The 57,671-nt window shown below is 73.1% G+C and carries 32 protein-coding genes and 1 pseudogene (1 of these 33 cut by a window edge); 20 read left to right on the top strand and 13 right to left on the bottom strand.

The genetic code is table 11. The features are described 5' to 3' along the window. Both ACZ4TG_RS37070 and ACZ4TG_RS37065 read right to left on the bottom strand, forming a co-directional pair. Positions 1-10,572: pseudogene (locus ACZ4TG_RS37070) on the bottom strand (SDR family NAD(P)-dependent oxidoreductase) (its annotated part extends 51 nt beyond the left edge of the window); the annotation flags it as partial. Positions 10,573-10,684: 112 nt separating this feature from the next. Beyond that, positions 10,685-24,346 carry a type I polyketide synthase gene (locus ACZ4TG_RS37065; RefSeq protein WP_468172473.1) on the bottom strand — a complete coding sequence of 4,554 codons (13,662 nt, stop codon included), beginning with the start codon at positions 24,344-24,346 and terminating at the stop codon, positions 10,685-10,687. A gap of 429 nt (positions 24,347-24,775) precedes the next feature. Between ACZ4TG_RS37065 and ACZ4TG_RS37060 the strand changes: the two genes are divergently transcribed. The 6 genes from ACZ4TG_RS37060 to ACZ4TG_RS37035 all read left to right on the top strand — a co-directional run bounded on the left by ACZ4TG_RS37060 (position 24,776) and on the right by ACZ4TG_RS37035 (position 34,248). Further along, complete coding sequence (locus ACZ4TG_RS37060) at positions 24,776-26,134, top strand: FAD-dependent oxidoreductase (RefSeq protein WP_468172470.1); 1,359 nt, start codon at positions 24,776-24,778, stop codon at positions 26,132-26,134. Between the two features lie 2 nt (positions 26,135-26,136). Then, positions 26,137-26,979 (top strand): alpha/beta fold hydrolase, encoded by an 843-nt coding sequence (locus ACZ4TG_RS37055; RefSeq protein WP_468172467.1) that lies wholly within the window; start codon positions 26,137-26,139, stop codon positions 26,977-26,979. A 27-nt stretch (positions 26,980-27,006) separates the two neighbouring features. Continuing rightward, the gene (locus tag ACZ4TG_RS37050) at positions 27,007-28,632 is read left to right on the top strand and encodes an MFS transporter (protein WP_468172464.1); all 1,626 of its coding nucleotides are present in this window, start codon (positions 27,007-27,009) and stop codon (positions 28,630-28,632) included. 10 nt (positions 28,633-28,642) lie between these two features. Further along, positions 28,643-30,202 carry an aspartate aminotransferase family protein gene (locus ACZ4TG_RS37045; protein WP_468172461.1) on the top strand — a complete coding sequence of 520 codons (1,560 nt, stop codon included), beginning with the start codon at positions 28,643-28,645 and terminating at the stop codon, positions 30,200-30,202. 328 nt (positions 30,203-30,530) lie between these two features. Further along, a complete protein-coding gene (locus ACZ4TG_RS37040) occupies positions 30,531-32,393 on the top strand; it encodes an AfsR/SARP family transcriptional regulator (RefSeq protein WP_468172458.1) in 1,863 nt (620 codons plus the stop codon). A 220-nt stretch (positions 32,394-32,613) separates the two neighbouring features. Continuing rightward, entirely contained in the window at positions 32,614-34,248 is a 1,635-nt protein-coding gene (locus tag ACZ4TG_RS37035) for an FAD-binding oxidoreductase (RefSeq protein ID WP_468172455.1), read from the top strand. Positions 34,249-34,454: 206 nt separating this feature from the next. On the opposite strand, the gene ACZ4TG_RS37030 is transcribed toward ACZ4TG_RS37035, so the two are convergent. Then, complete coding sequence (locus tag ACZ4TG_RS37030) at positions 34,455-35,222, bottom strand: SDR family oxidoreductase (RefSeq protein ID WP_468172453.1); 768 nt, start codon at positions 35,220-35,222, stop codon at positions 34,455-34,457. A 143-nt stretch (positions 35,223-35,365) separates the two neighbouring features. Between ACZ4TG_RS37030 and ACZ4TG_RS37025 the strand changes: the two genes are divergently transcribed. The 3 genes from ACZ4TG_RS37025 (at position 35,366) to ACZ4TG_RS37015 (ending at position 38,196) form a co-directional block, all read left to right on the top strand. Next, entirely contained in the window at positions 35,366-36,223 is an 858-nt protein-coding gene (locus ACZ4TG_RS37025; RefSeq protein WP_468172450.1) for an NAD(P)H-binding protein, read from the top strand. Between the two features lie 92 nt (positions 36,224-36,315). Further along, the gene (locus ACZ4TG_RS37020) at positions 36,316-37,908 is read left to right on the top strand and encodes an acyl-CoA carboxylase subunit beta (protein WP_468172447.1); all 1,593 of its coding nucleotides are present in this window, start codon (positions 36,316-36,318) and stop codon (positions 37,906-37,908) included. Positions 37,909-37,920: 12 nt separating this feature from the next. Continuing rightward, positions 37,921-38,196, top strand: coding sequence for a hypothetical protein (locus tag ACZ4TG_RS37015; protein ID WP_468172444.1), 276 nt, complete (start codon positions 37,921-37,923; stop codon positions 38,194-38,196). A gap of 102 nt (positions 38,197-38,298) precedes the next feature. Here ACZ4TG_RS37015 and ACZ4TG_RS37010 read toward each other — a convergent pair whose 3' ends face one another. Beyond that, positions 38,299-39,765 carry an APC family permease gene (locus tag ACZ4TG_RS37010; RefSeq protein WP_468172441.1) on the bottom strand — a complete coding sequence of 489 codons (1,467 nt, stop codon included), beginning with the start codon at positions 39,763-39,765 and terminating at the stop codon, positions 38,299-38,301. Between the two features lie 271 nt (positions 39,766-40,036). On the opposite strand from ACZ4TG_RS37010, the gene ACZ4TG_RS37005 reads away from it, so the two are divergent. The 6 genes from ACZ4TG_RS37005 to ACZ4TG_RS36980 all read left to right on the top strand — a co-directional run bounded on the left by ACZ4TG_RS37005 (position 40,037) and on the right by ACZ4TG_RS36980 (position 46,157). Then, positions 40,037-40,828, top strand: coding sequence for a thioesterase II family protein (locus ACZ4TG_RS37005; protein WP_468172438.1), 792 nt, complete (start codon positions 40,037-40,039; stop codon positions 40,826-40,828). After that, the gene (locus ACZ4TG_RS37000) at positions 40,828-41,670 is read left to right on the top strand and encodes a metallophosphoesterase family protein (RefSeq protein ID WP_468172435.1); all 843 of its coding nucleotides are present in this window, start codon (positions 40,828-40,830) and stop codon (positions 41,668-41,670) included. The genes ACZ4TG_RS37005 and ACZ4TG_RS37000 overlap by 1 nt, the downstream gene beginning before the upstream one ends. Continuing rightward, positions 41,667-42,368: a 4'-phosphopantetheinyl transferase family protein gene (locus ACZ4TG_RS36995; RefSeq protein ID WP_468172432.1), complete on the top strand. Its 702-nt coding sequence runs from the start codon at positions 41,667-41,669 to the stop codon at positions 42,366-42,368. Before ACZ4TG_RS37000 ends, ACZ4TG_RS36995 begins: the two co-directional genes overlap by 4 nt. Before the next feature lie 102 nt (positions 42,369-42,470). Further along, positions 42,471-43,925: an NADP-dependent phosphogluconate dehydrogenase gene (gene gndA, locus ACZ4TG_RS36990; RefSeq protein ID WP_468172429.1), complete on the top strand. Its 1,455-nt coding sequence runs from the start codon at positions 42,471-42,473 to the stop codon at positions 43,923-43,925. A 162-nt stretch (positions 43,926-44,087) separates the two neighbouring features. Further along, entirely contained in the window at positions 44,088-45,458 is a 1,371-nt protein-coding gene (gene gdhA, locus ACZ4TG_RS36985) for an NADP-specific glutamate dehydrogenase (RefSeq protein WP_468172426.1), read from the top strand. A gap of 177 nt (positions 45,459-45,635) precedes the next feature. Further along, a complete protein-coding gene (locus ACZ4TG_RS36980) occupies positions 45,636-46,157 on the top strand; it encodes an anthrone oxygenase family protein (protein ID WP_468172423.1) in 522 nt (173 codons plus the stop codon). 80 nt (positions 46,158-46,237) lie between these two features. On the opposite strand, the gene ACZ4TG_RS36975 is transcribed toward ACZ4TG_RS36980, so the two are convergent. Continuing rightward, positions 46,238-46,720 carry an anthrone oxygenase family protein gene (locus ACZ4TG_RS36975; RefSeq protein WP_468172420.1) on the bottom strand — a complete coding sequence of 161 codons (483 nt, stop codon included), beginning with the start codon at positions 46,718-46,720 and terminating at the stop codon, positions 46,238-46,240. Positions 46,721-46,948: 228 nt separating this feature from the next. Here ACZ4TG_RS36975 and gdhA (ACZ4TG_RS36970) point away from each other — a divergent pair, with 228 nt between their 5' ends. The 3 genes from gdhA (ACZ4TG_RS36970) (at position 46,949) to ACZ4TG_RS36960 (ending at position 50,775) form a co-directional block, all read left to right on the top strand. Next, positions 46,949-48,304, top strand: coding sequence for an NADP-specific glutamate dehydrogenase (gene gdhA / locus ACZ4TG_RS36970; protein WP_468172417.1), 1,356 nt, complete (start codon positions 46,949-46,951; stop codon positions 48,302-48,304). Positions 48,305-48,619: 315 nt separating this feature from the next. Further along, positions 48,620-49,978 (top strand): AMP-binding protein, encoded by a 1,359-nt coding sequence (locus ACZ4TG_RS36965; RefSeq protein ID WP_468172414.1) that lies wholly within the window; start codon positions 48,620-48,622, stop codon positions 49,976-49,978. Then, complete coding sequence (locus ACZ4TG_RS36960; protein ID WP_468172411.1) at positions 49,975-50,775, top strand: thioesterase II family protein; 801 nt, start codon at positions 49,975-49,977, stop codon at positions 50,773-50,775. The genes ACZ4TG_RS36965 and ACZ4TG_RS36960 overlap by 4 nt, the downstream gene beginning before the upstream one ends. An 89-nt stretch (positions 50,776-50,864) precedes the next feature. On the opposite strand, the gene ACZ4TG_RS36955 is transcribed toward ACZ4TG_RS36960, so the two are convergent. Next, the gene (locus ACZ4TG_RS36955; RefSeq protein ID WP_468172408.1) at positions 50,865-51,311 is read right to left on the bottom strand and encodes a MarR family transcriptional regulator; all 447 of its coding nucleotides are present in this window, start codon (positions 51,309-51,311) and stop codon (positions 50,865-50,867) included. Between the two features lie 132 nt (positions 51,312-51,443). Between ACZ4TG_RS36955 and ACZ4TG_RS36950 the strand changes: the two genes are divergently transcribed. Next, entirely contained in the window at positions 51,444-52,262 is an 819-nt protein-coding gene (locus ACZ4TG_RS36950) for an alpha/beta fold hydrolase (RefSeq protein ID WP_468172405.1), read from the top strand. A 533-nt stretch (positions 52,263-52,795) separates the two neighbouring features. Here ACZ4TG_RS36950 and ACZ4TG_RS36945 read toward each other — a convergent pair. From ACZ4TG_RS36945 to ACZ4TG_RS36915, 7 genes are all read right to left on the bottom strand, one after another. Further along, positions 52,796-53,032, bottom strand: coding sequence for a Tn3 family transposase (locus ACZ4TG_RS36945; protein ID WP_468172402.1), 237 nt, complete (start codon positions 53,030-53,032; stop codon positions 52,796-52,798). Positions 53,033-53,182: 150 nt separating this feature from the next. Next, positions 53,183-54,055 carry a hypothetical protein gene (locus ACZ4TG_RS36940; RefSeq protein ID WP_468172399.1) on the bottom strand — a complete coding sequence of 291 codons (873 nt, stop codon included), beginning with the start codon at positions 54,053-54,055 and terminating at the stop codon, positions 53,183-53,185. Further along, entirely contained in the window at positions 54,052-54,984 is a 933-nt protein-coding gene (locus ACZ4TG_RS36935) for an ABC transporter ATP-binding protein (RefSeq protein WP_468172396.1), read from the bottom strand. Before ACZ4TG_RS36935 ends, ACZ4TG_RS36940 begins: the two co-directional genes overlap by 4 nt. Further along, entirely contained in the window at positions 54,977-55,240 is a 264-nt protein-coding gene (locus ACZ4TG_RS36930; protein ID WP_468172393.1) for a hypothetical protein, read from the bottom strand. Before ACZ4TG_RS36930 ends, ACZ4TG_RS36935 begins: the two co-directional genes overlap by 8 nt. A gap of 70 nt (positions 55,241-55,310) precedes the next feature. After that, positions 55,311-55,751, bottom strand: a complete 441-nt coding sequence (locus ACZ4TG_RS36925; protein WP_468172390.1) for a hypothetical protein — start codon at positions 55,749-55,751, stop codon at positions 55,311-55,313. Positions 55,752-56,354: 603 nt separating this feature from the next. Next, a complete protein-coding gene (locus ACZ4TG_RS36920; RefSeq protein ID WP_468172387.1) occupies positions 56,355-56,666 on the bottom strand; it encodes a site-specific integrase in 312 nt (103 codons plus the stop codon). Positions 56,667-56,772: 106 nt separating this feature from the next. Beyond that, on the bottom strand, positions 56,773-57,048 hold the full coding sequence (locus ACZ4TG_RS36915) for a hypothetical protein (RefSeq protein WP_468172384.1): 276 nt from the start codon (positions 57,046-57,048) through the stop codon (positions 56,773-56,775). Between the two features lie 188 nt (positions 57,049-57,236). On the opposite strand from ACZ4TG_RS36915, the gene ACZ4TG_RS36910 reads away from it, so the two are divergent. After that, on the top strand, positions 57,237-57,584 hold the full coding sequence (locus ACZ4TG_RS36910; protein ID WP_468159843.1) for a DoxX family protein: 348 nt from the start codon (positions 57,237-57,239) through the stop codon (positions 57,582-57,584). Positions 57,585-57,671 lie beyond the last annotated feature (87 nt).

The raw sequence follows: 57,671 nt of genomic DNA, 5'->3' as shown, positions 1-57,671 counted from the left end.
CGCGGAGGCGGATTCGATCGTGCTCGTCAGGTCCGGGCCTCCGGCCGGTCCCGCCGCCTCGTTCAGCCGGGCAAGGATCGTCTGCAGCCGTACGGAGACCGTGGAGCGCGCCTGGACGTCCTCCAGCAGGGCGGTCAGGCCCGCCTCCACCCGGTCCAGATCCGCCATCACGGGTGCGCCGGCGTCGCCGGCACCGTCGGGTGCCACCTCGCCCAGCACGTGGTCCGCGAGCGCGGTGGGGGTCGGGTGGTCGAAGACCACCGTGGCCGACAGCCGGACCCCCGTCGCGGCGTTGAGCCGGTTGCGCAGCTCCACCGCCGTCATCGAGTCGAAGCCCATCTCCTGGAAGGCCCGGTCGGCCTGGACCGCGTCCTGGCCCGAGTGGCCCAGCACCGTGGCCACTTCAGCGCGCACGAGGTCCAGCACCGCCTGGTGCTGCTCCAGCGGGGACAGCCCGGCCAGCCGGGTCGCGAGCAGTTCCACGGAGCCCGCCCCGGACTGGGCGGCGCGCCGGTTCGGCACCCGCACCAGGGACCGGAACACCGGCGGCACCAGGCCGTGCGCCCGCATCGCGGACAGATCGACCGGGAGCGCCACGACCGCCGAGGTGCTGGTCGCCAGCGCCGAGTCGAAGAGCGCGGTGCCCTCCTGCGGGGTGACCGGACGGAAGCCTTCGCGGCTGAACCGCTTCAGGTCGTTCTCGTCCAGACCCGCGTTGATCCCGTAGCTCAGCCCCCACAGACCCCAGGCCAGCGAGGTCGCCGCCAGCCCGAGGGCCGAGCGGTGCGCGGCCAGACCGTCCAGGAAGGCGTTGGCGGCCGCGTAGTTGGACTGGCCGGGGCCGCCGATGACACCGACGCTGGAGGAGAAGAGCACGAAGGCGGACAGGTCCAGGTCCTTCGTCAGCTCGTGCAGGTGCCAGGCCGCGTCCGCCTTCGGGCGCAGTACCGCATCGAGGCTGTCCGGGCTCAGCGCCGCGACCAGGCCGTTGTCGAGGACACCCGCGGTGTGCACCACCCCCCTCAGCGGGTGGTCCGCCGGGACCGCCGCCAGGGCCGCGGCCAGCGCCTCCCGGTCGGAGACGTCCACCGCGGACAGCGTGACCCGGGCGCCGAGCGCGGTGAGTTCGGCCTCCAGCTCCGCCGCGCCGGCCGCACGGGCGCCGCTGCGGCTGAGCAGCAGCAGGTTCCGTACGCCGTGCTCGGAAACCAGGTGCCGGGCGAACAGGCCGCCCAGCGCCCCGGTGCCACCGGTGATCAGGACGGTGCCCTCCGGTCCCCAGGGCGAGTCCGCCCCCTCGGCGCCCTCGGCGCCCTCGGCCCCGGCGGCCAGCCGGCGCAGCCTCGGCAGCAGGATCTCCCCGCCGCGCAGCGCCGCCTGCGGCTCGCCCGAGGCGACCACCGCGGACAGGGCGTCCACCGGAACCTTCCCGGCGCCGCCGTCCGCGTGGTCGAGGTCGACCAGCACGATCCGGTCCGGAGCCTCGGCCTGCGCGGAGCGCAGCAGCCCCCACACCGTGGCCGAGCCCAGCTCGGGCACCCCCTCGGAGCCGGCGTCCACCGCACCCCGGGTGAGGACCACCAGACGGGTGGCCTCCAGCCGGTCGTCGGCCAGCCAGTCCTGTACGAGGGACAGCGCCTGCCGGGCCGCCGAGTGGGCCGCGCCCACCGCGTCACCGGAGGTGTCCGGCGCCGCCCAGGCCAGTACGGCGTCCACGGCGGCCCCGGCCTCGGCGGCCTTGCCGACCGCCGCCACCTCCTCGAAGGACGGGCCGTCGAACGCGTCCCCGGCCGTACCGAGGACACCCCAGCGGAGCCGGGAGCCCGGCTCGGGCAGAGCGGTCGGCGTCCAGTCCACCTGGAACAGCGGCCGGCTGCCGTCGCTCTGCGCGGTGAACTCGCCGTCCGGCACGTCCCGGAAGACGAGCCGGTCGATCGTGGCGACGGGCTGCTCCTCCGCGTCCGAGAGCCGTACGGTCACGGCCCCCTCCGCGTCCCCGTCGAGCGGGGCGATGCGCACCCGCACGGCGGTGGCGCCGGTGGCGTGCAGCCGGACCCCCTGCCAGTGGGCCGGGATCCGCGTCGTACCGGCCGCGCCGGTGCCCGCGGCCGCGGCGACGGCCGCCTCCAGCAGCGCCGGGTGCAGCTCGTAGGCGGCCGCGTCGGGCAGCAGCTCCTCGGGCAGCCGGACCTCGGTGGCCGGGCCGCCCGGCGCGGCGGGCACGCCCTGCCCGCCGGTGGTGTCGAAGGCGCCGTGCGCGTGCTCCGTCCAGCCGGACCCGGCCTCGTCGGTGCGGGTGTGGACCGTGAAGGCGCGCCGCCCGGAGCCGTCCGCCGGGCCCACGCCCAGCTGGAGCTGGAGGGCGCCCTGCCCGGGCAGTACCACCGGGGTCCGCAGCTCCAGTTCGGCGAGCCCGGCCAGGCCCAGCTCGTCGCCCGCCCGGACCGCCAGTTCCACCAGGGCCGAACCGGGCAGCACGGCCGAGTCGAAGACGGCGTGCTCGGCCAGCCACGGGTGCGTGCGCACCGAGAGGCGGCTGGTGAAGAGGACCTGGTCGGCCCCGGCGATCGTGACGGCCGCGCCGAGCAGCGGGTGCCCGGTCGGGTTCAGGCCGTACCCGGCGTCGGCGGCCGGGCCCGAGCCCTTGAGCCAGAAGGCCTCGTGCTGGAAGGCGTACGTCGGCAGGGCCGTCGGGCGGGCGCCCGTACCGGCGAAGTAGGCCTCCCAGTCGACGCGGACGCCCCGGCTGTGCAGCCGGCCCGCCCCGGCGACGAGGGTCTCCGCCTCGGGCCGGCCCCGGCGCAGCAGCGGCACGGCCACCGCGTCGGACACGATGCCCTGGGCCAGCGCGGTCAGCACCGCGTCCGGGCCGATCTCGGCGAAGGTGGCGGCGCCCAGGGACTCCAGGGCGCTGACCGCGTCGGCGAAGCGGACGGCGCCGCGGACCTGGTCGGCCCAGTACGCCGGGGTGCGCAGGTCGTCGCCGGTGGCGAGCTCGCCCGTGAGGGTGGAGACCACCGGGATGCGCGGCTCACCGTACGAGAGGGTGGCGGCGACGGCCTTGAACTCCGCCAGCATCCCGTCCATGTGGGGGGAGTGGAAGGCGTGCGAGACGGTGAGCCGCTTGGTCTTGCGGCCCAGCGCCTCGAACCGCTCCGCCACGTGCAGCGCGGTGTCCTCGTCGCCGGAGATGACCACCGACGAGGGTCCGTTGACGGCGGCGACGGCCAGCTCGGCCTCGCGCCCGGCCAGGAGCGGCAGGACTTCGGCCTCGGTGGCCTGTACGGCGATCATGGCGCCGCCGGACGGCAGGGCCTGCATCAGCTTCGCCCGGGCCGCGACCAGCTTCGCCGCGTCCGCCAGGGAGAGCACCCCGGCGACGTGTGCGGCGGCCAGCTCGCCGATGGAGTGGCCCGCGAGGTGGTCGGGCCTGATCCCCCAGGACTCGACGAGGCGGTAGAGCGCGACCTCGACGGCGAACAGGGCCGGCTGGGTGCGGCCCGTCTCGTCCAGGCCCTCACCGGAGGCGATGACCTCACGGATCGGGCGGTCCAGGTGCTGGTCGAGCTCGGCCGCGACCGCGTCGAAGGCGGCGGCGTAGACCGGGAATCCGGCGTACAGCTCCTCGCCCATCCCGGCGCGCTGCGCGCCCTGCCCGGTGAACAGGAACGCCGTCTTCCCGCCGGTCCGTACGTCGCGCACCACCCCGGGCGCCGAGGCACCCGAAGCCAGCGCCCGCAGACCCTCCAGCAGCGCGTCCCGGTCCGCGCCGACGACCGCGGCCCGGTGCTCGAACAGCGAGCGGCCGGCGGCCAGGGAGATCCCGATGTCGGCCGGGTCGGCTTCCGCGCCCGCCGCGGAGACCAGCTCCAGCAGCCGCCGCGCCTGGTCGGGAACGGCCTGCGCCGTCTTGCCGGACAGCACCCACGGAACCACCGGCAGCGGGGCAGCGGAGCGCTCGGCGGCCGGCCGGTCCTGCCCGGCGCCGTGCTGCTCGATGATGACGTGCGCGTTGGTGCCGCTGATGCCGAAGGAGGAGACGGCCGCGCGGCGCGGCCGCTCGTACGTCTGCCAGGGCTGCGCCTCGGTGAGCAGCTCGACCGCGCCCGCCTCCCAGTCGACGTGCCCGGACGGCGCGTCCACGTGCAGGGTCTTGGGCAGCACCTCGTGCCGCATCGCCTCGATCATCTTGATGACGCTGCCGACACCGGCCGCGGCCTGGCTGTGCCCGATGTTCGACTTCAGCGAGCCCAGCCACAGCGGCCGCCCGTCGGGCCGGCCCTGGCCGTAGGTGGCCAGCAGGGCCTGCGCCTCGATGGGGTCGCCCAGGGTGGTGCCGGTGCCGTGCGCCTCGACCACGTCCACATCGGCCGTGCTCAGACCGGCGTTGGCCAGGGCCTGGCGGATGACCCGTTCCTGCGAGGGGCCGTTGGGGGCGGTCAGGCCGTTCGAGGCGCCGTCCTGGTTGATGGCCGAGCCCCGGATCACCGCGAGCACGGTGTGCCCGTTGCGCTCGGCGTCGGAGAGCCGCTCCACGAGCAGCAGGCCGACGCCCTCGCTCCAGCCGGTCCCGTCGGCGCCGGCCGCGAAGGGCTTGCAGCGGCCGTCGGGGGAGAGCCCGCGCTGGCGGGAGAACTCCACGTACGAGGTCGGGCTGGACATCACGGTGACACCGCCGGCGAGCGCGAGGTCGCACTCGCCGGAGCGCAGCGCGTTCGCGGCCATGTGCATGGCCACCAGCGAGGAGGAGCAGGCCGTGTCGACGGTGACCGCCGGGCCCTCCAGACCGAGGGTGTACGAGACCCGGCCCGAGGCCACGCTGCCCGCGTTGCCGCTGGCCAGGTAGCCCTCCAGATCCTCGGGGATCGTCGTGAGGGAGGAGCCGTAGTCGTGGTACATCACGCCGGTGAACACGCCCGTACGGCTGCCGCGCAGGGCGGCCGGGACCAGACCCGCGTTCTCCACCGTCTCCCAGGCCGTCTCCAGCAGCAGCCGCTGCTGCGGGTCGGTGGCGAGCGCCTCGCGCGGCGACATCCCGAAGAACTCCGGGTCGAACAGGTCCGCGTCGTGCAGGAAGCCGCCGCCCCGGGCGTACGTGGTGCCCGTGTGGTCGGGGTCCGGGTGGTAGAGGTTCTCCAGGTCCCAGCCGCGGTTGACCGGGAACTCGGTGATGGCGTCCGCGCCCTCCGCGACGAGGCGCCACAGGTCCGCCGGCGAGGAGACCCCGCCGGGGTAGCGGCAGGCCATGCCGACGATGGCGATCGGCTCCAGCGAGGCGGAGTCCGCAGCGACCACCACGGGCGCCGCGCTCTCCCGCGCACCGAACAGCTCCGCCGACAGGTGCGCCGCCAGGGCCGCCGGGTTCGGGTAGTCGAAGACCAGCGTGCTCGGCAGCCGCATGCCCGTCGCCGCGTTGAGCTGGTTGCGCAGCTCCACGGCGGTCAGCGAGTCGAAGCCCAGCTCCTGGAAGGCGCGTTCGGCGTCGATGCTGCTGTGGTCGGAGTGCCCCAGCACCCCCGCCACCTGCGCCCGGACCAGGTCGGTCAGGGCCTGGTCCCGCTCGGCCGGGGAGAGCCCGCCCAGCCGGTCGGCCAGCGAGGAGCCGCCGCCCGCCTGCGCGGCCGCCGTCCGGCGAGGGGCGGCCGTGACCAGACCCCGGAAGAGCAGGTGCGGGCCGTCGGCCTGCTTGCGCAGCGCGGCGGTGTTCAGCCGGGTCACGGCGAGGATCGCCTCGCCGGTGCCCGGCGCCGCGTCGAAGAGGTCCATCGCGTCGGCGGAGGACAGCGGCAGCAGACCGGTGCGCTCGATGCGCTTGAGGTCGGCCTCCTCCAGCTGGCCGCTGATGGTGGATGCCTGCGCCCACAGGCCCCAGGCGAGCGAGGTGGCCGGGAGGCCGTTCGCCTGCCGGTACTGGGCGAGGGCGTCGAGGAAGGTGTTGCCCGCCGCGTAGTTGGCCTGGCCGGCGTTGCCGATCAGACCCGCGATGGAGGAGTACAGGACGAAGGCCGTCAGGTCCAGGTCCTTGGTGAGCTCGTGCAGGTTCCAGGCCGCGTCGACCTTCGGCTGGAGGACCTTCTCCAAACGCTCGGGGGTGAGCGAGGAGAGCAGGCCGTCGTCCAGCACACCGGCCGTGTGGATGACCGCGCCCAGCGGGCGGTCGGCGGGGATGGCCGCCAGCACGCCGGCCAGGGCATCCCGGTCCGCCACGTCACAGGCGGCGACGGTGACCTGGGCGCCGAGCCCGGTGAGCTCCGCCTCCAGCTCGGCCGCGCCCGCCGCCCCGCTGCCGCGGCGGCTGAGGAGCAGCAGGTGCTTGGCGCCGTGTTCGGTGACCAGGTGCCGGGCGAGTACGCCGCCCAGCGCTCCGGTCGCGCCGGTGATCAGGGTGGTGCCCTCGTCCCAGCGCGGTGTGCGCGCTTCGGGGTCCTGCTGGGTGCGCGCCAGGCGCGGCACCAGCAGCTGGTCCCCGCGCACCGCGATCTGCGGCTCGCCCGAGGCCACCGCCGAGACGGGGAGGACGTCGCCGTCCAGGTCGGCCAGCACGATCCGGCCCGGGTTCTCGCTCTGCGCCACGCGCAGCAGGCCCCACACGGCGGCCTGGGCGAGGTCGGTGACCGGCTCGCCACCGGTGGCGACGGCGCCCCGGGTGGCCACGACGAGCGTGGAGTCCGCGAAGCGCTCGTCGGCCAGCCAGGACTGGGCCGTCGCCAGCATCTCCCGGACCGCGCGGTGCGTGGTGGCCGGTACGTCGGCGCCCGCGCCGGTGGCCGGCAGGGCGAGCACGACCGTACCGGGCACGAAGTCGCCCGCGGTGACGGCGTCCAGGCCGGCGTAGGGGCGGGCGCCCTCGACGCCGAGGTCGCCGATGACGGCCCAGTCCGCGGTGTCCACGGCCGCAGCCGCGCCGGGCAGGGCGTTCCATGCGACCTTGAACAGCCCGTCGCGCGCCGAGGAGTTGGCCTCGCGCAGCGCCTCCTTCGACAGCGGGCGCAGCAGCAGCGACTCCACGGTCGCCACCGGGGCGCCCGTCCCGTCGGCCACCGTCAGCGAGGCCACCTCGGGCCCGGTGAGCGTCAGCCGGACCCGGAGCGTGGTGGCGCCGGTGGCGTGCACGCTGACCCCGGACCAGGAGAACGGCAGCAGGGCCACCCGCTCGTCGTCCACCACTCCGGGCAGCAGCGGGTGCAGCGCGGAGTCCAGCAGGGCCGGGTGCAGCAGGAAGCGCCCGGCGTCGGCGCGCTGCGCGTCCGGCAGCGTGAGCTCGGCGAAGATCTCGCCGTCGCCCTTCCAGGCGCGGCGCAGGCCCTGGAAGGCCGGGCCGTACGCGTAGTCCTGGGCGGCGAGCCGCTCGTAGACCCCGTCGAGGGAGACCTCGGCGGCCCCGGCCGGGGGCCAGACCATCAGCGCCGCACCGGCCGTGCCCGCGTCGGGAGCCAGCAGGCCCTTGGCGTTGAGCGTCCACGGGCGGGCCTCGGCGGGCTCCTCGCCGTCGGGGCGCGAGTACACGTCGACGCTGCGCCGGCCCGAGCCGTCGGCGTCCCCGACGACCAGCTGGACCTGCACGCCGCCGCGCTCGGGCAGCACCAGCGGGGCCGACAGGGTCAGCTCCTCCACCTGCGGGGTGCCGAGGCGCCCGCCGGCCAGGACGGCGAGTTCCACGAAGGCGGTGCCGGGCAGCAGGACGGTGCCGAGGACGGCGTGGTCACCCAGCCAGGGGTGCGACTGGAGGGACAGCCGGCTCGTGAAGAGGGTCTGCTCCCCGTCGGCCAGGTCCAGGGTGGCGCCGAGGATCGGGTGGTCCGTCGGGCTGAGGCCGAGCCCCGACGCGTCGGCGGCGGCCTCGGCGGCGTCGAGCCAGTAGCGCTCGCGCTGGAAGGCGTACGTCGGCAGGTCGAGGGCGGCGTCGAGCCGGCCGCCGAAGTAGGCGGACCAGTCGGTGCGGCGGCCGCGGGCGTACAGCTGCCCGGCGGCCAGCACCAGCTGGCGGGCCTCGGGCCGGCCGGCCCGCAGGGTGGCGACGGCCACAGCCGTGTCGGAGTCCTCGACGGCGCCGGCCGCGAGGGCGGTGAGCACCGCGTCGGGGCCGATCTCGGTGAAGGTGGTGGCGCCCAGGGACTCCAGGGTGCGCACGGCGTCGGTGAAGCGGACGGCGCCGCGGACCTGGTCGGCCCAGTACGCCGGGGTGCGCAGGTCGTCGCCGGTGGCGAGCTCGCCCGTGAGGGTGGAGACGACGGGGATGCGCGGCTCGTTGTAGGTGAGCGAGGCCGCGACGGCCTTGAACTCCCCCAGCATCGCGTCCATGTGGGGGGAGTGGAAGGCGTGCGAGACCGTCAGGCGCTTGGTCTTGCGGCCCAGCTCGGAGATCTTCGCGGCGACTTCGAGAGCCGCTTCCTCGTCGCCGGAGACGACGACGGAGGTGGGGCCGTTGATCGCGGCGATGGAGAGCCGGTCCTCCAGGCCTTCGAGGAGCGGCAGGACTTCGGCCTCGGTGGCCTGTACGGCGATCATGGCGCCGCCGGCCGGCAGGGCCTGCATCAGCTTCGCCCGGGCGGCGACCAGCTTCGCCGCGTCGGCCAGGGAGAGCACCCCGGCGACGTGCGCGGCGGCCAGCTCACCGATCGAGTGCCCGGCCAGCTGATCGGCCTTGACGCCCCAGGACTCCACGAGCCGGTACAGGGCCACCTCGACGGCGAACAGGGCCGGCTGGGTGTGGCCCGTCTCGTCCAGGCCCTCGCCCGAGGCGATGACCTCGCGGATCGGGCGGTCCAGGTGCTGGTCGAGCTCGGCCGCGACCGCGTCGAAGGCGGCCGCGTACACGGGGAAGGATGCGTACAGCTCCTCGCCCATCCCGGCGCGCTGCGCACCCTGGCCGGTGAACAGGAACGCCGTCTTCCCGGCGGTCTTCACTCCCTGCACCAGGCCCGGGGCGGACCCGCCCCCGGCCAGCGCCCGCAGCCCCTCCAGCAGCGCGTCCCGGTCGGCGCCCGCCACCACCGCACGGTGGTCGAACGCCGCCCGGGCGCCGACCAGCGCCCGGCCCACCTCGGCCGGGTCGAGGCCGTCGCGCGTCTCCACGTACGCCAGCAGCCGCCGCGCCTGGCCCGCCAGGGCCTGCGGGGTCTTGCCGGACAGCGCCCACGGCACCACCGGGACCGCGGCCGGAGCCGGCAGCGGCTCGGCGCCCTCGGGCTCCTCGACGGCCGGAGCCTGCTCGATCACCACGTGCGCGTTGGTCCCGCCGAACCCGAACGAGGACACGCCCGCACGGCGCGGCGCCCCGGTCCGCGGCCACTCCCGGGCCTCGTGGAGCAGCGAGACCGCGCCCGCCTCCCAGTCGACCCGGGTCGAGGGCTCCTCGGCGTGCAGGGTCTTGGGCAGCACCCCGTGCCGGATCGCCTGGACCATCTTGATGATCCCGCCGACACCGGCGGCGGCCTGGCTGTGCCCGATGTTCGACTTGAGGGAGCCGAGGTACAACGGACGCTCCGCCGGGCGGTCCTGGCCGTAGGTGGCCAGCAGGGCCTGCGCCTCGATGGGGTCGCCGAGCGAGGTGCCGGTGCCGTGCGCCTCGACGGCGTCCACATCGGCGGTGCTCAGACCGGCGTTGGCGAGCGCCTGCAGGATCACGCGCTCCTGCGAGGGGCCGTTGGGGGCGGTCAGGCCGTTGGACGCGCCGTCCTGGTTGACGGCCGTACCGCGGATCACGGCGAGTACCTGGTGCCCGTTGCGCCGGGCGTCGGAGAGCCGCTCCACCAGGAGCAGACCGACGCCCTCGGCCCAGCCGGTGCCGTCGGCGTGCTCGGAGAAGGACTTGCAGCGGCCGTCGGCGGACAGGCCGCGCAGCCGGGAGAACTCGATGAAGGCCGTCGGCGTCGACATCACGGCCGCGCCGCCGGCGAGCGCGAGGTCGCACTCGCCGGAGCGCAGCGCGTTCGCGGCCATGTGCATGGCCACCAGCGAGGAGGAGCAGGCGGTGTCGACGGTGACCGTCGGGCCCTCCAGGCCGAAGGTGTACGCCAGCCGGCCCGAGGCGATGCTGCCCGCGCTGCCGCTGAACAGGTAGCCCTCGTTGCCGTCGGCCGGCAGGCCCGACCGGGAGCCGTAGTCGTTGTACATCAGGCCGGTGAAGACGCCCGTACGGCTGCCGCGCAGCGAGACCGGGTCGATCCCGGCCCGCTCGAACGCCTCCCACGTGGTCTCCAGCAGCAGCCGCTGCTGGGGGTCCACGGCGAGCGCCTCGCGCGGGGACATCCCGAAGAACTCCGGGTCGAACCGGTCGGCCTCGTGCAGGAATCCGCCCTCGGCGGTGTACGAGGTGCCCGCCGCGTCGGGGTCGGTGTCGTACAGCCGCTCCAGGTCCCAGCCGCGGTTGACCGGGAAGCCGCTGACGGCGTCGACCCCGTCGGTGACCAGCTTCCAGAGGTCCTCGGGGGTGGCGACCCCGCCGGGGTACCGGCACGCCATCCCGACGATCGCGATGGGCTCCTGTGCCTTGTCCTCCACCTCGCGCAGACGCTTCTTCGCGTCCCGGGCATCAGCGATGGCCCGCTTGAGGTAATCCCGGAGTTCTTGCTCGTTCGCCACGTGATCTCAGCTCCCCGACGTGATGTGGCTGGGTGATGAATTGCAGGGCCCGCATGACGCTCAGTCGCATGCCGCCCGGTCGCGTACCGCTCTGTCCTGCTCAGTCCATGTCGTCGAGCAGCGCGAACAGCTCCTCGTCGCTCGCCTCTTCGAGGTCCTGGTGACCGGCCTCGTCCGGCTTGCCGCCGCCCGCCGAGTCGGCGATGTCCAGCAGCTCGCGCAGCCGGCCGGTGATCCGGTCGAAGGCCTCCCGGTCCGAAGACGCCGCCTGGATGGCGGACTTCAGCTTGTCGAGGTCCGACAGCACCGGAGTCGCCGCCGACACCTCCTCCACCGTGATCTGCTTGCGCAGGTACGCGGCGAGGGCGGCCGGGTTCGGGTAGTCGAAGACGAGGGTGCTGGGCAGCCGCAGTCCGGTCGCCGCGTTGAGCTGGTTGCGCAGCTCCACGGCGGTCAGCGAGTCGAAGCCCAGCTCCTGGAACGCACGGTCGGCGTCGATGCCGCTGTGGTCGGCGTGGCCGAGCACCCCCGCCACCTGGGTCCGTACGAGATCCGTCAGCGTCGCGATGCGCTCCTCCTCCGGCAGCGCGCCGAGGCGCTCCGCCAGCGAGGGACCGTCCGCGCCCGCCCCGGCGCCGCTGCCCGCGAGGGTGCGGCGCGGACCGGCCGGAGCGAGGTCCCGCAGCAGCGGCAGCAGCCGGTCGCCCTGCTTGCGCAGGGCCTCCAGAGCGAGCCGGGTGACCGCCAGGACCGGTTCCCCCGTGCCGGGGGCCGCGTCGAAGAGGTCCATCGCGTCCGCCGAGGACAGCGGCAGCAGACCGAGCCGGGCCAGGCGGCGCAGGTCGGCCTCCTCCAGCGAGCCGCTGATGGTGGATGCCTGCGCCCACAGGCCCCAGGCGAGCGAGGTGGCCGGGAGGCCGTTCGACTGCCGGTACTGGGCGAGGGCGTCGAGGAAGGTGTTGCCCGCCGCGTAGTTGGCCTGGCCGGCGTTGCCGATCAGACCCGCGATGGAGGAGTAGAGGACGAACGCGGACAGGTCCAGCTCCTTGGTGAGCTCGTGCAGGTTCCAGGCCGCGTCGACCTTCGGCAGCAGGACCTTCTCCAGCCGCTCCGGGGTCAGGTCCGACAGGACGGTGTCGTCCAGCACACCGGCCGTGTGGATCACCCCGGTCAGCGGCCGCTCCGCCGGGACCGCCGCCAGCACGGCGGCCAGCGACTCCCGGTCGGTGACGTCGCAGGCGGCGACGGTGACCTGGGCGCCGAGCCCGGTGAGCTCCGCTTCCAGTTCGGCCGCGCCCGGGGCGTCGATGCCGCGGCGGCTGAGGAGCAGCAGGTGCCTGGCGCCGTGTTCGGTGACCAGGTGCCGGGCGAGTACGCCGCCCAGCGCTCCGGTCGCGCCGGTGATCAGGGTGGTGCCCTCGTCCCAGCGCGGTGTGCGCGCCTCGGGGTCCTGCTGGGTGCGCGCCAGACGCGGCACCAGCAGCTGGTCCCCGCGCACCGCGATCTGCGGCTCGCCCGAGGCCATTACGGCACCCGGCAGGGAGTCCCCGTCCAGGTCGACCAGGACGATCCGGCCCGGGTTCTCCGTCTGCGCCACGCGCAGCAGACCCCAGACACCGGCGTGCGCCAGGTCGGTCACCGGCTCGCCGCCCGTGGCGACGGCGCCCCGGGTGACCACGACGAGCGTGGAGCTCTCGCACCGCTCGTCGCCCAGCCAGAACTGAGCCGCGTCCAGGGCCTCGCGCAGGGCGGCCCGCGCCGCCCCGGCCGGCTCGCCCTCGGGGGCGCTCGGGGCGAGGACCACGGTGGCGGGCACGGCCCCGGCCGCGGCCACCGCCTCCAGGTCGGCGTACGGGCGGGCGCCGGCGACGGTCAGGTCGCCGACCACGGCCCAGCCCGAGGTGTCCACCGCGGAGCCCGCCGCGGGCAGGGCGTTCCACGCGACCCGGAACAGCCCGTCCCGGGCCGTCGAAGCGGCCTCGCGCAGCGCCTCCTTCGACACCGGGCGCAGCAGCAGCGACTCCACGGTCGCCACCGGGGCGCCCGCCCCGTCCGCCACCGTCAGCGAGGCGGCGAGGGTGTCGGTGTCCTGCCCGGACAGCGCCAGCCGCACCCGCAGCACCGAGGCGCCCACCGCGTGCAGGCTCACCCCGGCCCAGGAGAACGGCAGCCGCGCCTGGCCCGACTCGAAGGCGACACCCGGCAGCAGCGGGTGCAGCGCCGCGTCCAGCAGCGCGGGGTGCAGCAGGAACCGGCCGGCGTCCGAACGCTGCGCGTCCGGCAGCCGGACCTCGGCGTAGATCTCGTCCTCGCCGGTCCACAGCCGCGTCAGGCCCTGGAAGGCGGGGCCGTACGCGTAACCGAGCGCGTCGAGCCGCTCGTACGCCCCGTCAAGCGAGACCTCGGCGGCCCCGGCCGGCGGCCAGGACGTCAGTGGCTCACCGGCGCCGGCGCCGGCCGAAGAGGCCAGCACACCGTTGGCGTTGAGCGTCCACGGCCGGTCGGTGGCCACATCGCCGTCGTCGGGCCGGGAGAAGACCTCCACGGTGCGCCGGCCCGTGCCGTCGGCCTCGCCGACCACCACCTGGACCTGCGTACCGCCCTGCTCGGGCAGCACCAGCGGAGCCGACAGCATCAGCTCCTCGACCCGCTCGACACCCAGCTGCTCGCCCGCCCGGACCGCCAGCTCCACCAGACCGGTGCCGGGAACCAGCACCGTCCCGTGCACCGCGTGCTCGGTCAGCCAGGCGTGGGTGCGCCGCGAGAGCCGCCCGGTGAACAGGAACTCGTCCCGGTGGGCCGAGCCCACGGCCGCGCCCAGCAGCGGGTGGCCGGTCGCCGCCAGCCCCAGCCCGGCCGCGTCGGCCGCGGTCTCGGGGGCGTCCAGCCAGTAGCGCTCGTGCTGGAACGCGTACGTCGGCAGGGTGACCGTACGGGCACCGGGGAACAGCTTCGACCAGTCGGGCCTCGCCCCCCGCATCCGCAGCAGGGCCATCGCCCCGGCGACGGTCTCCGCCTCGGGACGGTCCCGGCGCAGCGCCGGGGCGAGCGCCCCGGCCTCCTGCTCCAGGGAGCCCTGGGCGAGGGCGGTGAGCACCCCGTCGGGGCCCAGCTCCAGGTAGTCGGTGACGCCCTGGGCCTCCAGGTAGCGGATGCCGTCGGCGAACCGCACGGCCTCGCGGATGTGGGTGGCCCAGTAGTCCGGTGAGGTCAGCTGCTCGTCGGTGGCGAGGGTGCCGGTGACGTTGGAGACGACCGGGATGCGCGGCGCCCGGAAGTCCAGCCCGGAGGCGACCTCCCGGAACTCCTCCAGCACCTCGTCCATGTGCGGCGAGTGGAAGGCGTGCGAGACCGGCAGCCGCTTGGTGCGGGCGCCCTTCGCCCGCCAGGCGTCGCAGATCTCGTCCACGACGGCCGAGTCGCCCGAGATCACCATGGAGTTGGGGCCGTTGACCCCCGCGATGGCGACCGCGTTGCCGTACGGGGCGATCGAGGCGCGCACCTCCTCCTCGGTGGCCTGGACCGCGGCCATCGCACCGCCCTCGCGGGCGGCCTGCATCAGCCGGCCGCGCTCGGCGACCAGGCAGCAGGCGTCGCCCAGTTCGAGGACCCCGGCCAGGTGGGCGGCGGTGACCTCGCCGATCGAGTGGCCCAGCAGGTAGTCCGGAGTGAACCCGTGGTGCTCGAACAGCCGGTACAGGGCCACCTCGATGGCGAACAGCGCGGCCTGGGTGAAGGAGGTCTGGTCGATCAGGGCCGAGTCCGCCGAGTGCTCCGGAGCGAACAGCACGTCCTTGATCGGCCGGGCCAGCTCCGCGTCGAAGCGGGCGCACACCTCGTCCAGCGCCTTCGCGAAGACCGGGTTCGCGGCGTACAGCTCGCGGCCCATGCCGAGCCGCTGGCTGCCCTGGCCGGTGAAGAGGAACGCCGTCTTGCCGGGCCGGGCCGAGCGGCCCCGTACGACGTTCGACGCGGACTCGCCGTGCGCCAGCGAGGACAGCCCCCGGATCAGGGACTCCCGGTCGGCGCCGACGACGGCCGCGCTGTGCTCCAGTACGGCGCGCCCGGTGGCCAGCGAGTACCCGATGTCGGCCGGCGACAGCTCAGGGCTGTCCAGGACGAACCGGTGCAGGCGGGCCGCCTGGGCGGCGACGGCCTTCTCGTCCTTGCCGGACACCAGCCACGGCAGCACGCCGGCCGCCTCCGGCTCCGGGGCGGACTTCCGCGCGGCGGGCGCGGCCGGGGCCTGCTCGATGATGACGTGCGCGTTGGTGCCGCTGATGCCGAAGGAGGACACGCCCGCGCGGCGCGGGCGGCCCGCCTCGGGCCAGGCCGTCTCCTCGGTCAGCAGCGCCAGCGAGCCCGCCTCCCAGTCCACGTGCGGCGAGGGCTCGTCCACGTGCAGGGTCCGCGGCAGGGTGCCGTGCCGCATCGCCTCGATCATCTTGATGACACCGCCGACACCGGCCGCGGCCTGGCTGTGGCCGATGTTCGACTTGAGGGAGCCGAGGTAGAGCGGCTGCCCCTCGGGACGGTCCTGGCCGTAGGTGGCCAGCAGCGCCTGCGCCTCGATGGGGTCGCCCAGGGTGGTGCCGGTGCCGTGCGCCTCGACCGCGTCCACATCGGCCGGGGCCAGCCCGGCGTTGGCCAGCGCCTGGCGGATGACCCGCTCCTGCGCCGGACCGTTGGGGGCGGTCAGGCCGTTGGAGGCGCCGTCCTGGTTGATGGCGGTACCGCGGATCACGGCCAGCACCCGGTGCCCGTTGCGCTTGGCGTCGGAGAGCCGCTCCACGAGCAGCAGGCCGACGCCCTCGCTCCAGCCCGTGCCGTCGGCGCTCGCCGCGAAGGACTTGCAGCGGCCGTCGGGCGACAGCCCGCGCTGGCGGGAGAACTCCACGAAGGTGTTGGGGCCGTTCATCACGGTCACACCGCCCGCCAGCGCCAGGTCGCACTCGCCGGAACGCAGGGCGTTCGCCGCGAGGTGCATGGCCACCAGCGAGGAGGAGCAGGCCGTGTCGACGGTGACCGCCGGGCCCTCCAGACCGTACGTGTAGGACAGCCGGCCGGAGATGACGCTGGAGAGGTTGCCCGCGAGCAGGAAGCCCTCGAACTCCTCCGGTACGGACGGCAGCCGCGAGGCGTAGTCGTCGTACATGGCGCCGGTGAACACCCCGGTGTTGGAACCGCGCACCAGCGCCGGGTCGATGCCCGCGCTCTCGAAGGTCTCCCACGCCGTCTCCAGCAGCAGCCGCTGCTGCGGGTCGGTGGCCGTCGCCTCGCGCGGGGAGATCCCGAAGAACTCCCGGTCGAAGAGGTCCGCCTCGTGCAGGAACCCGCCCTCGCGGACGTACGAGGTACCCGTGCGCTCGGGGTCCGGGGCGTACAGGCCCTCCAGGTCCCAGCCGCGGTTCACGGGGAAGGGGCTGACCGCGTCCACCCCGTCCGCGACGAGCCGCCACAGGTCCTGCGGGGACCGCACCCCGCCCGGGAACCGGCAGGCCATGCCGACGATGGCGATCGGCTCGTCCGAGGCGCCCTTGGCGCGGGACGTGACGGCCTTGGCCGGAGCCTCGTCCGCCGAGATCTTCGACAGCACGTACGCGGCCAGCGCGCCCGGCGTCGGGTGGTCGAACACCGCCGTCGCCGGGAGGCGCAGGCCGGTGGCCGACCCGAGCCGGTTGCGCAGGTCCACGCCGGCCATCGAGTCGAAGCCGATGTCGCTGAAGGCGCGGGCCGGGTCGATGGAGGTGGCGCCCGCGTGGCCCAGCACCGAGGCGACCGTGCCCCGTACGAGGTCCAGTACGGCCTCCCCCCGCTTGTCCTCGGGGAGGGCGGCGATCTGCCGCGCCCAGCCCGAGTCGGCGCCCGCGCCCGCCCCGGCCTGGGCCGCGCGGCGGGTCCGGGTGCGCACCAGGCCCCGGTACAGGGCCGGCGGCAGCTCGGAGCCGGTGCGGAAGCGGGCCAGGTTCAGCGCCACCGGCACCAGCAGCGGCTCCGCGCCGAGCAGCGCCGCGTCGAAGAGGGCCAGGCCCTGCTCCGGGGTGAGCGGGGTCATGCCCGCCCGGTCCCAGCGGGCCAGATCGGCCTCGGTGAGCCCGGCGCCCATGCCGTGGCTGCTGTCCCACAGGCCCCAGGCCAGCGAGGTCGCGGCCAGACCGGTGGCGCGTCGGTGCGCGGCGAGGGCGTCCAGGTAGGTGTTGGCGGCCGCGTAGTTGGACTGGCCGGCGGTACCGGTGACACCCGACACCGAGGAGAAGAGGACGAAGGCCGCCAGGCCCAGGTCCTTGGTGAGCTCGTGCAGGTTCCAGGCGGCGTCCACCTTGGGGCGCAGCACCGCGGACAGCTGCTCCGCCGTCAGGGACTCGATCGTGGCGTCGTCGAGCACACCGGCCGTGTGCACCACGGCCGACAGCGGGTGCTCCGCGTCCACCGCGGCGAGCAGCGCCGCCACCGAGGAGCGGTCGGCGGCGTCCGCCGCGACGACCTGGACCTCCGCGCCCAGCGCCGCCAGTTCGGCGGCCAGCTCGTCGGCGCCCGGGGTGGCCGGGCCGCGGCGGCTGCTGAGCAGCAGGTGCCGCACGCCGTGCTCGGTGACCAGGTGGCGGGCGAAGAGGGCGCCCAGGCCGCCGGTGCCGCCGGTGACCAGAACCGTTCCGTCGGCGCCCAGGACGGGCACCTCGGGGGCGGGGGCCGCGGCCGCGCGGGCCAGCCGGGGGGCGAGCAGTCCGCCCGCGCGGACCGCGAGCTGGGGTTCACCGGTGGCGAGGGCGGCGGCCAGCGCCGCGTCGTCGCCCTCGTCGTCGGTGTCGACGAGCACCAGCCGGTCGGGGTGCTCGGACTGCACCGAGCGGATCAGGCCCCACAGCGGGGCCGCGTCCAGGTCGGTGACGTCCTCGCCGGGCACGGCGGCGACCGCGCCGCTGGTGACGAACACCAGCCGGGACTCGGCGAACCGCTCGTCGGCCAGCCACTCCTTGACCAGCGCCAGCGCCCGCAGCGTGGCCAGGTGCGCGCCCTCGGCCGTACCGGGGGCGGAACCCCCGTGACGGACCAGGACCGTCGCCGCGCCCGCCGCGGCCGAGAGGTCCTCGCCCGCCTCGCCCGCCTCGGTCCAGTCGGACCCGGAGGACGCGGCGGACTCGGGCGCGGCCACGGCCGACCACTCCACCGCGTACAGCGAGTCGTTCGCACCGCCGGCGGCCGTGGTCAGCGCCTCCTTGGCGACCGGGCGCAGCGTCAGCGAGTCCACGTCCGCGACGGGCGTGCCCGCCCCGTCCGCCAGGGCCAGGCTGTACGTGTCCGTCCCGGCGGGGGAGATGCGCACCCGCAGCCCGTCGGCGCCCGCCGCGTGCAGCGAGATCCCCGACCAGGCGAACGGCAGCCGGATCCGGTCGCTCTCGCCCTCCACGGCCGCGTCCAGCACCAGCGGGTGCAGCACCGCGTCGAACAGCGCCGGGTGCACCCCGAAGCGGCCGGCGCCCTCCCGGTGCTCCTCGGGCAGCCGCACCTCGGCGTACACGTCCTCACCCGCGCGCCAGACGGCCTTCAGGCCCTGGAAGGCGGGGCCGTACGCGTAACCGAGCGCGGCGAGCCGCTCGTACACACCGTCCAGCGGCTCGGGCTGCGCACCCGCCGGCGGCCACACGGACAGGTCCGCGTCACCGGCCGGGGCGGTGGCCTCCGCGAGCGCGCCCGTCGCGTGCCGGGTCCACGGCTGCGCCTGGTCCTCGCCCGCGTCGGGGCGGGCGTGGATGGAGAACGGCCGGACCCCGGACGGGTCCGGGGCGCCCACCGCGACCTGGAGCCGGACGGCTTCCCGCCCGGTGAGCGGCAGCGGGGCCTCCAGGGTCAGCTCCTCGACCCGGGTGACGCCCAGGTGGTCACCGGCGGCGACGGCCAGCTCCAGGAAGGCCGTCGCGGGCACCAGCACGGTCGTGCCGATGGCGTGGTCCGCGAGCCAGGGGTGGCCGCCGACCGAGATGCGGCTGGTGAACAGGGTGTCCTTGCGGTCCGCGAACTCCACGGTGGTGGACAGCAGCGGGTGGTCCGAGGCGTCCAGGCCCAGGCTGCGCGCGTCGGTCGGGGCGCTGGGCGCGAGCCAGTACAGCTCGCGCTGGAATGCGTACGTGGGCAGCTGCACCGGGGTCGCGCCGGGGAAGAACGTACCGGCGTCGAAGGAGGCGCCGGCCGTGTGCGCGCGGGCCAGAGCGGTGGTGAGGGTGTCGGCCTCCGGGCGGCCCGCGCGCAGCAGCGGCACGGCCACGGCCCCGGAGTCCTCCAGGGCGCCCTGGGCGAGTGCGGTGAGCACCGCGTCCGGGCCGACCTCGACGAACACGGTCGCGCCCTGCGCGGCCAGCTCTCGGACGGCGTCCAGGAAGCGGACGGCGGCGCGGATCTGGCCCGTCCAGTAGTCGGGGGAGGCCAGTTCGGCGTCGGTGGCGATCTTGCCGGTGACGGTGGAGACGACCGGGATCGAAGGCGCCGAGAAGGTGACGCCGGCCGCGACCGCGCGGAACTCGTCGAGGATCTCCGCCATGTGCGGGGAGTGGAAGGCGTGCGAGACGGTCAGCCGCTTCGTCTTGCGGCCCCGCTCCCGCCAGTCGGCGGCGATCGCCTCGGCGACGTCCTCGTCACCGGAGATCACCACGGAGGCCGGCCCGTTGACGGCCGCGATGGACACCGCGTCCTCGTGGCCCGCCAGGGAGGCGGCGATCTCCGCCTCCTCGCCCTGGACGGCGATCATCGCCCCGCCCGCACGGGCCGACTGCATCAGCCGGCCACGGGCGGCGACCAGCTGCGCGGCGTCCTCCAGGCCCAGCACCCCGGCCGCGTGCGCGGCGGACAGCTCGCCGATCGAGTGCCCGGCCAGCAGCGAGGGCACCACCCCGTGGTGCTCCAGCAGCCGGAACAGCGCCGTCTCCACGGCGAACAGCGCGGGCTGGGTGTACGTGGTCTCGTCGAGCAGCGCGGCCTCGGGGCTCCCCTCGGCGGCGAAGAGCACCTCGCGCAGCGGCCGCTCGAGCCGTCCCTCGAAGGCCGCGAACACCGCGTCGAGGGCCCGGGCGAAGACCGGGTGGCGCTCGTACAGCTCACGGCCCATGCCGAGCCGCTGCGCGCCCTGGCCGGTGAACAGGAACGCGGTGCGCCCGGCGTTCGCGGCGCTGCCGGTGACCACGGCGGGGGAACCGGAGCCCTCGATCAGCGCGTCGAGCCCGGCCAGCAGCGCGTCACGGTCCTCGGCGAGGACGACCGCCCGGTGCTCGAAGGCGGTACGGGTGGCCGCGAGCGCCAGCCCGATGTCCGCGGGCTCCGCACCGGACCGGCCGGCGTACGCGCGCAGCCGCTCGGCCTGGGCGCGCAGCGCCTGCGGGTCACGGGCCGACAGCAGCCAGGGCGCGGGCAGTTCCGGCGCGGCCGGGACCTCGGCGGGGGCCGCCGGGGCGGTCTCGGGGGCCTGCTCGATGACCACGTGGGCGTTGGTGCCGCTGATGCCGAAGGAGGAGACGGCGGCGCGGCGCGGCCGGCCGGTCTCGGGCCAGGCCCGGTCCTCGGTGAGCAGCTCCACGGCGCCCGCCGACCAGTCCACGTGCGGGGACGGCTCGTCCACGTGCAGGGTCCGGGGCAGTACTCCGTGCCGGATCGCCTCGACCATCTTGATGACACCGCCGACACCGGCCGCCGCCTGCGCGTGGCCGATGTTCGACTTGAGGGAGCCCAGGAACACCGGGGCCAGGCCCTCGCGGTCGCTGCCGTAGGTGGCCATGACGGCCTCGGCCTCGATCGGGTCGCCGAGCTTGGTGCCGGTGCCGTGCGCCTCGACGGCGTCGACGTCCGAGCCGCGCAGGCCCGAGTCGGCCAGCGCCTGGCGGATGACCCGCTGCTGGGCGAGGCCGCTGGGGGCGGTCAGGCCGTTGGAGGCGCCGTCCTGGTTGATGGCGGAGCCGCGCAGCACCGCGAGCACCTGGTGCCCGTTGCGCCGGGCGTCGGAGAGCCGCTCGACCAGGAGCAGGCCGACGCCCTCGGCCCAGCCGGTGCCGTCGGCGCCCGCCGCGAAGGACTTGCAGCGGCCGTCGGGGGCGAGCCCGCGCTGGCGGGAGAACTCGACGAACATGCCGGGGGAGGACATGACCGTCGCGCCGCCCGCCAGCGCGAGGTTGGTCTCGCCCGACCGCAGCGAACGGATCGCCAGGTGCAGGGCGACGAGCGAGGAGGAGCAGGCGGTGTCGGTGGTCACCGCCGGGCCGAGCAGGCCGAGCTGGTACGCGATCCGGCCCGACATCACGCTGGTGGTGCTGCCGGTCAGCACCGAGCCCTGCACGCTCTCGGGGGCCTCGTACATCCGGGGCCCGTACTCCAGTGCCGTCGCGCCGACGAACACACCGGTACGGGAGCCGTGCAGGGACTCCGGGCGGATGCCGGAGCGCTCGACGGCCTCCCAGGCGGTCTCCAGCAGCAGCCGCTGCTGCGGGTCCATGGCGAGGGCCTCGCGCGGCGAGATGCCGAAGAAGGCCGCGTCGAACTCGCCGGCGTCGTGCAGGAAGCCGCCGCGGCGCACCGCGCTCTTGCCGGGGCGGTCCGGGTCGGCGTCGTACAGGTCCTCGTCCCAGCCGCGGTTGACCGGGAACCCGGAGACGGCGTCGCCGCCCTCCGCGACCAGCTTCCACAGCTCGTCGGGGGAGGAGATCCCGCCCGGGAAGCGGCAGGCCATGCCGACGATCGCGATGGGCTCGTCCGCGTCGGCGGGCCGGGCGAACTCCTCCGCCGAGGCGGCCGCGCCCACCAGTTCGGCCTCGATGAACGCGGTCAGCGCCTGCGGGGTCGGGTGGTCGAACAGCAGCCCGCCCGGCAGCCGCAGGCCGGTGGCCTCGGCCAGGGCCTTGCGCAGCTCGGTGGTCATCATCGAGCTGAAGCCCAGCTTCTGGAACGGGGTGCGCTGCTCCAGCACCTCGCCCGGGCCGTACTCCAGGATCGCGGTGACGTGCGAGGTCACCAGCTCGGAGACGGCGCGGGTGCGCTCCGCCTGCGGCAGCAGCGCGAGCCGCTCGCCGAGCTCCCCGCGCGGGGCGACGGCCTCGTCCGCGGGGGCCGCGGCGGTGCCGAGGGAGGGGGTCTCCTTGCGGGCGGCGGCGTCGAACCAGTGCCGGCGGCGCTGGAACGCGTACGTGGGCAGGGTGACCCGGCGCGCGCCGGTCCCCTCGTACAGCGCGCTCCAGTCGACCTCCGCGCCGCGGGTGAAGACGGTGGCGACGGCGGTGAGCAGCGTCTGGACCTCGGGGCGGCCCGCGCGCAGGGCGGGGGTGCCCTCGGCGAGGGCGCTGAGGACGGCGTCGGGGCCGATCTCCAGGAAGGTGGTGGCGCCGAGCTCGGCGAGGGCCCGGGTGGCGTCCGCGAAACGGACGGCGCCGCGGACCTGGTCGGTCCAGTAGCACGGCGTGCGCAGGTCGTCGCCGGTGGCGAGCTTGCCGGTGAGGGTGGAGACGACGGGGATGCGCGGCTCGTTGTAGGTGAGTCCCTTGGCCACCTTGTGGAAGGGCTTGAGCATCGCGTCCATGTGGGGGGAGTGGAAGGCGTGCGAGACCGTCAGGCGCTTGGTCTTGCGGCCCAGCTCGGAGATCTTCGCGGCGACTTCGACGGCGGCTTCCTCGTCGCCGGAGACGACGACGGAGGTGGGGCCGTTGATCGCGGCGATGGAGAGCCGGTCCTCCAGGCCTTCGAGGAGCGGCAGGACTTCGGCTTCGGTGGCCTGTACGGCGATCATGGCGCCGCCGGCCGGCAGGGCCTGCATCAGCTTCGCCCGGGCGGCGACCAGCTTCGCCGCGTCGGCCAGGGAGAGCACCCCGGCGACGTGCGCGGCGGCCAGCTCACCGATCGAGTGGCCCGCGAGGTGGGACGGGGTGATGCCCCAGGACTCCACGAGGCGGTAGAGCGCGACCTCGACGGCGAACAGCGCGGGCTGGGTACGGCCCGTCTCGTCCAGGCCCTCACCGGAGGCGATGACCTCGCGGATCGGGCGGTCCAGGCGCTTGTCGAGCTCCGCCGCGACCGCGTCGAAGGCCTCCGCGAACACCGGGAAGGCCGCGTACAGTTCCCCGCCCATGCCCGGGCGCTGGGCGCCCTGGCCGGTGAAGAGGAACGCGGTGGTGCCCTCGGCGGGACCGCCGCGCACCACCCCGGAGCCGGGCCGTCCCCCGGCCAGCGCCCGCAGGCCCTCCACCAGCGCCGCGCGGTCCGTGCCGACCACGACCGCGCGCTCGTCGAAGACCGTACGGGTGGTCGCCAGCGAGAACGCCGTGTCCACGAGGTCCGGAGCGCCGTCGGCGGCGGCGAACTCGGCCAGCCGGCCGGCCTGCGCGCGCAGCGCCTCCTCGGAGCGCGCCGACACCACCCAGGGCAGCGCCTCGGTGGCCGCCTCGGTGGCGTCCTCGGCGGGGGCCGCGGCGGGGCCCTCGGTGACCACGACGTGGGCGTTGGTGCCGCCCATGCCGAAGGAGCTGACACCCGCCGCCAGCGGGCGCTCCGGGTGCGGCCACGCGGAGTGCTCGCGCTGCACGGCCAGACCGAGCTCCGCGAGCGGGATGGCCGGGTTCGGGGTCTCGAAGTTGAGGCTGGCGGGCAGTTCGCGGTGGGCGATGCTCAGCAGGGTCTTGATCAGGCCCGCGATACCCGCGGCGCCCTCCAGGTGCCCGATGTTGGTCTTGGCCGAGCCGACGCGCAGCGCGTCGCCGGCCGCCCGGCCGCTACCCAGCGCGGCGCCGAGGGCGGCGGCCTCGATCGGGTCCCCGACGGGGGTGCCGGTGCCGTGCAGTTCGACGTACTGGACCTGCTCGCCGGGGCCGAGCGCGGCCCGCTCGTGGGCGAGGCGCAGCACCTGTTCCTGGGCGGCGGCGCTGGGGACGGTCAGGCCGCCCGGGGTGGAGCCGTCGTTGTTGACGGCGCTGCCGCGGATGACCCCGTAGACGCGGTCCCCGTCCGCGAGGGCGAGGGAGAGCGGCTTGAGGACCAGGACCCCGCCGCCCTCGCCGGGCACGAAGCCGTTGGCGCGGGCGTCGAAGGTGTACGTGACCCCGTCGGGGGAGAGCGCGCCGAAACGTTCCTCCGTGGTGGCGTTCTCCGTCAGCAGGTTCAGGTTCACACCCGCCGCGAGCGCGGTGGTCGACTCCCCGGCCCGCAGGCTCTCGCACGCCAGGTGCACCGCGACGAGCGAGGAGGACTGGGCGGAGTCCACCGTGAGGCTCGGGCCGTTGAGACCCAGGTAGTACGAGACGCGGTTCGCGATGACACCGCGGTTCACCCCGGTCATCGTGTGCGGGGTGATGGCCTCGGTGCCGTACTGGTAGAGCAGGTTCGTGTAGTCGTCGCGCAGCGTGCCGACGAACACCGAGGTCCGGCTGCCGCGCAGCGCCTCGGGCACGATCCCGGCGTCCTCCAGCGCCTCCCACGCCAGCTCCAGCACCAGCCGCTGCTGCGGGTCCATCGCCGCGGCCTCGCGCGGAGAGATGCCGAAGAAGCGGGCGTCGAACCGGTCCACGCCGTCCAGGAAGGCGCCGCGCGGGCGCCCGTCACCGGGAGCGGCGTCCTCCGGCACACCCCAGCGACCGGGCGGCACCTCGTCGACGGCGCCGCTCCCGCTCCGCAGGAGCTCCCAGAACGCGGCCGGGCTCCCGGCTCCCGGGAGCCGGCAGGACAGCCCCACGACAGCGATCTGCTCCACCTTCTCGGTGTGCGCCCCGGCTGCTACAGGATTCTGCTCACTGGTCACCACGCTCGGCTGCCCCTTCTTGGATTCAACGCGCCCGGATTCAATCCGCCCGGATACATGCGCCTGGGTTCACTCGTCTGGGTTCAATGCATCTGGGTTCAATGCGTCGGGTTCAATGCGTCTGGCATTTATCGCGCCCGGATGTGATGCGCAACGGACTGTTCGCGAAGTACCGGCTTCGGTCTCCCGAAATCCAGTACGCGTAAAGCCTGGTCCTGACAGGCTAGTGAAAATGGGTTCGCGCACAGTCATGGCCTGGTAACTAGGGCCGCTGGAATGCTTGATGACCAGGCCATTGCCGCACAGTGAGCGGCCGGTGGAACGCCTGTGGATACCGTGAATGCGGGCTCACGCGATTCATCGGACCGTATTCGTTGCGGTGAGCTCGAGTTGCGCTGTAGTGACGTGCGAATTCAAGGAGAGCTGATCGCTGTGAGTGCTGCATCTTCCCAAGGGGTCAACCCCGGATCCGCCGGAAACGCACGCGGAGGTCGCGCGGTCGTCCTCGGCGGGAGCATGGCGGGACTCTTCTCCGCCCGCGCCCTCTCCGAGAACTTCGCGGAGGTCATCGTCGTCGACCGAGACGAGCTGACGGGCCCGGCCGACCTGCGCCGCGGACTGCCGCAGGGCCACCACCTGCACGGCCTGCTCGCCCGCGGCCAGCAGATCGTCGAGGAGTACTTCCCCGGCATCACCGAAGACATGAAGGCCGCCGGCGCCCAGCTCGGCGACGTCGCCGACGACGTCCGCTGGATCATCAACGGCAAGCGCCTCCAGCAGGTCCACTCCGGGCTGTTCGCCCTCACCTCCAGCCGCCCCTTCCTGGAGCGCCACATACGCAACCGCGTGCTGGCGCTCCCCGAGGTGACGTTCCTGGAGCAGGCCGACATCCTGCGCCTGGTCACCAGCGAGGACCGCCGCGAGGTCACCGGCGTCGTCGTCCGCCGGGACGGCGTCGAGGAGACCGTCGAGGCCGACCTGGTCGTCGACGCCACCGGCCGCGGCTCGCGCACCTCCGTCTGGCTCCAGGAGTTCGGCTTCGACGCCGTCGAGGAGGAGAAGCACAAGATCGGCCTCGGCTACACCACCCGCTACTACCGGGTCCCGGACGAGGCGTTCGAGGGCAACATCTCCATCAACACCGTCGCCTCCGCGGGCGTCCCGCGCGGCGCGATCTGCCAGAAGATCGACGGCGGCCGCGCCATCGTCACCGCCTACGGCATCCTCGGCGACCACCCGGCCACCACCCCCGAGGGCTTCCTCGGCTTCATCGAGTCGCTGGCCGCCCCCGACATCCACGAGGTGCTCAAGGTCTCGGAGCCGCTGGACGAGCCGGTCGCCTACAAGTTCCCGACCAACCTGCGCCGCCACTACCAGCGCCTGACCGACTTCCCCGCCGGCCTGCTGGTCATCGGCGACGCCGTCTGCAGCTTCAACCCCAGCTACGCGCAGGGCATGACCGTCTCCGCGCTCGGCTCGCTCGTCCTGCGCCGGCACACCGCCGAAGCGCAGCGCCCCGACCCGATCGCCTACTTCAAGGACCTCGCCGCCGACGCCGTCGACGGCTGCTGGGAGATGGCGGTCGGCGCCGACCTCAGCTTCCCCGAGGTCGAGGGCGAGCGCACCGAGGAAGTCCAGCAGGCGCACGCCTTCATCGCGCAGGTGCAGGAGGCCGCTTCCCGCGACACCGCCGTCGCCCGCGCCTACTCCCGGGTCATCGGCCTCGTCGACTCCCCGGCCGTCCTGCACGACCCGGAGATCGAAGCCGCCATCGCCGCGGCCCAGGAGTAGCCATGCAGATCACCCTCGACGACCTGGTCTTCGACGTCGACGTCAGCGGTCCGGCGGACGGCGAGCCGGTCCTGCTGCTCCACGGATTCCCCCACAACAAGGAGTCCTGGACCGAGACCGCACCCCTGCTGCACGCGGCGGGACTGCGGACGATCGCCCCCGACCAGCGGGGCTACTCCGACGGCGCGCGACCGGCCGAGGTCCAGGCGTACCGGCTGGAACACCTCGCCGCCGACGCGCTCGGCATCCTCGACGCCCTGGGCATCACCACCGCCCACGTCGTGGGCCACGACTGGGGCGCCGCGGTGGCCTGGTACCTGGCGGCACGCCACCCCGAGCGGGTGCGCACGCTGACCGCACTGGCCATCCCGCACCTCGACGCGTACCAGTACGCGTACAAGGTGGACGAGGAGCAGCAGCACAGCTCCCAGTACGTGGAGTTCCTCGTCTCCGCCGGCGCCGCCGACCACTTCCTGGCGAACGGCGCCGCCGAACTCCACGCCTGGTTCACCCAGGCCGGCGAAGGCGTCCTGACCGACGGCCAGATCGCCCGGTACGTCACCACCCACACCGGGCCCGGCGTCCTCGACGCCGCCCTGAACTGGTACCGCGCCAACAACCTGCTGGGCGACGACCTCGCCTTCGGCCCGGTCACCGTCCCGACGACCTTCGTCTACAGCCGCACCGACACGGCCGTCAGCGAACTGTCCGTCGAGAAGACCGCGGAACACGTCACCGGCCCCTACCGCCTGGTGACGCTGGAGAAGACCTCGCACTGGCAGCCGCAGCAGGACCCCGACACGGTCGCGGAGGAGATCGTCCGGCGGGTTCGCACGGCCCCCTAGCAACAGAACATCGATGAAGGGATAACCATGTCTTCGAACACCGCCGCGCCCGCGGTGGAGTTGCGGGCCGGCCCGCGGGAGTGGTTCGGACTGCTCGTCCTGCTGCTGCCGGTGACACTGATGACCGCCGACCTCGGCGTGCTGTGGCTGGCCACCCCGTACGTGACGGCCGATCTGCGCCCCAGCAGCTCGCAGCTGCTGTGGACCACGGACATCTACGGGTTCCTCACCTGCGGATTCCTGGTCGTCATGGGAACCCTCGGTGACCGGATCGGCCGCCGCAAGCTCCTGGTCCTGGGCTCGATCGGCGTCATCGCCGCCTCGCTGCTCGCCGCGTACGCCACCAGCCCGGAGATGCTGATCGTGGCGCGTGCGCTGCTCGGCGTGGCCGGCGCGGCGGTGCTCCCGTCGACGCTCTCGCTGATCATCCACATGTTCAAGGACGCCCGGCAGCGGGCGACCGCCATCGCCACCTGGGTCACCGCCCTCTCCGTCGGCATCGCGGTGGGCCCCGTCATCGGCGGTGTGCTGCTCGACTCCTGGTGGTGGGGTTCCGTCTTCCTCATGGGCGTCCCCGTCATGCTCGTGCCGCTGGTGCTCGCGCCGGCGCTGCTGCCCGAGTACAAGGACCCCAACGCCGGCCGGATCGACCTCGCCAGCGTGGTGCTCTTCCTGGCCGCGATCCTGCCGATCGTCTACGCCGTCAAGAAGTTCGCCGAGATCGGCTGGAGCCTGGGCAACCTGGCCGCCCTGCTGATCGGCGCCGCCTTCACCGTGGTCTTCGTCCGCCGGCAGAACGGCCTGGAGACCCCGCTGCTCGACATGCGGCTCTTCAAGACCCGTGCCTTCACCGGTGCGCTGCTCACCCTGCTCTTCGGCATGATGGCGCTCAACGGCGTCGAGTACCTGGTCCCGCAGTACCTGCTGGTCGCCGGTGAGCTCAGCCCGCTGGCCGCCGGTGTCTGGCTGCTCCCCGGAGCCGTCGGCCTGATCCTCGGCTCGCAGCTCACCCCGGTGTTCGCCAAGCGCATCCGGCCCGCCTTCGTCATCACCGCGGGCCTGGTCGTCACCCTGATCGGCTTCTGGCTCACCGGGATCGCCGGCCCCGACAAGGACGGCATCGTGCCCGCCGCCCTCGGCCTCGCCGTGATCATGTTCGGTGTCGCCCCGATCAGCGTCCTCGGCACCTCCCTCGCCGCCGGCGCCGCGCCGCCGGAGAAGGCCGGTTCCGCCGCCGCCACCGGGCAGACCGCCTACGACCTCGGGCTCGCCCTGGGCATCGCCGTCACCGGCTCCATCGCGGTCGCCGTCTACCGCGGCCAAGTCGACGACAACACCCCGGCCGGGATCCCCGCCGAGGCCGCGGAGGCCGCCCGGGACACCGTCGGCGGAGCCACCGACGCCGCCGCCTCCCTCCCGGCCGATCTCGGCACCCAGCTGGTGAGCGCCGCACGCGACGCGTTCACCTCCGGGTTCCAGGCCACCGCCTGGGTCAGCGCCGGCTTCGCCGTCCTGACCGCCGTCATCGTCCTCGGCCTGCTGCGCCACATCCCCGCCATCGGCGCCGCGGCCGAGGCCCCGGCGGAGGCGGAGCAGGAGTCCGCTCCGGCGCCGGCCGCCGAGGCCCGCGAAGAGTCCACCACCAGCGCCTGAAGGGGCTGACATGACTGCCGAACCCACCACGGCCCCGACCGAGTACGCGGAGCCCTTCCTGCTGGGGGTCCTCGCCTCCGGCGGCCTGGACGCCGAGTACGTGCGCGCCGAGGGCAACACCCTCTACCGGCGCGGCGAGGACGGCGGGGAGATCCCCGTGCTCGACTACGTCGGCGGCTACGGATCGCTGATGCTCGGGCACAACAACCCCGAGATCAACGCCTACGCCAAGTCCCTGCTGGACGGCCAGACCCCCGTCCACGCGCAGTTCTCGCGGCACCCGTACGCCAACGACGTCGCGGAGGTCCTCAACCGGATCGTCCAGCGCGAGCGCGGCGACGACGAGTCGTACTACGCCATCTTCGCCAACAGCGGGGCGGAGGCCGTCGAGGCCGCCATCAAGCACGCCGAACTCGACCGGGGCCTGCGCCTGACGGCGCTCTCCGAGGAGATCGCCGAGCACGTGGCCGCCGTACGCCGGCAGGTCGAGGCCGGCACCGCGGCCGTCCCGGCCGCCGTCGCGGAGTCCTTCGACGGCCTGGTCGCCGAGGTGCTCGCCCGCAACGAGGCGCAGCGCGAGCGCAGCCCGCTCTTCCTCGTCCCCGAGGGCGGCTTCCACGGCAAGCTCGCCGGCAGTGTGCAGCTGACGCACAACGAGGGCTACCGGCTCCCGTTCAAGGCGCTGGCCGCGCAGTCCCGGTTCGTGCCGCGCGACCAGCCCGGCGCGATCCGGAAGATCATCGACGAGGAGCGGGCCCAGCTGCTCGACCTCGTCGTCGAGGGCGGCCAGGTCCAGGTCGTCGAGCGGGACTTCCCGCTCTTCGTGGCCTTCGTCCTGGAGCCCGTCCTGGGCGAGGGCGGCATCCACGAGCTCACCCGGGAGTTCGCCGACGAGATCCAGGAGGTCTGCGCGGAGACCGGCATCCCGCTGGTCATCGACGAGGTGCAGACCGGCATGGGCCGCACCGGCAGCTTCCTCGCGGCCACCCACCTGGGGCTGCGCGGCGACTACTACACCCTGGCCAAGAGCCTGGGCGGCGGTATCGCCAAGGCCGCGGTGATGCTCGTGCGCAAGCCCCTCTACCGGGGGCAGTTCGAGCTGGCGCACAGCTCCACCTTCGCCAAGGACAGCTTCTCCTGCCTCATCGCCCTCAAGGTGCTGGAGCTCATGGAGGCCGGCGACGGCGAGGTCTACCGGCGCGCGGCCGAACGCGGCGAGCGGCTGCTCGACATGCTCCGCTCGGTCCGGGACGACTTCCCCGAGACGGTCAAGGAGGTGCGCGGACGCGGCCTGATGCTGGGTCTGGAGTTCCACGACCAGTCGGGCTCGGAGTCCGAGCCGCTCAAGGCGGTCGCCCAGAGCGGGTTCTTCGGGTACTTCGTCTCCGGGCACATCCTGCGCGCGCACCGGATCCGGACCTTCCCCACCTCCAGCGCCGTGAACACGCTGCGCTTCGAGCCGTCGGTGTACCTGACCGACGAGGAGATCGGCCGGCTGGAGACGGCGCTGCGCGACGTCTGCACGATCATCCGCGACACGGACGGCGCGAGCCTGGCTCCGATCGCCTAAACCAAACCGTTCGCGCTGTTTAAGGGTCGATTTTCGGTCTCGAATCCCTTGAGTGGCCAGCGAGCGGCAGCACCGTGCGGCGACCTCCCCCCGTGGTCGCGGCGCCGCCAGAGGGCCCGGGAATCCCCCTCCCGGGCCCTCTGGCCTTTGTGTTTAAGGAAAATGTCGGCTATCTGGCGCGGGGTGTCGACATTCCGACGGGCGGTCATATGACCTTTTGACAAACCGGCGTGTTGGTTTGTAATCTTCGAGCCAGAGTGAGCATGACCTATCAGCCGCAGGACCGGGGGAAGTTATGCGCTTTCGGATGTTGGGTCCGCTGGAAGTGATGTCCGCTGACCAGCCGGTACCGCTCGGCGGCACGAAGCCGCGCGCCACGCTGGGATATCTGCTGTTGCAAGCCAACCAGGTGGTTCCCACCAGCCAGTTGCTCTCCGCGCTCTGGAGCTCCGACAACGCTCCGGTGACGGCGCGGAAGATCCTCCAGAACGCCGTGTGGGGGCTGCGCGGCATGTTGAACCAGTGCGACCCCGGCTTCGACGGGGCTCCGGCCGAACTCGTCACCCGGGCGCCCGGATACATGATCCGCGTCGATCCCGACCACGTCGACCTGCACCTGTTCCGCCAGCGCGTGCGCCAGGGCCGGGCACAGCTGGCCGCCGGAGCACCGCACGAGGCCGCGACCCGCTTCTGCGAGGCGCTGGAGCTGTGGCGCGGGCCGGTCCTGTCGGACCTGGTCGAGACCGGCACCATGTGGCCTGAACTCACCGCCGTGCAGAACACCCGGCTCGACGTCCTCGAGGACTACTTCGAGGCGAAGCTGCGCTGCGGCCAGCACTACGCGGTCCTCGGCGAGCTGGAGACCACCGTCGAGGCGGAGCCGCTGCGCGAGCGCTCCTCCGGCCAGCTGATGCTCGCGCTCTACCGGTGCGGACGGCAGGCCGACGCGCTGGGCGTCTACAACCGGATCCGGGCCACGCTGGTGGAGGACCTGGGCCTGGAACCGGGCCACGAACTGCGCCGGCTCCAGCAGGCGATCCTGGCCCACGACCCCGAGCTGAACCTCGCCCCCGCCGCGGTGATCCTCGGCGGGCCGGCGCCCGTCGGCGTACCCGGCGGGCAGGTGCGCCGCCGGGAGGAGGTCCGGGGCGAACTCCGGGGCGCCCGCCAGGAGGGGCTTCGCGAGGGCCTGCGAGAGGAGGTCCGCCAGGACATCGGCGGGGAGGTGCGCGAGGGCATTCGCGGGGAGGTGCGCGAGAGTATCCGCGGGGAGGTGCGCGAGGGCATTCGCGGGGGCGTCGGCGGGGAGGTTCGCGGGGACATCCGCCAGGACCGCCGTGACGCCCGCCGTGACGCCCGGCGCGACGCCCGACGCGACGACCGCCGTGACGAGGGGCGCGAGGACCTCCGTGAGGATCCCCGCGGCGAGTTCCGCGAGGACCTCCGCGACGACTTCCGCGAGGACCTCCGCGAGGACCTCCGCGAGGAGCGGTACGAGGACCGGTACGCCGATCCGCGCGAGGAGCGGCGCCGCCTGCTGGCCGCCGTACCCACTCGCCCCCGGAGCCTCCTGCTGGCCGAGCGGCCGTCCCAGCCGCGGGGCGGCCCGGCCCGGCGGCCGCAGCCCGCAGCCCGGGCCGTGGTGACCGAGCGCCAGCGCATCAGCGTGCTCCTCGTGCAGACCCGGATCACCCCGGAACAGCCCGGTGGCGCCCCCGATTTCATGGACGAGATGTTCGAGAGCGTCAACGCCGTCGCCCGCCGGCGCATCGAGCGCTTCGGAGGCGACGCCGTCACCTCGATCGGCGCCGTCTCCCTCGGACTGTTCCGCGCGGGCGGCGACGAGGACAGCGCCGTACGGGCGGTCCGCGCGGCGGCGGCGATCCGCGACCGGCTCACCGACCCGGTCGGCGACGCGGGGCTGAATCCGTCCCCCTGGCACGGGCTGACCCTGCACGCCGCCGTTGCCACCGGGAACGCCCTGGTCCGGTTCCGCCCCGACGACCCCTCCGCCGCGCCCTCCGTCAACGGCGCGCTGCTGGACACCTGCCAGTGCCTGCTGGAGCTCTCGCCCGCCGGTGAGATCCAGCTCTGCGAGGCCACGCGGGAGGCCCTGCAGGCCCCGCTGGGCGGGCCCCTCGGAATCCTGCGCGAGCGCGGACCGGCCGCCACCGGGGTCTGGGCGGTCTGAGCCTCGAACCGGCGCCCGCCGGATACCCGAGGCCTTTACCAGCGCGTTTTCACCTTCACAAACGGAATTGGTGACGGATTACTTCATGGTGGAATCTGGCCGATAATCTGCGGTTTCACAGGGACTGACGGCCATTCATTCCACCCCGCCTCCACCAGGTGTGCGGCGTGATGTCGAGTTCCGTAACTCGAGAACCATTTCCTCGTGGAGGTACACGCTAATGACCGGAGTTTCCCGCCGGGTGTTCATGAGACACAGTGCGGCCGCCGGCGGCGCAGCCCTTGCGCTGCCCGCGCTGGGCGGCTGGGCGGGTGAGGCGTTCGCCGCCGAGCCGACGGCCGCCGCGGGCATCGCCGCGGCCGAACTGGTCACGGTACTGCCGTCCGACCCGCGCTACGCGAGCCTGGTGGCGGGTGCCAACGGCCGCTGGACCGGGACGCCCAACTACGTGCTGGTCGCCAGCACCGCCGACCAGGTGGTGCAGGCGGTGCAGGAGACCCTGAACAAGGGGCTCCGGTTCGCCGTCCGCAGCGGTGGCCACTGCTACGAGGACTTCACGAGCAACGCCAACATCCGTGTCCTCATCGACATCTCGGCCATGACCGGTATCGCGTACGACCCGAACCGCCGCGCCATCGCGATCGACGCGGGCGCCCAGCTCGGCAGCGTGTACGAGACCCTGTACAACAACTGGGGCGTCACCATCCCCGGCGGCACCTGCCCGACGGTGTCCGTCGGCGGCCACATACCGGGCGGCGGGTACGGTCCGCTGGCCCGTTCGCACGGTGTCACCATCGACCACCTGTACGCCATCGAGATCGTCCACGTGGACGCCGCCGGCGTGGCCCACAAGATCGTCGCCTCCCGCGAGGCCAACGACCCGAACCGCGAGCTGTGGTGGGCCCACACCGGTGCGGGCGGCGGCAACTACGGCATCGTCACCCGCTACTGGTTCCGCAGCAACAACGCGACCGGCACCGACCCGGCCGCGCTGCTGCCGAAGGCGCCGCGCGAGCTCATCGTCTCCGAGGTCGCCTTCTCGTGGACCGGCATGACCGAGGCCGCCTTCTCGCGGCTGCTGCACAACTTCTCGAAGTGGCACGAGGACAACGTCTCCGCGACCTCCCCGTACGCCAAGCTGTTCAGCGCCATCAAGCCGCGGCACAAGCTGGCCGGCGAGTTCCTGATGAGCTCGCAGATCGACTCGGCCCTGCCCAACGCCGACCAGCTCCTGGACGACTACCTGGCCGCCATCGTCGCCGGCACGGGTCTGACGTACCGGGTCGACACCCGCAAGCGCGTCGACTGGCTGTACAACGTCCTGCACTGGCCGGGCCTCGGCGGCTCCGGCTTCGAGGGCAAGGGCCGCTTCAAGGCCAAGTCCTCCTACCTGCGCAAGACCATGCCGCCCTCGATGATCAAGGCGTTCTACAAGCACCTCACACGGACCGACTACGACAACTCGGCGGCCCTCGTCGAGATCGCCGGCTACGGCGCGACGGCAAACCTGCCGGCGTCTTCGGCCACCGCCACCGCGCAGCGCGACTCGATCATCAAGATGCTGTTCGTCAACCTCTGGGCCACCCCGGCCGAGGACGCGGCGAACCTCGCGTGGATCCGCGAGTTCTACCGGGACGCCCACTCCGCCACCGGCGGGGTGCCGCGCCCGGGCATGATCAACGACGGGGCGTTCATCAACTACGCCGACGCCGACCTCGCCGACCCGGCGCTGAACGCCTCGGGCATCGCCTGGCACTCGCTGTACTTCAAGGACGGCTACCGCCGCCTCCAGCTCGCGAAGAACAAGTGGGACCCGAAGAACCTCTTCAAGCACACCCTGTCGATCAGGCCCTGACCACAGGAAGCGAAGTCCCCGGCCCGGGTGAACGACCCAGGGCCGGGGGCCTTCCCGTGTCCGGACCACCGGCGGCCCGGCGGTCCGGACCGGTGGCCGGTACCGGCGGACGACGGATGCCGCCGCCCCCCTGTGCGGTGGAGGCGGCGGCATCCGGGTTCCGTGTGCGGACGGAAGACCTCCGGCGCGGGGCCGGAGGAGCGATGTCAGATGCCGAGGCCGGAGCCGCCGCTGACGTCGATGTTCTGGCCGGTCACCCAGCGGGCGTCGTCCGAGGCGAGGAAGGAGACCACGTCGGCGACGTCGGCGGGCTGGCCGACGCGGTTGAAGACCGAGAAGCCGGCGGCGTGCGCCTTGGCGGCCGGGTCGGCCATCCACGGGTGGATGTCGGTCTCGATCGTGCCGGGGGACACCGCGTTGACGGTGATCTGGCGCGAGCCGAGCGTCTGGGCGAGGGTCAGGGTGAGCACCTCGACGGCGCCCTTGCTCGCCGCGTACGAGGTCATGCCGGGGAAGGCGACCTTGGTGACGCCGGAGGAGATGTTGATGATGCGGCCGCCGTCGCGCAGGCGGTCCAGGCCCTTCTGGATGATGAAGAAGGGAGCCTTGGCGTTGATCGCGAAGACCTTGTCGTAGTCGGCCTCGGAGACCTCGTGGATCAGGCCCGGACCGGCGATGCCGGCGTTGTTGACGAGGATGTCCAGGCCCGCGGTGTCGGAGTGCTGGCCGATCTGCGCGTCGAAGGCCTGCCACAGGGCGTCGGCGTCACCGGCGACACCGAGGGCGGAGCGGAAGGCGAAGGCGCGGCCGCCCGCGGCCTCGATCGAGTTCACCGTCTCCTTGGCGGCCGCCTCGTCGCTGGAGTAGGTGAGCGCGACGAGCGCGCCCTCCTTGCCCAGCCGCTGGGCGATGGCGCGGCCGATGCCCCGGCTGCCACCGGTGACCAGAGCAGTCTTGTTCGTGAGGGCAGTCATTCGGATACTCCCAATTCTTTTGTCCAGGCGCGGCCGCTGCAGATGGGGTCGCAAGTGTGATGCTGCCCGCCCGCACTCACCGGGCGTCCACTGGCGGGTCATCGCCCGGTATGGGCCGTGAATTCACGAATTACCATCGCCGCATGACACAGAATCCGGTTCAGAATTCAGTACTCGTCATCGGCGGCACCGGGAAGACCGGCCGCAGGGTGGTACGCCAGCTCACGGAGCGTGGAATTCCGGTCAGGTCGGCGTCCCGCTCGGGTGAGACCCGCTTCGACTGGCTGGACGAGACGACCTGGGGCCCGGCCCTCGACGGGGTGTCCGGCGTGTACATCGTCCAGAACGACAGCGAACCGCGGACGCGCGAACTGGCGCAGCGGGCGGCCGCCGCCGGTGTCCGGCGCCTGGTGCTGCTCTCCGCGCGCGGCGTCGACACCCCCGGCTACTACGGAGAGGACCCCACGACCAGCGACGCCTTCCTCGCCGGTGAGGCCGCCGTCCGCGAATCCGGCCTCGCCTGGACGGTGCTGCGCCCGGGCTGGTTCGCGCAGAACTTCGACGAGGGCTTCTTCAACGAGGGCATCCTGTCGGGCGAGCTGCGACTGCCCGCCGGTGACGGCGCGGCGACCTGGATCGACGTGGAGGACATCGCCGCGGTGGCGGTCGCCGCGCTGACCGAGGACGGCCACGACGGGCAGACGTACGAGCTCTCCGGTCCCCGGCCGGTGTCCCTGGCCGAGGTGCTCGAACTGATCGAGGCGGCGACCGGACGCAAGTCCGCCTACACCGCGCTCTCCACCCCCGACTTCATCGCGGAGCTCGGCGCCCAGGGCGTCCCGGCCGCGGACGCCGCGCTCTGGGCCGCGGCGCTGTACCCGGTCCAGCAGGGCTTCGAGGCCAAGGTCTCCGACGGGGTGCAGCGTGCCCTGGGCCGGGCGCCGCGCGAGTTCTCCGACTTCGTCAAGTCGGCTGCCGAGTCAGGCGCTTGGCGCGCTTGAGTGGTTATGTAGCTGTATTGGCCAGTCTGTAGGGGTCTGCCGCGGGTTGTTCGCGACGACGAGAAGTTCTCCAGGTCTGGAAGGGATCAAGCATGAGCATCGTCGAGGAAGCGCCGACCGGCCCTCCGGCGCCCGCGACCATGGGGTCGAGGGTGGCGGAGCTCGCCGAACTGCGCGAGTCGGTCGTCGCCGGCCCCAGCGAGAAGGCGACACAGGCGCAGAAGAAGAAGGGCAAGCTGACTGTCCGCGAGCGCCTGGAACTCCTCTTCGACAAGGGCACGTTCACCGAGGTGGAGGCCTTCCGCCGACACCGCGCGACCGGCTTCGGCCTCGAGGACAAGAAGCCGCACAGCGACGGCGTGGTCACGGGCTACGGGCAGGTCGACGGCCGGCCCGTGTTCGCCTACGCCCACGACTTCCGCATCTTCGGCGGCGCCCTCGGCGAGGCGCACGCCCAGAAGATCCACAAGCTGATGGACCTCGCCGAGAAGGCCGGCGCGCCCATCATCGGCCTCTGCGACGGCGCGGGCGCCCGTATCCAGGAGGGCGTCACCGCCCTCGCCGGCTACGGCGGCATCTTCCAGCGCAACGTCCGCAACTCCGGTGTCATCCCGCAGATCAGCGTCATCATGGGCCCGTGCGCGGGCGGCGCGGCCTACTCGCCCGCCCTCACCGACTTCGTGTTCATGGTCCGCGGCACCTCGCAGATGTTCATCACCGGCCCCGACGTGGTCGCCGCGGTCACCGGCGAGCAGATCACCCAGGACGGACTGGGCGGCGCCGACGTGCACTCCTCCGTCTCCGGCGTGGCGCACTTCGCCTACGACGACGAGGAGCACTGCCTGGAGGACGTCCGGCACCTGCTTTCCTACCTGCCCTCCAACAACCGGGAGCTGCCCCCGTCGGAGGTCGCCGACGACCCGGCCGACCGCCGTACGGAGTCGCTGCTGGAGCTGGTGCCGGCCGACCCCAACCGGGCGTACGACATGCACAAGGTCATCGAGGAGATCGCCGACCACGGCGAGTTCTTCGAGGTCCACGAGCGCTGGGCGCCGAACATCATCTGCGCCCTGACCCGTCTCGGCGGGCAGGTCGTCGGCATCGTCGCCAACCAGCCGCAGAACATGGCCGGAGTCCTCGACATCCAGTCCTCGGAGAAGGCCGCGCGCTTCGTCCAGATGTGCGACGCCTTCAACATCCCGCTCGTGAGCCTGGTCGACGTGCCCGGCTTCCTGCCGGGCGTGGACCAGGAGCACAACGGCGTCATCCGGCACGGCGCGAAGCTGCTGTACGCCTACTGCAACGCCACCGTCCCGCGGATCTCACTGGTCCTGCGCAAGGCCTACGGCGGTGCGTACATCGTGATGGACTCCCGCTCCATCGGGACCGACATCGCGCTCGCCTGGCCCATCAACGAGATCGCCGTGATGGGCGCGGAAGGCGCGGCCAACGTGGTCTTCCGCCGCGAGATCGCCGCCTCCGACGACCCCGAGGCGACCCGCGCGGCGCGCATCGACGAGTACCGCGAAGAACTGATGCACCCGTACTACGCCGCGGAGCGCGGCCTGGTCGACGACGTCATCGACCCGGCGGACACCCGCTCGGCGCTGATCGGCGCCCTCGCGGTGCTGCGCGGCAAGCACGCCCCCCTGCCCAGCCGCAAGCACGGCAACCAGCCCCAGTAGAGGGAGAACCCGATGGCGGTACGAGCGGTCCCCACCGAACCGGACACGTCGGAGATCCTTTCCGCCCAGTCCTGGCGCATCACGAGCGGCTCGCCGGCCGCGGAGGAGGTCGCCGCGCTCGCGGTGGTCCTGTCGGCGGTCATGCGGGCCCGGGCGGACGAGGCGGTCCGGCAGGCCGAGGAGGAGCAGGCCCAGGCCGCGGCCCGCTGGACGCCCTCCGCGGCCCGTCGCCGCGCGGCCACCTCCTGGGCCGCGGGCGCGCAGCCGACCTGGGCCAACACGGCCTGAGCCGGCCCGGTCACCAGGGCCGAGGCCCCGTCCCCGCCGCACGGCGGGGACGGGGCCTCGGCCCTTTGGTTCGCGTGCCGTGGCCTTCCGGCCGGTACGGGCTCAGACGCGCGCCGCGTCCGGCAGCCGGCCGGCCTCCGCGCCGTCCTGCCCGTCCTGGCCGTCCTGCCCGTCCCGGCCTTCCCGCGCCAACCGCTCCGGCCGCGCGGCGGCCGTGCCCCGCCGGGCCAGTACCAGGGCCAGCAGGGTCACGCCGATCAGCACGAGCGCCACGTACGACATCGCGTCCACCGGCGAAGCGGGCGGGTTGACCCACCCGTTGAGGTAGACCCAGGCCATCGCCGCCGCCCCGAGCAGCGCCGTCGCGTACGACAGCGGCTTGACCGCGCGCTCCCGTACCAGCAGCACCACGTGGGCCGCGCAGATCAGCACGTACGGGAACACCCACAGGTAGACGATCAGGGTGGCGAGCGCCGAGTACACCGACAGCAGCGAATCCGGGTAGGCGACCACCGCGACCGCCAGCACCACGAACCCGATGACCGACAGCACGGCCACCGCCGTCGCCGGCGAACCGTGCCTCGGGTGCGCACGCCCCACCCGGCGCGGCAGCAGCCCGTCGTCGGAGAGCGTCGCGACGAACCGCGACCCGAAGTTCACGAAGCCGATGAGCCCCGCGAAGGTGGCCACCGCGAGCACGAGGTCCGTGGCGCTCGCGAAGGTCTCGCCCAGCCCGGCGTTCAGCGCCAGCGCCGCCGCCGGCGACATCCCCGCCGCCAGGTTGTCCGCCGACGCGAACAGCCCCGGCACCTGGAGCACGGTCGCCACCAGGTACACCACCCCGAGCAGCACCGGAATGCCCAGCACCGCGAACGGCACGTCCCGCTTGGGGTCCTTGGTCTCCTGAGCGAGCGCGGCGCAGCTCTCGAAGCCCATCAGGAAGGTGGCCCCGGCCGCCATGCCCTGGAAGACACCGCTGAACGAGAAACCGCCCTCGAAGGACAGTTGCTCCGCGAGGTGCAGCCCGGTCGTGCCCGCGCTGGCCACCACGACCACGCCGACCACCGGGATCGCCACGGCCATCAGCACCACGGCCGCCTTCACCGACACGTCGACACCCCGCCGCGCGAACAGCACCGCGATCAGCAGCGCCACCGCGTACACCGCGAGCTGCACCGGCACCTCCAGGCCGCCCGAGTACCCCCGGGACAGCAGGAAGCTGCCGACGTAGACCCCGATGACCATCGTGATGCCGGCGATCATCGCCGCGTAGCCGAGCAGCAGCGCCGCGGCCGCCACCAGCCGGGCCCACGGGCCGAAGACCAGCGAGAGGTACGAGTAGAGCGAGCCGTTGGCGACGTGACGCCGCGCGAAGGTGATGACCGACAGGCCGACGAAGGTGGTCACGGCCGCCGACAGCAGGGCGGAGAGCCAGCTGCCGTTCCCGGCGGACACGAACATCAGGGCGGGGACCGCGGCGAGACCGACCGCGGGGATCATGCTGGCGACGGCCAGACCGACGATCTGACCTCTGGTCAGCTGCCGGGCTTCCGTTTCTGGACTGGACATGGATCACGCCTCCAAGGGCGGGAGCGGGGGAGAGGAGAGGGGAAAAAGGGGAGCGCTCAAGGGCGCGGTGGGGAGTGGCGAGAAACGGATCGAAGTCTCGCCACGCCGTCTCACGGCGCGGTAACCCGGCGCCCACCGCCCGCTCCGGCGCACCGCCCGGACCGGCTGTGGACGTGCCTGGACCGCACGTCCTGCGGGTGTCCACCGGCGGTCCAGCGGCTCAACGGACTCTGGAAACCCAGTCGACAGGACGCTGAAGGAGAGAAGACACATGGCCAGTGACTGGTTCCGGAGGTTCGGCCCGGCATCCGACAGCGACACCCGCCTGCTCTGCTTCCCGCACGCGGGCGGCGCGGCGAGCGCCTTCCTCGCGCTGTCCCAGGAGCTGACCCCGGAGTTCGACGTCATGTCCGTGCAGTACCCCGGCCGTCAGGACCGCCGGCTGGAACCCGCCGTGGACGACATAGGCCGGCTCGTCACCGCGCTGGCCGACGAACTGGCCGCGACCCTGGTCCCCGGACCCGGCGGCCGCGGCGGAGACGGGCGCCCGTACGCTTTCTTCGGGCACAGCATGGGCGCGGTGATTGCGTACGAGCTGGCCCGTGAGCTCGACCGGCGCGCCCTGCCCGGCCCGCAGCGGCTGTTCCTGTCGGGCCGCTTCGCCCCGACCCCGCTCGGCAGCGCCAGCGACAGGCTGGACACCGACGAGAAAGTGATCGCGATGATCCGTACGCTGGGCGGGACCGTCGGCAAGGTCTTCGACGACCCCGATCTGCTGGAGATGGTGATGCCGCCACTGCGCGCCGACTACAAGGCGATCGGCTCCTACGCCTGGCAGCCCGGCCGCCCCCTGGACGTGCCCTTCACCGTGCTCGTCGGCGACCGGGACCCCGTCGTCCCCGTCGAGGACGCGGCCGCCTGGCGGGTGCACACCACCGCGCAGAGCGACGTACGGGTCCTGCCGGGCGGGCACTTCTACCTCGACCACAGCGTTCCCCAGGTGGCGGGCATCATCCGGGGCGCGCTCCGCCGCTCCGGCGCGGGCGCACTGGGGGCGGCCTGATGCCGACCGGCCCGGGCAGGCTGCTGGCCATCAGCGACCTGCATGTCCGACACGACGAGAACAAGAAGATCGTCGACGGCCTGCGGCCGGAGACGGAACACGACTGGCTGCTGCTCGCCGGGGACGTCAGCGAGTCCACCGTCGACTTCGAAGAGACCCTCCGCCTGCTGAGCGACCGTTTCGCCAAGGTGGTCTGGGCGCCCGGCAACCACGAGCTGTGGACCACCCCCGACGACCCGGTCCAGCTGCGCGGCCAGGCCCGCTACGACCATCTCGTCGAACTCTGCCGGCAGCTGGGCGTCACCACCCCCGAGGACCCCTACCCGCTCTGGCAGGGAGCGGGCGGGCCGGTCGTGATCGCCCCCCTCTTCCTGCTGTACGACTACACCTTCCGGCCCGCCGGCGCGCGGACCCGGCAGGAGGCCATGGAGATCGCCGAACGGGCCGGGGTCGTGTGCACCGACGAGTTCTACCTGCACCCCGATCCCTACCCGAGCCGCGAGGCCTGGTCCCGGGCACGCGTCGCGCACACGGCCGCCCGGCTCGCGGAGATCCCCGCCGACCTGCCGACCGTGCTGGTCAACCACTTCCCGCTGGTCCGCGAACCCACCCGGATCCTGCGGTTCCCGGAGTTCGCCCTCTGGTGCGGGACCGAGGCCACCGAGGACTGGCCCGTCCGCTTCCGGGCGGCGGCCGTGGTCTACGGGCACCTGCACATCCCGCGCCTGATCCGGCAGGACGGGATCCCGCACCACGAGGTCTCCCTCGGCTACCCGAGGGAGTGGAAGCAGCGCGCCACCGCTCCGGCGGGCGCGGTACGGATCCTCGCGGAGCGCTCATGATCGAGGAACTGCTGGCTCCCGGGACGGTCGCCGTGGAGTCCTTCGGGGACGACCCCGGGGCCCTGGCCGAACTCCACCCGGAGGAGGAACTCCTGGTCGCGGGCGCCGAGGAAAAACGCCGCGGGGAGTTCGCCACCGTACGCCGCTGCGCGCGCGAGGCCCTCGGCAAGCTCGGCGCCGCCCCCGGGCCGATCCTGCGCGACCCCAAGGGGGCCCCGCGCTGGCCCGCCGGGTTCGTCGGCGCCATGACCCACTGCGCGGGCTACCGGGCGGCCGTGGTCGCGCCCGCGGCCCGGCTCGCCGCCCTCGGCATCGACGCCGAGCCGAACCTGCCGCTGCGCAGCCCGGGGGTGGCGGACCTGGTGACCGTCGAAGGGGAGCGCGCCTGGCTGCCCGAACTCGCCGCCCGCCGCCCCGAGGTGGAGTGGGAGCGGCTGGTGTTCAGCGCGAAGGAGAGCGTGTACAAGGTCTGGTACCCGCTGACCGGGCGCTGGCTGGACTTCGCGGACGCCGAGATCACCGTCGATGCGGCCTGGTCCACCTTCCACGCCAGGCTGCTGGTACCCGGCCCGGAGGTCGGCGGGGTCCGGCTGGACTCCTTCAACGGCAGCTGGCTGGTGCAGGGCGGGCTCATCCTCACCGCGATCTCGGTGCCGGCGCCGCGGGCAGCGGCCGCGGGCCCGGCCGTTGCCCCCTGATGACCAGGCGGTGGGCGGCGGCGGGCACCCTCTGAACGGATCGCGTCGCCGCCCCACGGAGCGCGTCGCAGCCCTCCCCCGAGCTCAGGAGTTGACCGAGCCATGCCCGCAGCCGCCCCCGCTTCCGCGCACATCGGCGTCACCGGACTGGCGGTGATGGGCCGCAACCTCGCCCGGAACCTCGCCCGCAACGGGTTCACCGTCGCCGTGCACAACCGCTCGGCCGCCAAAACGGACGCCCTGGTCGCCGAGTTCGCCGCCGAGGGCGCCTTCGTCCCGGCGCACAGTGCCCGCGAACTCGTCGCCGCCCTCGCCCGGCCCCGCAAGCTCGTCGTCATGGTCAAGGCCGGCGCCCCCACCGACGCGGTCATCGACGAACTCGCCCCGCTGCTGGAGCCCGGCGACGTCCTCGTCGACGGCGGCAACGCCCACTTCGCGGACACCCGCCGCCGCGAGGCCGCACTGCGCGAGCGCGGCATCCACTTCGTCGGCGCCGGGGTCTCCGGCGGCGAGGAGGGCGCCCTGCACGGACCGAGCCTGATGCCCGGCGGCTCGAAGGAGGCCTACCGGGAACTCGCACCCGTGCTGGAGGCGATCGCCGCCAAGGCCCCCGACGGCACGCCCACCGTCGCCCACATCGGCCCCGACGGCGCCGGACACTTCGTCAAGATGGTGCACAACGGCATCGAGTACGCCGACATGCAGCTCATCGCGGAGGCCTACGACCTGCTGCGCAACCACGCCGGCTTCGCACCCGCCGAGATCGCCGAGACCTTCCGCACCTGGAACAAGGGCCGCCTCGACTCCTACCTCATGGAGATCACCGCCGAGGTCCTCGCGCACGCCGACGCCGCCACCGGCCGCCCCTTCGTCGACGTGGTGGAGGACGCCGCCGGCCAGAAGGGCACCGGCCGCTGGACCGTGCAGATCGCGCTCGACCTCGCAGTCTCCGCCTCCGGCATCGCCGAGGCCGTCTTCGCCCGCACCGTCTCCGGGCACACCGCGCTGCGCACCGCCGCGCGCGCCCTGCCGGGCCCGGCGCGCACCGAGCTGCACCCCGAGGACGCCGCGCGGTTCGCCGTACAGGTCGAGCAGGCGCTGTACGCCTCCAAGGTGGCCGCGTACGCCCAGGGCTGGGACATGATGCGCGCCGCGAGCCAGGAGTACGGCTGGGGCATCGACCTCGGCGCCGTCGCCTCGATCTGGCGCGCCGGGTCCATCGTCCGGGCCGCCTTCCTGGACCGGATCACCGAGGCCTACCGCAAGGACCCGGAGCTGCCCGGCCTGCCGGCGGACGAGCGGTTCGCGCGGGAACTGGGCGAGGCCCAGTCCGCCTGGCGCACCGTGGTCGCGGCCGCCGCCCGCGGCGGTGTCCCCGCCCCCGGCTTCGGCGCGGCCCTCGCGTACTACGACTCGCTGCGGGCCGAACGGCTGCCCGCCGCCCTCATCCAGGGCCAGCGCGACTACTTCGGCGCGCACACCTACCGGCGCACCGACCGCGAGGGATCCTTCCACACGCTCTGGGCGGGCGACCGCAGCGAACAGCCCGGCGCGTAGGGCCGCAGCGCCGGTAGTGCCCGTAGCGCCCTCAGTGCCCTTAGCGATCAACGTGGCGGAGCGCCACACCGACCGGCCACACCGACCGGCCACACCGACCGGCCACACCGACCGGCCACACCGACCGGCCACACCGACAGAAGAGGAAGAGGAAGCCGACCGATGCCGTCGACACCCCGCACCGACCCCACCACGGCCAGCTGGCTCGGGACCCTGGAGGAAGCGATCCAGCGCCGCAACCCCGGCGAGCCCGAATTCCACCAGGCCGTACGGGAGGTGCTGGAAACCCTCGCACCCGTCTTCGCGGAGCGCCCGGAACTGCGCGAGGCCAAGGTCGTCGAGCGGCTCGCGGAGCCGGAGCGGCAGATCATCTTCCGGGTGCCGTGGCAGGACGACCAGGGCGTCGTCCAGGTCAACCGCGGCTTCCGCGTGGAGTTCAACAGCGCCCTGGGCCCGTACAAGGGCGGCCTGCGCTTCCACCCCTCGGTGAACCTCGGGATCGTGAAGTTCCTCGGCTTCGAGCAGATCTTCAAGAACGCCCTGACCGGCCTCGGCATCGGCGGCGGCAAGGGCGGCAGCGACTTCGACCCCCGCGGGCGCTCCGACGCCGAGGTCATGCGCTTCTGCCAGTCCTTCATGACGGAACTGCACCGCCACCTCGGCGAGCACACCGACGTCCCGGCCGGTGACATCGGCGTGGGCGGCCGGGAGATCGGCTTCCTGTTCGGCCAGTACCGCCGGATCACCAACCGCTGGGAAGCCGGCGTGCTCACCGGCAAGGGCACCGGCTGGGGCGGCTCGCAGGCCCGTACCGAGGCCACCGGCTACGGCAACGTCCTCTTCACCTCCGAGATGCTGAACAAGCGCGGCGAGGACCTGGCCGGCCAGACCGTCACCGTCTCCGGCTCGGGCAACGTCGCCCTGTACACGGTCGAGAAGGCACAGGCGCTCGGCGCGCACGTGCTGACCGTCTCCGACTCCGGCGGCTACGTCGTCGACGAGAAGGGCCTGGACCTCGGGCTGCTGAAGCAGATCAAGGAGGTGGAGCGGGGCCGGGTGAGCGAGTACGCCGAGCGCCGCGGCGGCTCCGCCCGCTACGTCACCGGCGGCAGCGTGTGGGACGTGCCCACCGACGTGGCCCTGCCGAGCGCCACCCAGAACGAGCTGACCGAGGCCGACGCGCTCGCCCTCGTGCGCGGCGGCGTCAAGGCCGTCTCCGAGGGCGCCAACATGCCCACCACCCCGGAGGCGGTGCGCGTGCTGCGCGAGGCCGGGATCGCCTTCGGGCCCGCGAAGGCCGCGAACGCGGGCGGGGTGGCCACCAGCGCGCTGGAGATGAGCCAGAACGCCGGCCGCGACTCCTGGCCGTTCACCCGGGTCGAGGAGGAGCTCGGCCGGGTCATGCGGCGCATCCACGACACGGCGTACGAGACGGCCGAGCGGTACGGGGCTCCCGGCGACTACGTCACCGGGGCGAACATCGCGGGCTTCGAGCGGGTGGCCGACGCGATGCTGGCCCAGGGCCTGATCTGACCCCGGTTCCGCACGGTCCGGGTCGCGGATCCGGGCCGTGCGGGAGGGGGTGTCGGGTCCGGCCGGGACCGCGCGGGCGACGGAGTCCGCCCTTCCGGCGAATTCGGCCGGACACATTGGTTTCGGCCAGTCAAAAACCAGTGCGTCAAGGGGAGTTGGATGCCAAGATCTGCTCCCATGAATCCAGATCCGGCCACCGGGACCCGTGTGTCCACGGCGCTCCTCCTCGTCTCCACCGTGCTCGTGGGCCTGATGGCGGGCCTGTTCTTCGCCTTCGACGTCTCCGTGATGCCCGGACTCGCGGCCGGGGACGACCGTACGTACGTCACCGCGATGCGCGGCTTCAACGCGGCCATCGACGGCAACGGCCTCTTCGGCACGGCCTTCGTGCTCGCCCTGATCACCGCGATCGCCTCCGCGGTCCTCGAAGCCCGCAAGGGCCGGCGCGCGACGGCGGTGTGGGTCGCGGCGGCCGCCGCCGCCTACCTGGTGGTCCTCGTCATCACCTTCACCGTGAACATCCCGCTGAACAACGAGCTCGCGGACGGCGGGGACGTGGCGAAGCTGACCGACTTCTCGGTCGTGGACAAGTTCAAGGGGACCTGGGTCACCACGAACATCATCCGCACCCTGCTCTGCACGGCCGCCCTCGCCGCCCTGTCCCGCGCGCTGATCCTCTACGGGCGCGCCACGCGCTGATCCTCTGCCCGGCGCGGCGCGCTGATCCCCCAGGGGCTCGGCGCGACGCGCTGACGGCCGCGCCGGGCCCCCGGCGCGGATCAGCCGAGCAGGGCCCAGGCCAGGAACCCGGTCGCCGCCGTGCACAGCAGGGTGCGCCACACGTTGGCCCGTACCCATGGCCCCTCGAAGGCGCGGCGGACGGCTGCCGGGTCGGAGATCCGGTCGACCGGACCGGCCTTCTCCAGGGCGTTGTTCAGCGGGATGTTCACCACACCCGTGACGACCATCGCGAGGACGTAGCAGACGAGCGCCGCGATCAGTGGCGCCAGCGCGTCGTACCGGCCGTCCACCACGTGCAGGACCAGCGCGAGCCCGGTGAAGAGCAGGGCGCCGAGGTAACCGAGCATGAACCAGCCGTTGAGGATGGCCACGTTGATCCGCTGCATCACCTCGATGACGGTCCGGTCACCGGCGCCCTTCAACGCGGGCATCACGGATACGGAGAACCCGTAGAAAAGGCCGCTGACCAGCCCCGTAGTGATCACCGCAGCGATCAGTGACGCGTACCGTGCCGCTTCCACGCGAGGTCTCCCCAGGTCGTATGGCCCGCCGGACGTGCGGCCGATCATACGGCGCGGCATCGGTTTCCGGCCGGTGAATTACGATCGCCGGTCAGGTGGGTCACGCCCCCGCTGACACCGGGTCCGGGCGCGCCGTCCGAAGGCCGGAAGGCACCTCGGCCCCCGCCGGGACGCGGGGTACGCTCCGGGCGGGCCCGCACGCCCGCCTGCGACCGAGGAGGAACACACGTGAAGGACCCGAAGGACAGGCTGGACGCGCTGAGGGCGGACATCGAGCGCCGCAACCCCGCCCAGCCCGAGTTCCACCAGGCGGTGCGCGAGGTCCTGGACACCCTCGCGCCGGTGTTCGCGGCACGGCCCGAGTACGCCGACCCGGCCGTGGCCCTGGTCGAGCGGCTCACGGAGCCTGAGCGGCAGATCCTGTTCCGGGTGCCGTGGCAGGACGATCGCGGTCGCGTACACGTCAACCGCGGCTACCGGGTGGAGTTCAACAGCGCCCTGGGCCCGTACAAGGGCGGCCTGCGCTTCCACCCCTCGGTGGACATCGGCGTGGTGAAGTTCCTCGGCTTCGAGCAGATCTTCAAGAACGCCCTGACCGGCCTCGGCATCGGCGGCGGCAAGGGCGGCAGCGACTTCGACCCGCACGGCAAGTCCGACGCCGAGGTCATGCGCTTCTGCCAGTCCTTCATGACCGAGCTGCACCGGCACATCGGCGAGCACACCGACGTTCCGGCCGGTGACATCGGCGTGGGCGGCCGGGAGATCGGCTTCCTGTTCGGCCAGTACCGCCGGATCACCAACCGCTGGGAAGCCGGCGTGCTCACCGGCAAGGGCCAGGGCTGGGGCGGCTCCCTGATCCGCCCCCAGGCCACCGGCTACGGCAGCGTGCTGTTCGCCGCCGAGATGCTGGCGGTGCGGGGCGCGTCCCTCGACGGTCTGACCGCCGTGGTCTCCGGCTCCGGCAACGTCGCCCTGTACACGATCGAGAAGCTCCAGCAGCTCGGCGCCAACCCGGTCACGGCCTCCGACTCGCAGGGCTACGTCGTCGACGAGAAGGGCATCGACCTGGCGCTGCTGCGCCAGATCAAGGAGGTCGAGCGGGGCCGGGTGAGCGAGTACGCGCTGCGCCGCGGCCCCTCGGCCCGTTTCGTACCGGGCGGGCGCGTCTGGGACGTGCCGGCGGACGTGGCCTTCCCGTCGGCGACGCAGAACGAGCTGACGGAGGCGGACGCGCTGACCCTGGTCCGGGGCGGCGTCCAGGCGGTCTCCGAGGGCGCCAACATGCCCACCACCCCCGAGGGCGTCCGCGTCCTCCAGGAGGCGGGCGTCGCCTTCGGCCCCGGCAAGGCCGCGAACGCGGGCGGGGTCGCGGTCAGCGCCCTGGAGATGGCGCAGAACGCGGGCCGGGTGGCCTGGACCGCGGAGCGCGTCGAGGACGAACTGGCGTCGATCATGCGCTCCATCCACGCGGTCGCCCACGAGACGGCCGCCCGCTACGACGCCCCGGGCGACTACGTGACGGGCGCCAACATCGCGGGCTTCGAGCGCGTCGCGGACGCGATGCTGGCCCAGGGCGTGATCTGACGCAGCCCTGATCCCGGCCGCCGTGGTTCGAGGCACGGCGACCGGGTGGGCCGGCCCCGCCCCGCCCGGTCCGCCTCGCCCGGTCTGCCCGGTCCGCCTCGGCCCGCCCGGTCCGCCCGGTCCGGCCCGCCCGGTGTTCCGACGCGCGGGGTGCGGGGCGCGAACCCCGGGAAGTCCGGCGCCGCCGGGGCCCTTCGCGGGGCGGCGCGGCAGGTCCGGTGCGGCCCGGCGGAGCGCCCGGGCACGGAACCCGCCGCCCCCGAACGGCAGTCGGGCCCGTAATCTGGCCTCCCACGACTACCAGGGAGCTGCCGCGTGCTCACCGCACTGGACGGCCTGTACGGAGACCGCCCCGACGCCCTCACCGTCGACGGGCGGGCCACCTCCTACGAGGAACTGCTGGGCGCGGCCGGAGCGGTGGCCGCCGACGTCACCGCCACCGGCGCCCCCGCCGTCGCCGTGACCGCCACCGCCTCCCTGGAGACCGTCGCCGCCACCGTCGGCGCGCTCCTGGCCGGGGTGCCCCTCGTACCGCTGCCCCCGGACGCCGGCCCCGCCGAGCGCGAACACATCCTCCGGGACTCCGGCGCCGCCCTCCTCGACGTGGACTACGCCCGCCGCGCCGCCGCCCCGTCCCGCCCCGCGCCGGGACCCGGGGATCCCGCCCTGATCCTCTACACCTCCGGCACCACCGGCCCGCCCAAGGGCGTCGTCCTCACCGCCGCCGCCATCGCCGCCGACCTCGACGCCCTCGCCGAAGCCTGGCAGTGGACCGCCGAGGACACCCTCGTGCACGGCCTGCCCCTCTTCCACGTACACGGCCTCGTCCTCGGCGTCCTCGGCGCCCTGCGCACCGGCAGCCGCCTCGTGCACACCGGACGCCCCACCCCCGAGGCCTACGCCCGGGCCGCCGGCAGCCTGTACTTCGGCGTCCCCACCGTCTGGTCCCGCATCGCCCAGGCCCCGGCCGAGGCCGCCGCGCTCTCCCGCGCCCGCCTCCTCGTCTCCGGCAGCGCCGCCCTGCCCGCGCCCGTGTTCCGGGACCTGGAGGCCCTCACCGGCCACCGTCCCGTGGAGCGCTACGGGATGACCGAGACCCTGATCACCGTCAGCGGCCGGGCCGGCGGCGAGGTCCGCCCGGGTACGGTCGGCACCCCGCTGCGCGGCATCCGTACCCGTATCGCCGCCGAACCCGGCGCCGAGATCGGGGAACTCCAGCTCACCGGGCCGACGTTGTTCTCCGGCTACCTGGGCCGCCCCGAGGCCACGGCGGCCGCGTACACCGAGGACGGGTGGTTCCGTACCGGCGACATCGCGGCCGTGGACGAAGCCGACGGCGTCCACCGCATCGTGGGCCGGGCCTCCATCGACCTCATCAAGTCCGGCGGCTACCGCATCGGCGCGGGCGAGATCGAGAACGCCCTCCTGGACCACCCCAAGGTGAGCGAGGCGGCCGTGGTCGGCGTACCGGACGCGGACCTCGGGCAGCGGATCGTGGCCTTCGTCGTCGCCCAGGGCGTCACCGGAACGGAGCTCACCGACTTCGTCGCCGCGCACCTGTCGGTGCACAAACGCCCCCGCGAGGTCCGCTTCGTGGCCGCCATCCCGCGCAACGCCATGGGCAAGCCCCAGAAGAAGCTGCTGCTGACGGACGATTCGGAGAGCCGGCGATGACCACCCCGAGCCCCGCCCCCACCCGCGTGACCGGCACCCCCTGGCTGCGCCGCTTCCACCCCGGACTGCACCCGGAGGGCGCGCCCACCCTCGTGTTCCTCCCGCACGCGGGCGGCAACGCCGCCTACTACCACGCGTTCTCCAAGGCGCTCTCCGCGCACGCCGAGGTGCTCATCGCCCAGTACCCCGGGCGTCAGGAGCGCATCGGCGAGCCGGTCCCGGACAGCACCGAGGCCCTGGTCGACGGGGTGGGGCAGGCGCTGCGGCCCTGGGCGGACCGGCCGTTGGTCCTCTTCGGGCACAGCCTGGGCGCGCTGGTCGCGTACGAGCTGACGCGCCGCCTGGAGCGCACGGGCGCGGGCCCGCGCGGCCTGATCCTGTCCGGGCGCCGCTCGGCCCTGACCGACCGGGACGAGTCCGCCGTCCACCTGCGGAGCGACGACGCCCTGATCGCGGCGGTGAGCGAGCTCGCCGGGACCGACCCGCGGCTGCTGGCCGATCCGGACTTCCGCGCGCTGATCCTCCCGGCGCTGCGCGGCGACTACAAGGCCGCCGAGACCTACCGGCACGCGGCCGGGCCGCTCCTGCGCACCCCGGTGAGCGTGCTGACGGGGGAGAGCGACCCGAGGGTGAGCGTGCCCGAGGCGATGGCGTGGCGGGAGGTGACCGAGGGAGCCTTCACCTTCCGGAGCTTCCCCGGCGGGCACTTCTACCTGGCCGAGGAGCGGGACGCGGTGATCCGGGCCGTCACCGAGGACCTGGCGTCGTTCACGGTGACACGGGGCCGCCGGGCCTGACGGGCCGCGGGCCCGGGAGCGTACGCGGGGGCACCACTCGGGCGGGCCACTCGGGCGGGCGACTCGGGCGGGCCACTCGGGCGGGCCACTCAGGGGCGCACCAGGTGGCGGGCCAGCACCTCCAGCGCCTCCGTGACCTCGGGCAGCCGACCGGCCTCGGCCTCGCCCAGGACCCGCGCCAGGGCCTCCTCGACCTTGGAGGCTCCGGCGGCCCGTACGGCGGCCACGCGCGCGGAGACCACCGGTGACTGCCGTACGAGGGTCCGCCGGCGGTCGGCGGGGTCAGGCGCGGTCTCCACGGACCCGGCCTCGCGCAACCGGGCCACGGCGCCCGACACCTGACTCTGCGGCAGGCCCGTGCGCTGGGCGACCTCGCCGACGGTGGTGTCGGGGTGCACGGCGATGTCCCCGGCCACGATCACCACCGAGCGGGTGCCGCCGGCGTACTGGCCGGAGCCGCCCGGGGGTTCGGGCAGCGCTTCCTCGCCGAGCTTCATCAGGGCCCTGCCCAGCAGGAACAGTTCGATTCCATCCACCGCCTCAAGGTACATCAGGGCAGATGCATCTCTCCCAATGCATCGCTATTGATGTATCCATCTCGATGGATTAGGCTGATCGCAGAGCAGCGGACGAAGGGTCCGCGTCGATCGATGCGAAGGAGTTCCGCCATGTCTGCCCTGTCCACCCCGTCCGCCACGCTGCACTACCAACTCCAGGGCGCTGGACCGCTGTTGCTCATCGCCCAGAGCGGTGAAGGAGACGCGGACCGCACCGTGGACCTGGTCCCGCACCTCACCGACACGTTCACCGTCCTGACCTACGACCGCCGCGGCCTCTCGCGCAGCCGGCTCGAAGAGCCGGGCCGGACCACGAGCCTGGCCGAGCACGCCGAGGACGTACACCGGCTGCTGGCCCACGTCACCGATGAGCCCGCCCTGATGCAGGGCTGCAGCCTCGGCGCGGCCATCGGGCTGCATCTGGCCGCCCGGTACCCGGGGCAGGTCAGCACCCTCGTCGCCCACGAGCCGGTCACCCCGAGGCTGCTGCCCGCCGCCGACCGGGCCCACCACGAGGCGGAGCTGGCCGGGCTCCAGGAGATCTACCGCGAGGCCGGACTCGCCGCCCTACTCCCGGAGATGGCCCGGGTCCTCGGCATAGACCCGGCCCGCCGGGATGCCGAACCAGACCTCACCCCCCAGCCGATCGACGACCGGCGCCACACCAACTTCGGCTACTTCGTCGAGCACGACCTGTCGGCGATCATCCAGGACACCCTGGACATCGCCGCGCTCGCCCGCACCACGACCCGGATCATCCCGGCCGTCGGCTCGGCCACCCCTGCCACGGTCTTCGACCACCGGTGCGCCACCGAACTGGCGGACCTCCTGGACACCGCGATATGCACCTTCCCGGGCGGCCACAACGGCAACACCACCCACCCCCGCGCCTACGCGGCCCGCCTCCGAACCCTGCTCACGCCCCCGTGACCTCCCCGACCCGAGGCCGGCGGCCCCGGGGCCGGGGTGCGCGAGGACGCCCGCGGCTCCCGCCAGAGGTGCGCGGCCCGGGCCGGGCTCCCAGGTGACGCCCGTGGCCTACCGCCTGTTCGGCCCGGGGCCCGCGTTGGGCGAGTCCAAGGGGGCCACGCGTTCAAATTCCCTGCGTAACGACCGCTGAAGCGCGGTAGTTGACCTGATTCCAGTTGACGGACGGATCGTGTCGGCGTGCCTCGTCCTGCTACGGTCATCCGTTCGCCGAGGAGATCGTGATGACTGGATCCCTGCCCGTTGCCGCACAGGTGGATATACGCCGTCGGCCGGCGGAAGACGTGCTGGATCGGATTCGGTGATGTGGCGCGCGGATGAGCTGGAGCTGATTGCGTCACCGTCTGTCGGCAAGGGTGCCCTGGCGCGCGAGGACCCGGGCCTGCCGGATGCGCGGTGGGAGGCGCTGAATGCTTCGCTGGACGCGCTTGCCGCACAGCAGACGCCGCGGATCGCGACGCCGGACATCGTGACGATCACGCAGGAGCCGTTTCCTGGCGGGCGGCGAAGGTGGCGTTGGCGATCTCCACTCCGGCGGCCTTGAGGCCGACGGCGGTCAGGTAACGGCGGGCGGTGTAGCGCAGGTCCTCTTCGCTGTGCCCGTGGGCACCGGCGGCGACCGAGCTGATCCCGGAGTTCGTACCGTACGCGTACGCGATCAACGACCGGGTGAAGTGGTCCACCACCCCGTCCAGACCCAGATCCCGCCCCACTGCACAGCCCCTTCCGCCCGCCCCGTGATCAGCATTCGGGCTGGACGGCAGAGGCGCAGCTGTCCAGCGGGCACGGATATCCGCGAAGCAGCCCGGTTTTGACAGGTCATGCCTGCACGCGTAGTGATCACGACGGGCTGTGGGGTCGTTCTAGCGTGCGTCCTTCTTGATGTACGACCATGCGCCGAGAGCAGCCATGAGGGTGGTGAAGCCGATGAATACCGCGGCTCCCATGCCGGTTGAAAGATCACTCCCGACGAAAGCCTCCACCAGGGCGCGGTCTGTCTCGGGCAGCGCATTGGTGCTCGCTGCCATCGCTGCGCGGCCGGCGCCGAACGGAAGCCAGCCCGCGAGGGCTTCCAAACCCGGTACGAGGCGTAGCAGGATGCCTGCGATGCGTTCGCCGAGCAGCGGCCACAGGATCAGCAGCAGTGCGGCCGCGACACGGTTGCGGACCAGGGCGACGGCTGAGGCCGCGATGACCGGCCAGCAGGCCATGAAGATCGTGTATCCGAGCAGCCCGGGAAGGGTCTGGGCCCATTCGGGCTGCGTTTTGCCGCTCAATGCCAGGACAACCGTTGCGGACAGGGCGACCAGTACCGCTCCGCCCAGTGCGCTCAGGGCTCCGATCCCCCCGCCGACCATGAGTTTGGCTGCGAACGCGATACGGCGGCTGGCCAGGGTGAGCCATGTCGTGCGGGCCGTTCCGCGCGAGAGCTCCGTGGCGACCGGACCGGTCGCCAGAGGCAGGAGGAGGAGGGCACTGAGGGGTAGCTGCATTGAGATGGCGTCCATCTGGAACGCGGTCACCATCGACCAGGAGGACGGAGCTGTGCCGGGGGCCAGGCCGATGGGCGCGCTCAGGCCGGCGATGAGGCTCAGTGCCGCGATGGCTCCCAGAAGAATCCAGGTGGAGCGCAGAGCAGAGAGATGGCGCCACTCGTAGCCCACAGCGCGCCGTAGTGCGATGGCCCGCGTGACCGGGATCAGGCTGGTATCCAGGGCGGGCGTTGGCCAGCTCATGAAATCCGGTACTCCTCTTCGGCCACCGACAGGTAGTAGTCCTCCAGGGAGGGTGCCTGTTCGTCGAGCCAGTGGACGGGGATGCCTCGTGCGGCGGCGAGGTCACCGACCTGGAACCGGGTGACCCCCCGGATTGCGGCCCTGCCGTCGTCCAGGAGCTGGAAGGTGCCGTCCAGCTGCTTTACGGGCTCCGCAAGTTCGCCAACGCGGGGACTCTGGACGGTCACCTGGGCTCCGCGGCGGGCCAGGTCCTCAATCGAAGTCTCTGCCACGACGCGTCCTCGAGCGAGGACGACGACACGGTCGGCGAGCTGCTGCATCTCGGCGAGCAGGTGACTGGAGACGAGTACCGCCTTGCCCTCGCCCGCGAGCTGTCGGAGGGTGTCGCGCAGCCAGCGGATCGAGTGGGGGTCGAGCCCGTTGGCCGGTTCGTCAAGAAAGAACACGGCCGGATCGCCCAGCAGTGCCTGGGCGATCCCAGCTCGCTGCGCCATGCCCAGGGACAACGCTTCGAGACGCTTGTCCGCTGTGGCGGTGAGGCCCACCCGCTCGATGACTTCGGGCACCTTGCTGTCGGGCACACCGGCGCCGGCCGCGACCATGCGCAGATGTGCGGTGAGCGTGTGCCGGGGGTGCCCCGCGACACCGCCCATCACCACGCCGACGACCTTGGCCGGGTCTCGCCACTCCGTCAGGGGGCGCCCGAAGTACGTCGTGGTTCCCTTGCCCGCTGTCAGCCCGAGCATCAGGCGCAGGGTGGTCGTCTTCCCCGCGCCGTTCGCCCCGAGGAAGCCGGTCACCACCCCTGCCGGAACGTTCAGGTGGACGTCGTCGACGATCCGCTTGCCTCTGTGCTGCCACGTCAGGCCCTCGGCACGCACAGCGTCCGGCCCGCCGGTGTCTGCTGCGGTGGGGGGCCGGTCAGGCATGGTTGAGCCAGAACAGGAGACCGAAGGCGACGAGTACGGCCAGTGCGAAGGCGCCCCCGGCGCCCGGGCGGTCCCTGCGGGCCACGCATATGGCCAGCGCCGCGAGCGGTGGCAGCCAGCCTGCGAAGTAGAGCATCCAGCCGACACGGACCGCCGTGTCCGAACGCACCACGACGAAGGCGATGAAGGCGGTGGTGACGAACAGCGCCGACGACGCCCACAGATTGCGTACGACTGTCTCGCGGGTCAGAGCCACGCATTCACCTTTCAGATGGGGACGGACCCCGCCCGCCGGGAGGGTTTTCCCCCGGCGGGCAGGGGGTGGATCAGCCGGTGAAGTTGCTCAGGATGTAGTCGATGAGCTCCTGCATGGCGTAGCCCGGCAGGGCCTTGATGGCCCACTTCGCCGGGTTGAAGTTCGACAGGCTGTTGACCCAGTCGACGAAGGCGCCCTGGCCCTTCTTCGCAGCTTCCCAGGCCTTCTTCGCCAGACCGGACTTCTTGATGGCCTCCCATGCGGCCTTGACCAGCTTGCCGGCGCCAGCCTCCGATGCCTCACCGTTCGAGGGGCCACCGACGGCCGGCGCTTCGGTGCTGCCGGCCGTGGACAGCGACAACGAGCCCGTCGGCTGGACATCGGCCGTCTGAACCGTCGCGACGGTCCGGACCGGTGCCTCAGTGGCAGCGCTGGCCGCGGGCACGGCGATTCCGAAAGCAACAGCAGCGAGCGCCGAGACACCGGCAGCGCGCAGAGTAGTGCGCTTCACGTACACTCCTAGGTGCGTAGCCGGGGAAGAAGGCATGCAGGAGCACAGGCGATGGTTCCAAGCAAAACCGGTGCCCCCGCGGTCTTCTTCCCCGTTGATTCTCCCCGTATACCGACCCGGTTGGTCTGGCCGGGGCGTGCTCAAGGAACGTATCCCGCAGCTCTGCGTCTGATCAATTGGCGAGCACGGTGAACAAAGTCATGGGCGACACGCCATGGAATCCCTTTGTTTCAAGGGTGCTGACACTCACTCAAAACAGAACCTGTCGAGCCTGGTTAGCTCCAGACGGCCGTGCACGGCCGATACTATCGGCCAGCGCGTCGCAAAACAATCTGCATGGAACCGAAACTCTTCGGGTTCCTACGTGTGGCGCTCTGACCAGGGGCAATGCTCTCGTTTTGGATCGACAGACCAGCAGTTTCGGACCGATAATTCCTGCAGAAACAAGGGCTGGATCGCATCGATTCAGCCCCCCCATGCGAATAAACCAGTAACGGCTCATTGCGGGCCTGGCGTTCGCCGCTCATGCCGGTGTGCTGGCGCGAAACGGTATTTCCTTGACGCAATTCATTCCCTGTACGACTCAAGCGGGTCGGGATCCCGTCAGCGCTTCCGTCGTGCAGCCGGGTCTGGGGCTGCGACGTGCCCGGCGACCGCGTCGACGCCGGGACGGGCGTACCGCTCCAGGGACCGGACGGAGGCGTGACGGGAGCGGGCCAGCAGCATCGGGGTGGAGGTGCCGCCCTCGGCGTCGTGGGTGAGGGCGGAGTGCCGGATCCGGTGCAGGGTCCAGCCGTCCAGGTCCTCGACGTCCTCGGGCGAGGCCAGCGGGTTGGCCAGCAGCCGGGTGTTCTCCTCGAAGATCTCTTCCGCCCGGCGGTAGGACAGCCGCGCCTGGGCCGTCTCGGGGCACACGTCCAGGGTGGGCGTTCCGGCGGGCGCCTTGCGGCCGGTGAGGAACAGCGGGCCGGCGGCTGCGGCCGGCGATCAGGCGGGGCAGAAACTGGGCGGCGCCCGACTGTCAGTGGATCCACTCGGTCGCCCCACCCTTGGCCAGGGTTCGGCCGCGCTTGTCGCCCGGGTGCAGGTCCTCCATGTTCAGGCACAGGATCTCCTCCGCCCGGGCCGCCGATTCGTAGAGCATCTTCCAGAGCGTCTTCTTGCGCAGCGAGACGTCCAGGCGCCACAGGGCTGCGATCTGGTTCTCCGCGAGGGCCTTCGTGCGGTCCGGGGCGCCGGGCGCTGGCTGGATCGCCTGCGACCCGACGATCGGCATCGAGCGGTGGAGCGGCCCCAACCAGGCCGTTTCTCCCGGACCTTGCCTGAGCCGCCCTGCCCGGCACAGCGCCAGTCGGCCCCGGCGAAGGTGCGTCGCAGCGAGGGGAAAAGTTTTTTTCCGGGTTCTGTCACACGGGTGGGATGCGGCGGGTCATGTCAGTGAACCCGCCGCAAGGGGCGGGCAGCGCTTGATGAGGAGCTCTTCTGATGAACACCGCCGCCACCGTCGTCGCCGTCGTCGCCGCCGCCATGTCGGGCTTCTCGGGGTACTCGCTGCTCTCGCGGGCCAAGTGGGTCGTGGAGGCCATGGAGGAGTACCGCGTCCCGAAGGCCTGGTGGACCCCGCTCGGCGCCGCCAAGGCCCTGGGCGCGATCGGCCTGATCGTGGGCCTGTTCGTCCCCGTCATCGGCATCGCCGCCGGGATCGGACTGGTCCTGTACTACCTCGGCGCCGTCGTCACCGTGATCAAGGCCCGCTCGTACGCCCACATCCCCTTCCCGGTCATCTACCTGGCTCCCGTCGCCGCCGCCTTCGCCCTCGGCTACGCGCTCTGAGCGACGCGCGGGAGGCAGCCGCGGGGCAACTCGGCCTGGTGATGAGTACGTTGAGCCGATCAGATCACCAGGACGACGGAGCCATCG

It is taken from the genome of Streptomyces sp. NPDC028314 (assembly GCF_055565795.1).
The sequence above is the reverse complement of the archived record's forward strand: the minus strand, read 5'-3'. Positions and strand labels throughout refer to the sequence as shown.

Excerpts from the sequence above, each read along its gene's own strand:
- ACZ4TG_RS37055 (WP_468172467.1), top strand. The coding sequence starts at position 26,137 with ATGCAGATCACCCTCGACGACCTGGTCTTCGACGTCGACGTCAGCGGT.
- ACZ4TG_RS37050 (WP_468172464.1), top strand. The coding sequence starts at position 27,007 with ATGTCTTCGAACACCGCCGCGCCCGCGGTGGAGTTGCGGGCCGGCCCG.
- ACZ4TG_RS37045 (WP_468172461.1), top strand. The coding sequence starts at position 28,643 with ATGACTGCCGAACCCACCACGGCCCCGACCGAGTACGCGGAGCCCTTC.
- ACZ4TG_RS37040 (WP_468172458.1), top strand. The coding sequence starts at position 30,531 with ATGTCCGCTGACCAGCCGGTACCGCTCGGCGGCACGAAGCCGCGCGCC.
- ACZ4TG_RS37035 (WP_468172455.1), top strand. The coding sequence starts at position 32,614 with ATGACCGGAGTTTCCCGCCGGGTGTTCATGAGACACAGTGCGGCCGCC.
- ACZ4TG_RS37030 (WP_468172453.1), bottom strand. The coding sequence starts at position 35,222 with ATGACTGCCCTCACGAACAAGACTGCTCTGGTCACCGGTGGCAGCCGG.
- ACZ4TG_RS37025 (WP_468172450.1), top strand. The coding sequence starts at position 35,366 with ATGACACAGAATCCGGTTCAGAATTCAGTACTCGTCATCGGCGGCACC.
- ACZ4TG_RS37020 (WP_468172447.1), top strand. The coding sequence starts at position 36,316 with ATGAGCATCGTCGAGGAAGCGCCGACCGGCCCTCCGGCGCCCGCGACC.
- ACZ4TG_RS37015 (WP_468172444.1), top strand. The coding sequence starts at position 37,921 with ATGGCGGTACGAGCGGTCCCCACCGAACCGGACACGTCGGAGATCCTT.
- ACZ4TG_RS37010 (WP_468172441.1), bottom strand. The coding sequence starts at position 39,765 with ATGTCCAGTCCAGAAACGGAAGCCCGGCAGCTGACCAGAGGTCAGATC.
- ACZ4TG_RS37005 (WP_468172438.1), top strand. The coding sequence starts at position 40,037 with ATGGCCAGTGACTGGTTCCGGAGGTTCGGCCCGGCATCCGACAGCGAC.
- ACZ4TG_RS37000 (WP_468172435.1), top strand. The coding sequence starts at position 40,828 with ATGCCGACCGGCCCGGGCAGGCTGCTGGCCATCAGCGACCTGCATGTC.
- ACZ4TG_RS36995 (WP_468172432.1), top strand. The coding sequence starts at position 41,667 with ATGATCGAGGAACTGCTGGCTCCCGGGACGGTCGCCGTGGAGTCCTTC.
- gndA (WP_468172429.1), top strand. The coding sequence starts at position 42,471 with ATGCCCGCAGCCGCCCCCGCTTCCGCGCACATCGGCGTCACCGGACTG.
- gdhA (WP_468172426.1), top strand. The coding sequence starts at position 44,088 with ATGCCGTCGACACCCCGCACCGACCCCACCACGGCCAGCTGGCTCGGG.
- ACZ4TG_RS36980 (WP_468172423.1), top strand. The coding sequence starts at position 45,636 with ATGAATCCAGATCCGGCCACCGGGACCCGTGTGTCCACGGCGCTCCTC.
- ACZ4TG_RS36960 (WP_468172411.1), top strand. The coding sequence starts at position 49,975 with ATGACCACCCCGAGCCCCGCCCCCACCCGCGTGACCGGCACCCCCTGG.
- ACZ4TG_RS36950 (WP_468172405.1), top strand. The coding sequence starts at position 51,444 with ATGTCTGCCCTGTCCACCCCGTCCGCCACGCTGCACTACCAACTCCAG.
- ACZ4TG_RS36940 (WP_468172399.1), bottom strand. The coding sequence starts at position 54,055 with ATGAGCTGGCCAACGCCCGCCCTGGATACCAGCCTGATCCCGGTCACG.
- ACZ4TG_RS36935 (WP_468172396.1), bottom strand. The coding sequence starts at position 54,984 with ATGCCTGACCGGCCCCCCACCGCAGCAGACACCGGCGGGCCGGACGCT.
- ACZ4TG_RS36910 (WP_468159843.1), top strand. The coding sequence starts at position 57,237 with ATGAACACCGCCGCCACCGTCGTCGCCGTCGTCGCCGCCGCCATGTCG.